Source organism: Streptomyces sp. NPDC021225 (assembly GCF_044332865.1).
Classification (GTDB): Bacteria; Actinomycetota; Actinomycetes; order Streptomycetales; family Streptomycetaceae; genus Streptomyces.
Genome location: NZ_JBIRPV010000003.1, coordinates 1 through 57,671 on the forward strand (window position 1 = coordinate 1; position 57,671 = coordinate 57,671).

Below are 57,671 nucleotides of genomic sequence, written 5' to 3' on the forward strand. Positions count from 1 at the left end.
GAGTGGCCGATGACGGCGGCCGGAGTGACACCGAAGTCCTGCCACATACCGGCCAGGGAGACCATCATGGCCCAGAGGGTGGGCTGGATGACATCCACGCGCTGGGGGTCGGTGGTGGTGTCCGTGCCGCGCAGCACGGCGGTGAGCGACCAGTCGACGTAGGGCGCGAGGGCTTGTTCGCAGGCGGCGATCCTGCTGGCGAAGGCGGGGGAGGAGTCCAGGAGGCCGACGGCCATGCCGGCCCATTGGGAGCCCTGGCCGGGAAAGACGAACACCGGGCCGTCCTGGATGTCCAGGGCGGCCCCGCGCACGAGGTGGGGGTGTCCGCCGCCGGTGGCCAGGGCCTCCAGCGCGGCGGTGAGCCCCGGCAGGTCGGTTCCGGTGACCACGGCGCGGTGGTCGAAGGTGGCGCGGGTGGTGGCCAGCGACCAGGCCACCTCGGTCGGTGAGATACCCGGAGTGTCCGCGATGGCCCCCGCCAGTCGGCGCGCCTGCTCGGCCAGCGCCTCCTGGGTACGGGCCGAGAGCACCCAAGGCAACACGCCGCCCACGACGACCGGTTCGGCCGCGTCCGTGTCGGGTTCCGGTGCCTCAGGGGCCTCTTCCAGGATGACGTGGGCATTGGTGCCGGAGATGCCGAATGCCGAGACGCCTGCCCGGCGCGGGCGTTCCGCGGTCGGCCAGTCGACCGGCTCGGTGAGCAGGCGTACCGCGCCGCTGCTCCAGTCCACATGCGAGGTGGGCTCGTCGACGTGGAGGGTGGCGGGCAGCGCGCCGTGGCGCAGTGCCATGACCATCTTGATGACACCCGCGATCCCGGCGGCCCCCTGGGTGTGTCCGATGTTCGACTTGATCGAGCCCAGCCACAGCGGGCGGTCCTCCGGCCGCTCCTGGCCATAGGTGGCCAGCAGTGCCTCGGCCTCGATCGGGTCGCCGAGCGTGGTGCCCGTGCCGTGCGCCTCCACCGCGTCCACCTCGACCGCGGCCAGCCCGGCGTTGGCCAGGGCCTGGCGGATCACCCGCTGCTGCGAGGGCCCGTTGGGGGCGCTCAGCCCGTTGCTGGCGCCGTCCTGGTTGACGGCCGAGCCCCGGATGACGGCGAGCACGTGGTGTCCGTTGCGGCGGGCGTCGGAGAGCCGTTCCAGCAGGACCAGGCCCGCGCCCTCGGAGAAGCCCGTGCCGTCGGCCGCCGTGGCGAACGGCTTGCACCGCCCGTCCGGGGCCAGGCCGCGCTGCCGCGAGAACTCCGTGATCACGTTCGGGGTCGACATGACCGTCACACCGCCGGCCAGCGCCAGATCGCACTCGCCCTGCCGTAGCGCCTGGACCGCCAAATGCATCGCCACCAGCGACGACGAGCACGCCGTGTCCAGCGTGACCGCCGGACCCTCCAGGCCCAGGGTGAAGGCGATCCGGCCGGACACCACGCTGAGCGCGTTGCCCGTCAGCAGAAAGCCCTCCGCGCTCTTCTCGATGTGCGGGGTGCCGAAGCCGGGCACGCCGCAGCCCGTGTAGACGCCGGTGGAAGAGCCCTTGAGGGCGGTGGGGTCGATATGGGCGCGTTCGAGGAGTTCCCAGGCGGTTTCCAGGAGGAGCCGCTGCTGGGGGTCCATGGCGAGGGCTTCACGCGGGCTGATGTTGAAGAAGGAGGCGTCGAATTCATCCGTGTCGTGGACGAAGCCGCCCTCCTGGATGTAGCTGGTGCCCGGGTGGTCGGGGTCGGGGTGGTAGAGGGCGGCGAGGTCCCAGCCGCGGTTGGTGGGAAAGGGGCCGATGGCGTCGGCGCGGGTGTCGACCAGGTCCCACAGGGCCTCCGGGGATGCGATGCCACCGGGGTAGCGGCAGGCCATGGAGGTGATGGCGATGGGCTCGTGGTGGCGTTGCTCCGCTTCGCGCAGGCGTTGTCTGGCCTCGCCCAGGTCGAGGGTGACCCGCTTGAGGTACTGGCGCAGCTTGTCTTCCGTGGACGGCATTGGTCCTCCCCCACTCCTCGTCAGGACGAGCCCAGTTGCTGGTCGATGAGCGCGAACATCTCGTCGTCCGAGGCCGACTCCAGCGCCTCGCCGTCGATGTCCTTGGACCCGGCCGTGCCGCCCTCCAGCAGGGACAGCAGAGCGTGGAGCCGGCCCGCGACCGTCTCGCGGGCCTTCCCGTCCATGGCGTGGCCGGTCAAGGTGGACTCGAGCCTTGCCAAGTCGCCCAGCACGGAACCGAGACGGTCCACCGCCGCGCCGGGCGTCCGGTCCGCGGGGGCGAGCTTCTGGTCCAGATAGCGGGCCATGGTCTCCGCGTCGGGATAGTCGAAGACGAGGGCGGCGGGCAGCCGCAGCCCGGTCGCGGCCGAGAGCCGGTTGCGCAGCTCGACGGCGGTCAGCGAGTCGAACCCCAGCTCCTTGAACGAGGTGTCCGCCCGCACGGCAGCCGGGTCGCTGTGGCCCAGCACCGTCGCCGCGTGCGTACGCACCAGGTTCACCAGCTCGCGGTGGCGCTCCGCGTCGGAGAGCGCCGCCAGACGGCCCGCCCAGTCGGTGGACCGGGCGGCGGCCGCGGTGCGCCGTACGGGCGCTCCGGCCGCCGCGATCGTGCGGAGCAGGGCGGGCACGGCGTCGGACGGCTGGGCGCCGAGCGTACGCGGATCGAGGTCGAGCGCCAGCGGAGCCGCGCCGCCGTGTCGCAGGGCGGCGTCGAACAGCGCCAGCGCCATCGGGGTGGACAGCGGGGTGAAGCCGGTGCGGCTCATCCGCGCGTGGTCGGCCTCGGTGAGCCGGCCCGTCATATCGCTGGTGGCGGCCCACAGGCCCCAGGCGATGGACACGCCGGTGAGACCGGCGTGGCGCCGCCGGGTGGCGAGGGCGTCGCAGTAGGCGTTGGCGGCGGCGTAGTTGGCCTGCCCGGCGGTGCCGAGGGTGCCTGCGGCGGAGGAGAAGACGACGAACATGGCGAGGGGGAGGTGCTCGGTGGCCCGGTGCAGATGAGCCGCGGACGTCGCCTTCGCCGCCCAGACCGGCGCCAGCCGCTCTGCGGTCTGCGCGGTCAGCACCGCGTCGTCCAGAGCCCCCGCGGTGTGGATGACGCCGGTGAGGGGGTGGGCGGGGTCGATGGTGTCGATGATCTGCCGCAGGGCGGGGAGGTCCGAGGTGTCGGTGGCGGTGATGTGGACGGTGGCGCCGAGGGCGGTGAGTTTGTCGGTGAGTTGTTGGGCGCCGGGGGCGTGGGGGCCGCGTCGGCTGAGGAGGTGGAGGTGGGTGATGTGGTGGGTGGTGACGAGGTGTTCGGCGATGAGGGCGCCGAGGGTGCCGGTGCCGCCGGTGATCAGGACCGTGCCGTGGGGGTCGAGGGTGCGGGGGATGTCCAGGACGAGTTTGCCGGTGTGTTTGGCCTGGCTCATATGGCGCAGCGCCTGACGCGCCCTGGTCAGGGGCCATGCCTGCACCGGGGGCGGGGTCAGGGTCCCCTGGGTGAAGAGGTCGGCCAGCGTGCCCAGCATCTCCGCGACCCGGTCCAGACCGGCGTCCGGAACCAGGTCGTAGAAGCGGTAGCGGACACCCGGGTACGTTGCGGCGATCTCCTCGGCGTCGCGCTTGTCGGTCTTGCCCATCTCGATGAACCGGCCGCCGTCGCCCAGCAGCCGCAGGGAGGCGTCGGTGAACTCGCCTGCCAGGCTGTTGAGGACCACGTCGACGGTCGGGAAGGTGTCCTCGAAGTCGAGGTCGCGGGAGGAGGCGCGGTGGGTCTCGTCGATGCCCATGGCCTCCAGGACGTGGTGTTTGGCGGGGCTCGCGGTGGCGTAGACCTCGGCGCCCAGGTGGCGGGCGATCTGCACGGCCGCCGTGCCCACGCCGCCGGTGGCGGCGTGGATGAGGACCGATTCGCCCGGTGTGAGTCCAGCGAGGTCCACCAGCCCGTACCAGGCCGTCAGGAACGTCGTCGGGACGGCCGCGGCCTGCTGGTCCGTCCAGCCGGGCGGGATCGGCACCACGGCGCGCGCGTCGGCGACGGCGACCGGTCCGAAGGCGCCCTCGAACAGCCCGAACACCTGGTCGCCGACGGCCACCGACGTGACGTCCGGCGCCACGTCGAGCACCACGCCCGCGCCCTCGCTGCCGCGGAACACCCCTTCGTCCGGGTACATCCCGAGCACGATCAGCACATCGCGGAAGTTGATGCCCGCGGCGCGCACGCCGATGCGCACCTGACCCGGCGCCAGCGGCTCCAAGACCTCGGGGCAGGCCACGACCGACACGCTGTCGACGGTGCCGGTGCCGTCGGACGCCAACCGCCAGGCCGGTTCGCCCGGCGGCGGCGCCAACTCCGCTGCCGCCGCCCGTTCCAGCCGTGGCGCCAGCACGCCTCCTCCGCGCACCGCCACCTGCGGTTCGTCGAGCGCCACAGCCCGCGTGACGGCGCCCCGTACCTGCTCGGGCCCCGCGTCGTCGTCGATGTCGCACAGCACGAAGCGGCCCGGGTTCTCCGCCTGGGCGCTGCGCACCAGGCCCCACACGGCCGCCGCCGCCGGGTCGGGCCGGGCGGCCCCGGGGCCGTCGTCGGCATCCCCGGCCGCCACCGCGCCACGGGTGACGAGCACCAGCCGAGCCTCGGCGAGCTCCGGCCTCTCCAGCCACCGCCGCGCCGACGCCAGCACACCCGTCACCACGGCCGGCGCGGCGGCGGACGGCTCGTCGCCGCCCTCGGCCGCGGGCACGCCGACGAGCACCGTGTGGGGCGTGTCCCCGCCCGCGTCGTGGGCGGCGAACAGGGCGTCGAGGTCGGCGTAGTGGGGCAGCTCAGAATCTGCCGAGTCGAACGGGAGCGGGCCGCCCTCCAAGACCGCCCACCCCGGCGCCATCGCGTCCGACTCCGCCTCCAGGGGCGGCAGGGGCGCCCACGCCACCTCGTACAGCCCGTCCACCCGCCGCGCGCCCGCCTCGCGCAACTGCCGCGCGCTTGTCGGGCGTACGACCACGGAGTCGGCGCTGAGCACCGTATCGCCGGCCGCGTCGGCCACCATGAGCCGGAAGCCGTGCTCGAGCGGCGACATACGGACCCGCACCGCGCGGGCGCCGGTGGCCCACAGCGACACGCCGCCCCAAGCGAACGGCAGCCGCAGTTGCCCGTCGTCGCCCTGGCCGTCCAGCGCCATGGGGTGCAGGGCAGCGTCCAGCAGCGCGGGGTGGAGGGAGAACCCGTCGGCGCCCTCGTGGGCCGCCTCGGGCAGCACGACCTCCGCGAGCAGGTCGGCGCCCTGCCGCCAGGCGGCGGTCAGGCCCCGGAAGGCCGGGCCGTAGCCGTAGCCGATCGCCTCGGCGCGGCCGTAGAAGTCGGACACGTCCACCGGCTCGGCGTCGGGTGGCGGCCACGTCCCCGTAAACGCCGCGTCCGGCACGCCTGGCACACCCGGCGCCGTCGGAGTCGTCGGGGCGAGGTGTCCGGTGGCGTGGCAGGTCCAGGGCGACGCGCCGTCGTCCGCGTCCGGGCGGGAGTGCACCCGCACCTCGCGGCGGCCCTCCTCGCCGGGCGCGTCCACCACGACCTGGACCCGCAGCCCGCCGGACGCGGGCAGCGCCATCGGGATGTGGAGGGCGAGCTCCTCGATTCCGCCGCAGCCCGCCTCGTCGGCCGCCCGCAGCACCCACTCAACCAGGGCCGCGCCCGGCACCAGGGGAGTGCCGGCGACGACGTGGTCGGCGAGCCAGCCGCCGCCCCCGGCGGCGGGGAGCCGCCCGGTCATCACCAGCCCGCCGTCGGCCAGTTCGACCGCCGCGCCGAGCTGGGCGTGCGCCACCGAGGTGAGCCCGGCGCTCCGCAGATCGCCCGGGCCGCCGTCCATGCCCAGCCAGTAGCGCCGCCGTTGGAAGGCGTAGGTGGGCAGGTCGGTGGTGCGCGGTGGAGGGTCGGCGGGATACCAGACGTCCCAGGCCACGGCGAGCCCGGCGGTGTGCGCGGCGGCGACGGCCTGGGCGAGCCGGCGGGGCCCGCCCTGGTCGCGGCGGAGGGTGGGGATGGTGGCGGCGGAGATGTCCGCCGCCTCGAAGGCGTCCTGCATCCCGGGGGCGAGGACGGGGTGCGGGCTCACCTCGACGAAGTGGCGGTGTCCGCGGTCCAGGAGGGCGGCGAGGGTGTCGGTGAAGCGGACCGGCCTGCGGAGGTTGGTGAACCAGTAGTCGGCGTCGAGCCCGGCGGTGTCGAGACGCTCGGCGGTCACCGTGGAGTAGAAGGCGATGTCCGACGCGGCGGGCGTCAGCTCGCCCAGGGCGGAGACGATGTCCTCGCGGATGCGGTCGACATGGGGGCCGTGGGAGGCGTAGTCCACATCGATGGTGCGGGTCCGCGCGCCACGGGCCTCGGCGGCCGCCAGGACGGTGGCGATCTGCGCCACCGCGCCCGAGACGACCGTGGTGGCAGGGCCGTTGGCGGCGGCCAGGGTGACATCGTCGGCCTGGTCGCCCAGCTCCTCCAGGAGCCGGGTGGTGTCGTCGGCGCCGAGGGTGAGGGAGGCCATGGTGCCCTGGCCGGCCAGGGCGCGCAGGGCCCGGCTGCGCAGGGCCACGACCTTGGCGGCGTCGTCGAGGGTGAGGGCTCCGGCCACGCAGGCGGCGGCGATCTCGCCCTGGGAGTGGCCGATGACGGCGGCGGGGGTGACCCCGAGGTGTTGCCAGAGGGCGGCGAGGGAGACCATCACGGCCCAGAGGGTGGGCTGGACGACATCGACGCGCTGGGGGTCGGTGTCGGTGTCGGTGTCCGCGCCGCGCAGCACGGCGGTGAGTGACCAGTCCACGTACGGCGCCAGGGCTCGCTCGCACTCCGCGATCCGCGCCGCGAACACCGGTGAGCCGTCCAGCAGCTCCACGCCCATGCCCCGCCACTGCGACCCCTGGCCCGGGAAGACGAACACCGGGCCGGCGGGCGCCGCGATGGCCGTTCCCGCCACGACCGCCGGGTCGGGCTCGTCGGCGGCCAGCCTCTCCAACCCGGCCAGCAGCGAGTCCCGGTCGTCGCCCACGATCACGGCCCGGTGCTCGAACGACGACCGCGTCGTCGCCAACGACCAGCCCACCTCGGCCGGCTCGGTGTGGGGGAGCCGCGTGGCCAGGTTCGAGGCCTGGGCGCGCAGCGCTTCGGCGGTGCGCGCGGAGAGCACGAGGGGCAGGACGCCGGGCCGGGAGGTGCGCTCCGGCTCGGGCTGTTCGGGGGCTTGTTCGAGGATGAGGTGGGCGTTGGTGCCGGAGATGCCGAAGGAGGAGACGGCGGCGCGGCGCGGCCGGTCGGTGTCGGGCCACTGGGCGGCCTCGGTGAGGAGGCGGACGTTTCCGGTGGCCCAGTCGACGTGCGGGCTGGGCTCGTCCACGTGCAGGGTGGCCGGGAGGTGGCCGTGGCGCAGGGCCATCACCATCTTGATGACAGCGGCGGCACCGGCGGCGGCCTGGGTGTGGCCGATGTTGGACTTGATCGAGCCCAGCCACAGGGGCCGGTCCTCGGGGCGGTTCTGGCCGTAGGTGGCGAGGAGGGCCTGTGCCTCGATCGGGTCGCCCAGGGTCGTGCCCGTGCCGTGGGCCTCGACGGCGTCCACGTCCGTCGGATCCAATCCGGCCGTGGCCAGGGCCTGGCGGATGACGCGCTGCTGCGAGGGGCCGTTGGGCGCGGTCAGGCCGTTGCTCGCGCCGTCCTGGTTGATCGCCGAGCCCCGCAGGATCGCGAGCACCCGGTGCCTGTTGCGCCGGGCGTCCGACAGCCGCTCCAGCACCAGCAGCCCGGCGCCCTCGCTCCAGCCGGTGCCGTCGGCGGCTGCGGCGAACGGCTTGCACCGCCCGTCCGGGGCCAGGCCGCGCTGCCGGGAGAACTCGACGAACGTGTTCGGCGTGGCCATCACCGTCACCCCGCCCGCGAGCGCCAGATCGCACTCACCCTGCCGCAGCGCCTGCGCGGCGAGGTGCATTGCCACCAGCGACGACGAACACGCCGTGTCCACCGTGAGCGTCGGCCCCTCCAGACCGAAGGTGTAGGCCACCCGGCCGGACGCCACGCTCGGCGTGGAGCCCGTCATGATCTGGCCCTCGTACCCCTCCGGGATCCGGCCGAGGAACCGCGCGCCGTAGTCGTCGTACATGATGCCGGTGACCACCGCCGTCCGGCTGCCGCGCAGCGCCACCGGATCGATGCGGGCGTGCTCGAACGCCTGCCACGCCGTCTCCAGCAGCAGCCGCTGCTGCGGGTCGGTGGCCAGCGCCTCCCGGGGGCTGATCCCGAAGAACTCCGCGTCGAACAGGGCGGCTTGGTGCAGAAAGCCGCCCTCCCTGGCGTAGCTCTTGCCCGTCCGCTCGGGGTCGGGGTCGTACAGCCCGGCCACGTCCCAGCCGCGGTCCTCGGGGAACGGCCCGATCGCGTCCACCCCGTCGGCGACCAGCCGCCACAGCCCGTCCGGGGAGTGCACATCGCCCGGGTAGTGGCAGGCCATGCCGACGATCACGACGGGGTCGTCGGCGTCTCCGGCCCGGGTCGGCGCGCCCGCTCCCGGCGGCAGCGGCGCGGCGGCCGCGGTGGCGCCGAGCAGTTCGGTGCGCAGATGGCTCACCAGGGTCTCGGGCGTCGGGTAGTCGAAGACCGCGGTGGCCGGCAGGCGGACGCCGGTGGCTTCGTGGATCGCGTTGCGCAGCTCCAGCGCGGTCAGCGAGTCGAGGCCGAGCTGCTGGAAGGTCCGGCCCAGTTCGAGGGTTTCCGGCTCGGGGAGGGCCAGGACGGCGGCGATCCGGTCGCGTATCAGCTCGCCGATCACCTGGTCCTGCTCGGCCTCCGGCAGCCCGGCCAGCCGCCCGGCCCAGGAGGGGGACACGGCGTCCGGCGCGGCCGTACGCGCCGTACGCACCGGGACGCGCACGAGGCGGCGCAGCAGCGGGGGCAGCGTTCCGGCGGCGGCCTGCTCGCGCAGCACGGCGAGTTCGAACCTGGCCGGGACCAGCACGGGCGGCGCGGTGGCGAGCGCCGCGTCGAACCGGGCCAGGCCCTGCTCCCCGGACATCGCGGCGGTGCCCGAACGCGCCATCCGGGCCAGATCCGCGGTGGCGAGGTGTTCGGTCATCCCCTCGTCCACCCCCCACAGGCCCCAGGCCAGCGAGGTCGCCCGGCCGCCCGCCGCGCGCACGTGTTCGGCGAGGGCGTTGAGGAACGCGTTCGCCGCGCCGTAGTTGCCCTGCCCGCCGCTGCCGAGCACCGAGGCGGCGGAGGAGAACAGCACGAACGAGGCGAGGCCCGCGCCCTCGGTCAGCCGGTGCAGATGCCAGGCCGCGTCCACCTTCGGCGCCAGGACGGCGTCGAGTTGGCCGGGCGTCAGCGAGGTGACCACGCCGTCGTCGAGCACGCCCGCGGTGTGCACGACCGACGTCAGCGGGTGCTCGGCGGGGACGGTGGCGAGCAGCGCGGCCAGCGCCTCGGGGTCGGAGGTGTCACAGCTCTCGACGCGTACGTCGGCCCCGAGCGCGGCCGCGAACGCGTCGATGCCCTCGGCGGCCGGACCGCTCCGGCTGACCAGCAGCAGATGCCGGACACCGTGGGTTTCGACGAGGTGCCGGGCGAGCAGCCGGCCGAGCGAGCCGGTGCCGCCGGTCACCAGTACGGTGCCCTCGGGGTCGAACGCCGTCGGCGCCGTGTCCTCGTCGGGGAGCGCCGCGACCAGCCGGGGCACCAGCACCTGCCCGTCGCGGAGCGCCAGTTGCGACTCGCCCGCGGCCGTGGCGGCCGCGACCGCCGCCGCCAGCGCGTCCCGGGACGCCGGGCTGTCATCCGTGTCCACCAGCACGATCCGCCCCGGGTGTTCGGCCTGCGCGGCGCGCAGCAGGCCCAGCATCGCGGCGCCCGCCAGGTCGGCCGGAGCGTCGGCCGGGTCGGCGGCGATGGCTCCCGTAGTGAGCACCACCAGACGGCCGGTGGCGAGGGCGTCGTCCGCGAGCCACTCCCGCAGCCACGCGAGTACGTGGTGCGTGGCTGCGCGCACCCGGGCGGGCGGCGCGTCGCCATCGGGGGCGCAGAGGCAGCCCATGGCGATCAGGTCGGGGGCCGGGGCCCCGGCGGCGACCGAGGCGCTCAGCGCGGCGAGGTCCGGATGGCGCGCCACGCGCTCATCGGGCAGCGCGGCGGTGGCGCCGTCGGTCCGGTCCGTGCCGTTCGCGTCGACCACGGCCCAGCGGTCCGCCGTCGCCGTCGGCACCGCGGCGGGCAGCGCGAAGGGCTCCCAGTCCAGCCGGTACAGCGAACGGTCGGCCTGCGCCGCCCCGGACCGCCACCGCTCGGCGGAGACGGTGCGCAGCGTGAGGGCGTCGACCGTGGCGACCTCTGCGCCGGCGTCGTCGGACAGCCGCATGGCCACGCTGTCCGGCCCGGTCGGCGTGATGCGGACCCGCAGCCGGGACGCGCCGCGCGCCGACAGCCGCACACCGCCGAAGGAGAACGGCAGCCGGACCGTGCCCGGCGCGCCGCCCGCCTGGTCCTCGCCGGTGAACAGCGCGCCGATCGGGTGCAGGGCGGCGTCGAGGAGGGCGGGGTGGACGGCGTACGCCCGGCCGTCGTCCCGCAGGCCGGGATCCAGGCTCACCTCGGCGAACATCTCCTCGCCGACCCGCCACGCCGCGCGCAGCCCCGTGAACACAGGTCCGTAGCGGTACCCCTCGTCGGCCAGCCGCTCGTACAACCCGGCCACGTCGACCTCTTCCGCCCCGGCCGGTGGCCACGGGGCAGGCGGCGCCGCGGGCTCGGGAGTGGCACTGGTCCCCGCGGCGGTCAGCGTGGCGGTGGCGTGCCGGTGCCAGGGTCCGTACGGCTCATCGGCACCGTCCGACGCCTCGGCGCCGCCGCCGGACGGGCGCGAGTAGACGGTGACGGCCCGTCGGCCGGCCTGGTCGGCGGCCCCGACGGCGACCTGGAGATCCACCGCCCCCACCGGGGGCAGCAGCAGTGGCGCCTCCAGGGTGAGGTCCGCGATCCGGTCGCAGCCGGTCCGTTCGCCCGCCTGGAGCGCGAGTTCCACGAAGAGCGTGCCGGGCAGCGGCACCGCGTCCACGATGGCGTGGTCGGCCAGCCAGGGCTGACCGCGCAGCGACAGCCGGCCGGTCAGCAGCAACCCGCCGTCCGCCGGTTCGAGCGCGGCGCGCAGCAGAGGGTGGTCGCTCGCCTCGAGCCCGGCGGCCCGTACGTCCGCCTCCGCTTGCGGGGCGTCCCGCCAGTAGCGGCGGCGGTCGAAGCGGTAGCCGGGCAGGTCGGTGGCCGGGGTCCCCGGCGGGAAGGCGGCGGCGAAGTCGACGGTCTCGCCGTCCACATGGAGCCGCGCGAGCGCGGTCAGCAGCGTACGGGACTCCTCGCGGCCGCCGCGCAGCGCCGCGGCGAGCACCGGCGCGCCCGCGCCCCCCGATCCTCCGCCGGCACCTTCCGCTGCCAGGCAGTCGCGGGCCATGGTGGTGAGCACGGCGTCCGGGCCGAGTTCCAGGAAGCGGGTGACGCCCTCCGCGCGCAGGGCGGCGATGCCGTCGCGGAACCGCACCGGCTGCCGCGCGTGCCGCACCCAGTAGTCGGGGTCGCACAGCTGCTCGGCGCCGGCCAGCGCGCCGGTCACGTTCGAGACGACCGCGATCCGCGGCGGGGCGTACGTCAGCGAGGCGGCGACCCGCCGGAACTCCTCCAGCATCGGATCGATCCGCGGCGAGTGGAAGGCGTGGCCGACCCGCAGCCGCCGGGTCCGGTGTCCGCGCTCCCGTATCGCGCGGGCGACCTCCTCGACCACCTCCTCGTCGCCCGACACCACCACCGACGTCGGCGCGTTGACGGCCGCCAGCGCCACCCGGTCGGCCCGTCCGGCGAGCAGCGGCGCCACCTCTTCCTCGGCGGCCTCCAGCGCGATCATCGCGCCACCTTCCGGCAGCGCCTGCATCAGCCGCCCGCGGGCGGCCACCAGCCGCGCCGCGTCCGGCAGCGACAGCACCCCGGCGATGTGCGCGGCGACCAGCTCGCCGACCGAGTGCCCCGCCAGATAGCCGGGCACCACGCCGAACGACTCCACCAGCCGGTACAGGGCGACCTCGACCGCGAACAGCGCGGCCTGCGTCACCCCCGTCGCGTCCAGCGGACCGGCCTCGTCCCCGTCCCCGTCGGCGGGCGCGAACACCAACTCCCGCAGCGAACGCCCCAGGTGGGGGTCCAGCGCTGCACACGCCTCGTCGAACGCGGCGGCGAACACCGGATAGGTCCGGTACAGCCGGGCGCCCATGCCGGGGCGCTGGCTGCCCTGCCCGGTGAAGAGGAACGCGCTGCCACCGAGCCGCGCCGGGGCGGACGCCCGCGTCACATCGGGATGTGTACGCCCCTCGGCGAGCTCGGCGAGCCGGGCACACAGCTCCTCGCGGTCCGTGCCCAGGACGACGGCGCGGTGGTCGAGCGCGGACCGGGTGGCGGCCAGCGACCAGCCCACCGCGTCGACCGGGAGGTCCGGGCGCGCGGCGAGGTGTTCGGCGAGCGCTGCGGCCTGCGTGCCCAGCGGCGCCGCGCCGCGCGCGGAGAGCACCCACGGCACGGCGGCGCCCTCCGGGCGTGGCGGCGTACCCGCGGGCAGCTCCGTGTCCGTGTCCGGCAGGGGCGGGGCCTCTTCGAGAATCAGATGCGCGTTGGTGCCGCTGATGCCGAAGGACGACACACCGGCCCGGCGCCGCCGCTCCCCGGTCGGCCACGCGACCGGCTCGGCCAGCAGCCGCACCGCTCCGCCGTCCCAGTCGACCACGGGCGTGGGCCGGTCGGCGTTCAGGAGGGCGGGCAGCGAGGCGTTCCGCAGCGCCATGACCATCTTGATCACGCCCGCGACACCCGCCGCGCCCTGGGTGTGTCCGATGTTCGGCTTGACCGCGCCCAGCCACAGCGGCCGGTCCGCGGGCCGCTCCTGACCGTACGTGGCCAGCAGCGCCTGGGCCTCGATGGGATCGCCCAGTGTCGTGCCGGTGCCGTGTGCCTCGACCGCGTCCACGTCCGCCGGAGCGAGCCGGGCGCCGGCCAGCGCCTGCCGGATGACGCGCTGCTGCGACAGTCCGTTGGGCGCGGTCAGCCCGTTGCTCGCGCCGTCCTGGTTGATCGCCGAGCCGCGCACCACGGCCAGGACGCGGTGACCGTTGCGCCGGGCGTCCGACAGCCGCTCCAGCACCAGCAGCCCCACGCCCTCGGCGAACGCGGTGCCGTCGGCCCCCTCGGAGAAGGCCTTGCACCGGCCGTCCGCCGCCAGCCCCCGCTGCCGCGCGAACTCCGTGAACACGTAAGGAGTGGTCATGACCGTCACCCCGCCCGCCAGCGCCAGTTCGCACTCGCCCTGACGCAGCGCCTGCGCGGCGAGGTGCATCGCCACCAGCGACGAGGAACACGCCGTGTCCACCGTGACCGCGGGCCCCTCCAGACCCAGGGTGTACGCCACCCGGCCGGACAGCACACTGGGCGCGTTGCCGGTGACCAGATAGCCCTCCGCGGCCCGGTCGATGTGCGGGGTGCCGAAGCCGGGCAGGGCGGTGCCCGCGTACACGCCGACGGGCGCGCCCTTCAGCGACCCGGGCGCGATGCCCGCCCGCTCCAGCGCCTCCCAGGCCACCTCCAGCAGCAGCCGCTGCTGCGGGTCGATCGCGGCGGCCTCCCGGGGGCTGATGCCGAAGAACTCCGGGTCGAACAGGTCGGCGTCGTGCAGGAAGCCGCCCTCGCGGGCGTAGCTGGTGCCCGGGTGGTCGGGGTCAGGGTGGAACAGCCGCTCCAGGTCCCAGCCGCGGTTGTCCGGAAACGCGGTCATCGCGTGCCGGCGGGCGGCGACCAGGTCCCACAGGTCCTCGGGCGAGGCCACCCCACCGGGGTAGCGGCAGGCCATCGCCACGATGGCCACCGGCTCCCGCTGCCCGTCCTCGACCTCGCGCAGCCGCGCCCGGGTGTCGTGCAGATCGGCGGCGACCCGCTTGAGGTAGTCGACCAGCCGCTCTTCGTTGGTCTCTGCGGTCACGGCATGTCCCTCCCCACCCGCTCAGTCTTGGCGCGCTTCAACGCGCGGGCTTCCTTCGTCACTGCTCGCTCCTTCGTCGCTGCGCGGCTCCTCAGTCCAGCCCGCACAGCGCGCCAAGACACGCTCACTTCGCCTGCCGCGCTCGTCGAGGCTTCTCGGGCTCTCTCGGCGTTCGTGCCAGACCGGGCTCATTGCACTCCGAGTTCCTTGTCGATGAAGTCGAGGACCTGGTCGGTCGTCGCGGCTTCGAGCCGCTCGGCCGCGCTGCCGCCGTTCCGGCCCGGGGCGTGGGCCGCCTTCCAGGCGGCCAGCAGCGACTCCAGACGCGCCGTCACCGCGCCGGGGTCGGCCCCTCCGGCGCCGTTCACACCGCCGTTCGCGCCGCCGTTCGCACCGGACGCGGTGAGCGCCGTCAGCGTCTCCTCCAGACCCGTCAGCCGGCTGAGCACGGGCGCGTAGAGGTCGGGCGCGGTCGCCGCCGCCTCCTCGGGGGCCAGTCGGCCGCGCAGATGCTCGGCCAGCGCCACCGGCTCCGGGTAGTCGAAGACGACGGTGGCGGGCAGCCGTACCCCGGTGGCGGCGGTGACGCGGTTGCGCAGCTCGACGGCGGTCAGCGAGTCGAACCCGAGCTCCTTGAACGCCGCGTCCGCCGGTACGGCGTCGGGGTCGGCGTGTCCGAGCACGGTGGCGGCGTGTTTGCGGATCAGATCGGTGAGCAGGCGGCGCTGTTCGGCCGGGGCGAGACCGCCCAGCCGGGCCGCCCAGCCGCCGGGCTCCTCGCCCGCCGCCGCGGTCGGCCGCGCCGCGCCCCCCGGCCCGCCGGAGCGGGCCCCCGCCGCCGACGCCTCCGCTGCCAGGGCGCGCAGCGGCACGGGCAGGGCCGCGAGGGGCTGCGCGGCCAGCGCCCGGGTGTCCAGGTTCAGCGCGAGCAGCGCCGGCCGGCCGTGCTCCACCGCCGCGTCGAACAGCTCCTGCCCCTGCTCGGCGCTGTTCGGAACGATGCCCTGCCGGGCGATCCGCGCCACGTCCGACTCGGTCAGCCCTCCGGTGAGCCCGCTCGCGGTGGACCACAGGCCCCAGCTCACCGACACGCCCGGCAGACCCTCGGCGTGGCGCCGCTCGACCAGGGCGTCGCAGAAGGCGTTGGCGGCCGCGTAGTTGGCCTGCCCAGGGGTGCCGAGGGTGGACGCGAACGAGGAGAACAACACGAACATGCCCAGCGGCAGCCCGGCCGTCGCGCGGTGCAGATGGGCCGCCGCCGCGGCCTTGGCCGCCCAGGCCTCGGCCATGCGCTGCTCGTCCTGCGCGGGCAGCATCGCGTCCGCCACCACACCCGCCGCGTGGACGACCCCGGTGAGCGGATGCGCCGGGTCGATCCCCGCGATTGCTTCACCCAGCGCGTCGGCGTCCCCGACGTCCACCGCGGCCACCCGCACCCGTGCGCCGAGCTCGGTGAGCCGAGCCGTCAGCTCCGCCGCGCCCGGGGCGTCGGGGCCGCGCCGGCCGAGCAGCAGCAGATGCCGCACCCCGCCCGAGCGCACCAGGTGTTCGGCGATCAGGCCGCCGAGGGTGCCGGTGCCGCCCGTGATCAGCACCGTGCCGTCCGGGTCCGGCGCGGGCGCCACGTCCAGCACCAGCTTGCCGGTGTGCCGGGCCTGGCTGAGCTGCCGAAGCGCCTGCCTGACCTGGCCGAGCCGCCACGCGGTGACGGGCAGGGGCGTGAACGCGCCGGTGGCGAACCGCTCGCCCACGGCGGCCAGCAGCCGCCCGATGTGCTCCGGACCGGCGTCCGCGATCAGGTCGAACGCCCGGTACGCCACGGAGTGGTCCCGCGCGACCCGCTCCGGGTCGCGTACGTCCGTCTTGCCCATCTCGATCAGCCGGCCGCCGGGCGCGAGCAGCCGCAGCGAGGCGTCGGTGAACTCCCCGGCCAGGCTGTTGAGGACGAGGTCGACGCCCCGGCCGCCGGTCGCCGCCGAGAACACCGCCTCGAACTCCAGGTCCCGAGAGGACGCCCGGTGTGCGGCGTCCACGCCCATGCCCTCCAGCACCGGGTGCTTCGCGGGGCTCGCCGTGGCGAACACCTCCCCGCCCAGATGCCGGGCCACTTGGACGGCGGCCATGCCCACTCCGCCGGTCGCGCCGTGGATCAGCACGGTCTCGCCCGGGCGCAGCCCGCCCAGCTCCACCAGGCCGTACCAGGCGGTGAGGAAGGCCACCGGGGCGGCCGCGGCCTCCCGCAGGCTCCAGCCGTGCGGCACGGGGGCGACCATCCGGGCATCGGCCACCGCCACAGGGCCGAACGCACCGTCGAACAGGCCCATCACACGGTCGCCCACGGCCACGCCGGTCACCCCGTCGGACACCTCCACGACGACCCCGGCGCCCTCGTTGCCGATCGACGCCTCGGCGTCCGGGTACATGTCCAGGGCGATCAGCGCGTCGCGGAAGTTGAGACCGGCGGCGCGCACGGCGATCCGCACCTCGCCGGGCGCGAGCAGGGCCGAGGCCTGAGGGCTTGAGGCCGTGGTGAGGTCGTCCGGGCCGGTCTTGCCAGCCACCACACGCCAGGCCCGCTCGCCCGGAGGGGCCGCCAGCTCCGGCTCGGTGTCCGCCCGGGCCAGCCGGGGCACCAGCGCCCGCCCGCCCCGCAGCGCGAGCTGCGGCTCGTCGGCGCGTACTGCCTCCCGTACCGCTTCGGCCAGTCCGGTGTCGGCGTCGCAGCCGGCGTCGCAGCCGGTGTCGATGAGGAGGAAACGCCCCGGGTGTTCCGTCTGGGCGCTGCGTACGAGCCCCCACACCGCTGCCGCGGCGGGGTCCACCGGCTCCTCGCCGGCGCCACCGGCCCGCACCCCAGAACGCGTGACCACGGCCAGCCGTGCGCCCTCGGCCACGCTCCCGGCGGCCAGCCACCGCTGAGCGAGCGCCAGTGTCCGGCGCGCGGTGGCCAGGCCCGTGTCCGCCCCCGCCGGGTCCGGGCCGGTCCGCACCGGGGCGACGACGACATCCGGGACGGGGGCGCCGCCGTCCACGGCGTGGCACAGCGCGTCGAGATCGGCGTAACGGGCGGCATCGGCCAGGCCCGAGGGGCCCTGGGCGTCATTGCCCACCACCGCAAGTGTCACCGGAACAGCCCCGGCCTCTTCAACCGCCGCAGCGGGAAGGGGCGTCCACTCCACCGCGAACAGCCCGTGCGGCCCCCGCGCACGGCTCGCCGCGCGCAGCTGACGGCCGTCGGTCTCGCGGAGCGCGACCGCGTCCGCGGTCAGCACCGGGGAGCCCGTGGCGTCGGCCAGCAGCACCCGCAGCCCGCCCGGCCGCGGCGACAGCCGGACCCTGAGCCGCGTGGCGCCACCCGCCCACAGCCGCACCCCGCTCCAGGCGAACGGGAGCAGCACCGCCGCGCGCCCCGCGTCGGCGCCCGGCGCGGCGGTGTCCAGGTGACCGGTCAGCAGCACCGGCTGCATCGCCGCGTCGAGCAGGGCGGGGTGGATACCGAAGCCGCCCGCCTGGTCCGCCGCCTCCTCGGGCAGCACCACCTCCGCCAGCGTGTCCTCGCCGTCGCGCCATACGCTCCGCAGCCCCCGGAACACCGTCCCGTAGCCGTAACCCGCCGCCGCGGCCCGCTCGTAGAAACCCTCGATCGCCACCGGGCGCGCCCCCGGCGGCGGCCACGCCCCGCCCGGCTCCGGCGCCGGGAGCGGCCCGTCCGCGCCGGGGAGCAGCGTGCCCACGGCATGGCAGATCCAGGTGTCCGGCCCGCCGGAGTCCTCCTCGGGCCGGGAGAAGAGCCGCACCGGACGGCGCCCGTCGACCTCCGCGGCGTCCACGACCACCTGGACCACCAGCCCGCCCGAGGCGGGAAGCGCCACCGGGACCTGGAGCGCCAGCTCCTCGACGCCGCCGCAGCCCGCCTCGTCGGCCGCCCGCAGCACCCACTCGACCAGCATCGCGCCGGGCAGCAACGGCAGGCCCGCGACGATGTGTTCGGCCGGCCAGCCGCCGCGCGCCGCCTCCGGCAGCCGCCCGCTGAGCAGCAGGCCGCCGTCGGCCAGACCCACGGCCACCGGGAGCAGCGCGTGTCCGACCGCGGTGAGCCCGGCCCCCGCCACATCGCCGGGACCGGTGCCGCCGCCGGCCGGCAGCCAGTACCGCTCCCGCTGGAAGGCGTACGACGGCAGCGGCACCGCCGTGGGCGCGGGCGCCCCGGCGTACCAGCTCGCCCAGTCGACCGCCACGCCCGCGACATGCGCCTCGGCCAGCGCCCGGCACAGCCGCTCCGGGCCGCCCTCGTCGCGGCGGAGCGTGCCGATGGCCGCGGCCGGGGAGCCCGCCGCCTCGATGCACTCCTGAAGGCCGAGCAGCAGCACGGGATGCGCGCTGACCTCGATGAACACCCGGTAGTCGTCCGCCAGCAGCGCCTGGACCGCCTCGGCGAAACGCACCGGCTGCCGCAGGTTGGTGAACCAGTAGCCGGCGTCGAGGCCGACGGCGTCCATACGGGCACCGGTCACCGTCGAGTAGAAAGCGATATCGGACGCGGTGTCGGACGCGGCGCCGGACACCCCGGCGAGCACCTCGGCCAACACGCCGGCGATGCCGTCCACCTGAGGGCCGTGCGAGGCGTAGTCCACGTCGATCGCGCGGGCCCGCAACCCGTCGGCCCGGGCGGCGGCCACCAGCTTCGCGATCTGCTCCGGCGGCCCGGACACCACCGTGGACGACGGGCCGTTGACCGCCGCGACCGCCACGTCCGGCGCGTGCAGGGCGGTCAGCTCCTCGGTGCGCTCGACGCCACAGCCCATCGAGGCCATGGCGCCGTGCCCGGCCAGCGCCCGCAGCGCCCGCGCCCGCAGCGCCACCACCCGGGCGCCGTCCTCCAGCGTCATCGCGCCCGCGACACACGCCGCCGCGATCTCCCCCTGCGAGTGGCCCACCACGGCGGCCGGTACCACGCCGTGCGCCTCCCACACCGCGGCCAGCGACACCATGACCGCCCAGAGCACCGGCTGCACCACATCGACCCGGCCGATGTCGGCCGCGCCCTCCGCGCCGCGCAGCACATCGGTCAGCGACCAGTCGACATGCGCGGCCAGGGCCCGTTCGCACGCGGCGACGCGCGCCGCGAAGACGGGGGAGGAGTCCAGCAGCGCCACGCCCATACCGAGCCACTGCGACCCCTGCCCGGGGAACACCATGACCGGGCCCGCGCCCACGTCCGCCGCCACGCCCCGCACCACCGCGGGGCCCGGCTCGCCCGCCGCCAGCCCTTCGAGCGCGGCCAGGAGGTCCGGCCGGTCACGGCCCACCACGACGGCCCGGTGCTCGAACGCCGTGCGGCGCGTCGCCAGCGACCACCCCACGTCGACGCTGCCACTCGCCGCCCCGTCCGCCGTCAGGAAGGCGCCCAGTCGCGCGGCCTGGTCCCTCAGCGCCGCCTCGGTGCGCCCCGAGACGAGCCAGGGCACCACGCCGCTCTCGGCGTTGACCCGCTGCTCATCTGTCTGACCGTCGGCGTCCGGGGCCTGTTCGAGGATCACATGCGCGTTGGTGCCGGAGACGCCGAACGACGACACCGCCGCCCGGCGCGGCCGCTCGGCCACCGGCCAGTCCCGGGGCTCCGTCAGCAGCCGCACCGTGCCACCGCTCCAGTCCACGTGCCGGGTCGGCTCGTCGATGTGCAGGGTCCGGGCCAGCTTGCCGTCCCGCAGCGCCATCACGGTGTTGATGGCGCCCGCGACCCCGGCCGCCGCGTGCGTATGGCCGATGTTCGACTTGATCGAGCCGAGGTGGAGCGGCCGGTCCGCCGGGCGGTCCGCCCCGTACGTGGCGATCAGCGCCTCCGCCTCGATGGGGTCGCCCAGCCGGGTGCCGGTCCCGTGCGCCTCGACCATGTCCACGTCCGCGCCGGACAGGCCGGCTCGCGCCAACGCGTCCCGGATCACGTTCTCCTGGGCGACGTCGTTGGGCGCGGTGAGCCCGTTGCTCGCGCCGTCCTGGTTGATGGCCGAGCCGCGCACCACGGCCAGGACGCGGTGTCCGTTGCGCCGCGCGTCGGACAGCCGCTCCAGCAGCAGGACGCCGGCGCCCTCGGAGAAGCCGGTGCCGTCGGCGGCGGCCGCGAACGGCTTGCACCGTGCGTCGGGGGTCAGCGCACGCTGCCGGCAGAACTCGGTGAACATCAGCGGCGTGGACAGCACGGTGACCCCGCCCGCGAGCGCCAGGGAGCACTCGCCCTGCCGCAGGGCCTGCCCCGCCAGATGGATGGCCACCATCGACGACGAGCACGCGGTGTCCACGGTGACCGCGGGCCCCTCGAAGCCGAAGGTGTACGCCACGCGGCCGGAGATGACGCTGGTGAGGCTGCCCGTGGTGGCGTAGCCCTCGAAGCCCTCCGGGATCCGCGGCAGGCCGGAGATGTAGTCCTCGCTCGACACCCCCACGTAGACGCCGGTCCGGCTGGCGCGCAGGGCGCCGGGCACCACCCCGGCGGACTCCAGCGCCTCCCACGACAGTTCGAGGAGCAGCCGCTGCTGCGGGTCCATCGCCAGCGCCTCGCGCGGGCTGATCCCGAAGAACCCCGCGTCGAAACGGTCGACGTCGTGCAGGAAGCCGCCCTGGCTCACATAGCTGGTGCCGAAGTTGGCGGGATCCGGGTGGAAGAGGCCGTCCAGGTCCCAGCCGCGGTCGGTGGGGAAGTCGCCGATCGCGTCGCCGCCCGACAGCACGAGGCGCCGCAGGTCCTCGGGGGACCGCACCCCGCCGGGGAAGCGGCAGGCCATGCCGACCACCGCGACCGGCTCCTGCTCCCCCTCCTCCAGCTCCCGCAGACGGGTCCTGGCGTCGTGCAACTCGGTGGTGACCCGGCGCAGGTACTCGACCAGTTTCTCTTCGCTGACCATGTCGTCACCTGCCTTCAGTGGGAGGGGCGCGGACGTGCGTCGGAGAGCACGCCGAGCTCGTTGTCGATGAAGTCGAGGATTTCGGCGGCGGTGGCGGACGCCAGCTTGTCCGCGGCGTCGAGCGTGGAGCCGTTGCCGTTGCCGTTGTGCGGAGTGTCCTGTGCGCTGTTCGGGGTGTCGGGAGCGAGCTGCTGCTCGATACGCCGGGCCAGCGCCTCCGGCGTGGGGTGCCGGAAGATGACGGCGGCGGGCAGCCGCAGCCCGCTGGCCGCCACCAGCCGGTCGCGCAGCTCGACGGCGGTCATCGAGTCGAAGCCCAGCTCCTTGAACGACGAGTCGCCGCGCACGGCCTTGGGGTCGCTCTGCCCGAGCACCGCGGCGGCGTGGTCGCGCACCAGCTCCAGGACGGCGCGGCGCCGTTCGGCGGGCCCGAGGCCGGCCAGCCGGCTCGCCAAGTCGGCGGTGCGGCCCGGGGCCGCGGCCACCGGCCGGACCGGTGCCCGGCCACCCGCGCTCGCGGCGAGTGCGCGCAGCGCGGCCGGCAGCTCGTGGGCCGGACGGGCGGCGAGGGCCCGGACCCGGATGTCGGCCACCACCAGCCCGGGGCGGTCGGCGTGGCAGGCGGCCCGGAACAGCGCCGCCCCGCGGTCCGCGCCGAGCACCCCCGCCCAGCGCCCGCCGGAGCCAGCCCCGGAACCCGCCCCGGAGCCGGCATCGGCGCCTATGGCAGCGGCCCACGGCCCGAACGCCACCGCGAGGCCGGGCAGCCCGGCCCGGCGCCGCGCCGCCATCACGGCGTCGCAGAACGCATCGGCCGCGGCCCGTTCGGGCGACACCGGACCGCCCCAGGTCGCGGCGGCGTCCGACAGGGTGACAAACCGGACCGACGGCAGTCCGGCGGTGGCCCGTTGCAACGCCGTCACCGCCCCGGCCACCGCGGCCCACCCTCGTACCGTGTCACCCGCCGACTCGACGGCGACCGGCTCGATGGCGGACGACAGCCCCGCGACGTGGACGACGCCGGTCAGTGGATGGGCCGGCTCGACCCGCGCCACCACCCGTTCCAGCGCGGCGGCGTTGAGCGGGTCGACCGTGACCACGCGCACCCGCGCGCCCCACCGCTCCTCACCGCTCCCGCCGTCGTCCGTACTCTCCGCGCCGCCGAAGCGGACCAGTAGCAGCTGCCGGACGCCCTCGGCGCGGGCCAGATGCTCGGCGACAGCCTCGGCGAGCGGGCTTCCGGCGTCCGTGACGAGGACCGTGCCCTCCGCGTCGAACGCCCCGTCGCCCGGGGCCGCGGCGGAGCGCGCCAGGTGTGGCGCGAGCAGTGTGTCCCCGCGCAGCGCGACCCTCGGCTCGTCGAGCGCGGCCACCCGCGCCACGGCCGCCGGACCCGCCTTGGCGCCGATGCCGGTGTCGGTGTCGGTGTCGATGAGCAGGAAGCGGCCGGGGTGTTCGGCCTGGACACCGCTCGCGTACCCCCAGGCCGCCGCCGCGGCCGGGTCCACCGGATCGCCCTCGGAGCCGTCGGGCGCCACCGCGCCCCGGGTGAGCACCGCGAGCCGGCTGACCGCCAGCCGCGGCTCGGCACACCAGCCGCGCAGCAGCGCCGCGACGCCCCGTACGGCGGACAGCGCCGCCTCGTCCGGCGCGGCCCCGGGGTGAGCGGCCGGTGTGCGCCACAGCACCAAGGACGGCGCGGGCGCTCCGGCGTCCAGCGCGGCCAGCAGCGCCGGAAGGTCCGCGTACCGATCGGCGTTCGCGTCGGCCGACTCCGTCTCCGACTCCGACTCCGTCAGCGCCTCGCCCAACACGGCCACCCGCCCCGTGTCGTCCTCGGCGCCGGAGGGCTCCGCGGGGGCCACCGCGGTCCAGTCGACGGCGAAGAGACCACCCGCGGCGGCCCCGCTCGCCTCGCGTATCTGCCGTACGCCACGCGGGCGCAGCACCACCGACTCGATGCTCAGCACGGGCGCCCCGGCCGGGTCGGACACCTCAATCCGCAGCTCGCGTTCTTCGTCTGCTTCGTCCAACGGCGACAGCCGGACCCGCGCGGCGCGCGCCCCGGTCGCCCACAGCCGGACCCCGCTCCACGCGAACGGCAGCCATACCCGGGCCTCAGCGTCGTCGGGGGCGGTCAGCAGCGCGGGCTGCAACGCGGCGTCCAGCAGCACCGGGTGGATGCCGAACCCGGCCGTGTCCTCACCACCTTCACCGTTGTCACCGCTATCACCGGCATCGTCGGGCAGCGCCACGTCGGCGACCAGGTCGGCGCCGTCCCGCCACAGCGCCCGTACGCCGCGCAGTGCGGGCCCGTAGCCGTAGCCGCGCCGCTCGGCCCGCTCGTACAGCTCCGCCGGATCCAGGGCCTCGGCGCCCGCGGGCGGCCACGGGACGACCGGCGTTCCGGCCGCCGCCGGGCCGGACCGGCCCCCGGGGACCAGCGACCCCACCGCGTGACACGTCCATTCCCCACCGGTGCCGACACCGCCACCGGCGTCGGCGGGCCGGGACGAGATCCGTATCCCACGGCGGCCGGACCCGTCCGGCGCCGCGATCGCGACCTGCGCCAACACGCCCCCGGGCGCACCCGACAGCTCCAGCGGCGCACGCAGCAGCAGCTCCTCCAGCGACGCCCCGCCCGCCTCGTCGGCGGCCAGCAGCGCCCAGTCGACCAGGACCGCGCCGGGCACCAGCCCGACACCCGCCACGGTGTGGCTGTTGAGCCAGGCCGTGTCGTCGGGCAGCCGCCCGTTGAGCACCAGGCCGCCGTCGGCCAGTTCGACCGCCGAGGACAGCAGCGGGTGTCCGGCCGGGCGGGTCCCGGCCCCGGCGGCGAGCCGCTCGCGACGGCCCTGGTCCGGCGTCAGCCAGTAACGCCGCCGCTGGAACGGATAGGTGGGCAGCTCGACCGTACGCGGCCTGTGGCCCTCGCCATCGGCGAACCAGCGGCTCCAGTCGACCGCGAGTCCCGCCGCGAAGCCGTCCCCCAGCGCCCGCGCCACCTGATCCGGGCCGCCCTGGTCCCGGCGCAGCGTGGGCACGGTGGCCGCCGCGACATCGGCCTCCTCGAAGCACTCCCGTAGCGCGGGAATCAGCACCGGGTGGGGGCTGACCTCGATGAACACGCGGTATCCGGCGTCCAGCAGGGTGTCGATCGCCGGGGCGAACCGCACCGGCTGCCGCAGGTTGGTGAACCAGTAGTCGGCGTCCAGCTCCTCCGTCGCCTGCCGGGCGGCGGTGACGGCGGAGTAGAAGGCGGCGCCCGAGGCGCGCGGGGCGAGGTCGGCCAGGTCGGCGCGGATCGTGTCGGCGAGCAGGTCGACCTGTGGGCCGTGCGAGGCGTAGTCCACGTCGATCGTCCGGGCCCGGTGGCCGGCCGCCTCACACGCGGCCACCACCGCGGCGACCTGGTCGGCGGGCCCCGACACCACCGTGGAGTACGGCCCGTTGAACACCGCCACCGTCACCTCGGCGGCCGCCGCGCCCCGGTCCGCGAGGAAGCGCTCGGCCTCCTCGGCGCTCAGCGCGACCGAGGCCATGGTGCCGTGGCCGGCGAGCGCCCGCAGGGCCCGGGAGCGGAGCGCCACCACCCGGGCGCCGTCCCGCAGGGACAGGCCCCCGGCGACGCAGGCGGCGGCGATCTCGCCCTGCGAGTGTCCGACCACCGCGGCGGGCGTCACGCCGAAGCTCTCCCAGACAGCGGCGAGCGACACCATCACCGCCCACAGGCAGGGCTGGAGGACATCGACCCGGGACGGCTCCGGCGCCCCCGGCGCGCCGCGCAGCACGGCGGTGAGCGACCAGTCGACGAACTCGCCGAGCGCCGCCTCGCACTCGGCGACGCGCGCGGCGAAGACGGGGGAGGAGTCAAGCAGTTCCACGCCCATGCCGCGCCACTGCGAACCCTGCCCGGGGAACACCATGACCGGGCCTGGCGCGGCCCCCGCGGAGACGGCGACGGCCGGCGGTCCGTCCGCCACCGCCCGCAGTGCGGACAGCAGCTCGTCCCGGTCCGCGCCGCTGACCACGGCGCGGTGCCGGTCCGCCGACCGCGTGGTGGCAAGCGACCACCCCACGTCCACCGGGGAGGGCGAGGCGCCGTCGGACACCCACTCGGCCAGGCGCCCGGCCTGGGCGCGCAGCGCCTCGGCGGTACGCGCGGACAGCACCCAGGGCACCACGCCACCCTCGGAAGAGGTCTCCGTAGCGGGCGATCCAGGCTGCTCAGGGGCTTGTTCGAGGATGAGGTGGGCGTTGGTGCCGGAGATGCCGAAGGAGGAGACGGCGGCGCGGCGCGGTCGGTCGGTGTCGGGCCACTGGGCGGCCTCGGTGAGAAGGCGGACGTTTCCGGTGGCCCAGTCGACGTGCGGGCTGGGCGCGTCGACATGCAGGGTGGCGGGCAGTCGGCCGTGGCGCAGGGCCATCACCATCTTGATGACGCCCGCGACACCCGCCGCCGCCTGGGTGTGGCCAAGGTTGGACTTGATGGACCCGAGCCACAGGGGCCGGTCCTCGGGGCGGTTCTGTCCGTAGGTGGCGAGGAGGGCCTGGGCCTCGATCGGGTCGCCCAGAGTGGTGCCCGTGCCGTGGGCCTCGACCGCGTCCACGTCCGCCGGGTCCACCCCGGCCGTGGCCAGGGCCTGCCGGATGACGCGCTGCTGCGAGGGGCCGTTGGGGGCGGAGAGGCCGTTGCTCGCGCCGTCCTGGTTCACCGCCGAGCCACGGATGACGGCGAGCACCTGGTGGCCGTTGCGGCGGGCGTCGGAGAGGCGTTCCAGCAGGACGAGCCCGGCACCCTCGCTCCAGCCGGTGCCGTCGGCGGCGGCGGCGAACGGCTTGCACCGCCCGTCCGGGGCCAGGCCGCGCTGCCGGGAGAAGGAGGTGAACATGCCGGGCGTGGCCATCACCGTGGCCCCGCCCGCGAGCGCCAGGTCGCACTCGCCCTGCCGCAGCGCATGCGCGGCGAGGTGCATTGCCACCAGCGACGACGAACACGCCGTGTCCACCGTGAGCGCCGGTCCCTCCAGGCCGAGGGTGTAGGCCACCCGGCCGGAGGCCACGCTCGGTGTGGAGCCGGTCAGCAGATGCCCGTCGATCTCGGCGGTGGCCTCGTGCAGCCGTGGCCCGTAGTCCACGGCCGTCGCCCCCACGAAGACGCCGGTCGCGCTGGAGCCCAGCGAGGTCGGCGGAATGCCGGCCCGTTCCAGCAGCTCCCAGGAGAGTTCGAGCAGGATGCGCTGCTGCGGATCCATGGCCAGCGCCTCGCGCGGGCTGATCCCGAAGAACTCTGCGTCGAAGTCCCCCGCGTCGTGGAGAAAGCCGCCCCGGCCCGTCGCGCTGCCGCCGCTGCCGCCGCTGCTGTCCGGGTTTCGGCCGAACAGGTCGGCCAGGTCCCAGCCCCGGTCGCCCGGGAACTCACCCACGGCGTCGGTGCCTTCGTCCACCAGCCGCCACAGCGCCTCGCCGGAGTCGGCCCCGCCCGGGTAGCGGCAGCTGACGGCCACTACGGCGATAGGGTCGTCGGCCGTGGCCGACCGGCGCGTCGGGGCGGGGGCGGTGGCCGGCCGCCCGTCGCGGGCCGCGCGCAGCCAGGCGGCCACGGCGTTCGGCGTGGGGTGGTCGAAGGTGAGGGTGGCGGGCAGGGGGATCCGCGTGGCCGTGCTGAGGCGTTCGCTCAGCTCCGTGGCGGCCAGCGAGTCGAAGCCGAGCTGTTTGAAGGTCAGGCTCGGGTCGATGCCGTCGGGGCTGTCGTGTCCCAGCACCAGGGCCGCGTGCGTACGGACGAGGGCCAGCGGCTCGCCGGGGGAGCCTCCATTGTCGGCGGAGGTGGCGGCCGGGGTGGCGGCCGGGGCGGCGGCCGGGCCCGATGACAAGGCCGGAGCTGCCCGCCGCCCGTCCGCGGCCTCGTCCAGGGCGTCGTTCAAGGCGTCGTCGGGCCAGTGGCGTTCGCGCTGGAAGGCGTAGGTCGGCAGGGGCACCCGCCGGGGCTCGTGCCCGGCGAAGCCCGCCGCCCAGTCGACGGCCACGCCTCGTACGTGCGCCTGTGCCATCGCCGCCACGAAGCTGTGCGCCTCCGGCCGTTCGCGGCGCTGCACCGCCACCGCCGCCGGGCGGGGCGCGTCGCCCGCCCAGGCCGTGGCGCTCTCCCGCGCCATGCCCGTCAGCGAGGCGTCGGGGCCGAGTTCCAGGAAGGTGGTGACCCCCGCGTCGCACAGGTGCCGCACACCGGAGTCGAACCGCACGGCCTGCCGGGCGTGGTCGGCCCAGTAGTCGGGCGAGCGCAGCTGGGCGTCGGTGGCCGGCCGGCCGGTCACGTTCGACACGACGGGGATGGCGGGCGCGGCGAAGGCGAGCCCGGCCGCGACCGCGCGCAGCTCCCCGAGCACGCCGTCCAGGTGCGGGGAGTGGAACGCGTGGCTGACCTTCAGCACGGTGGCCTTGCGGCCCTGCTCCCGCCACGCGGCGGTGGCCGCCACCACGGCGTCGCGGTCGCCGGAGACCACCACGGAGGCGGGTGCGTTGACGGCCGCGAGGCCCACCCGTCCGCCGTGTGCCTCCAGCGCGTGCCCGGCCTCCTCGGCGGTCGCCTGCCAGGCGGCCATCGCCCCCGGGATGGCGACCGACTGCATGAGGCGGCCCCGGGTCGCCACCAGCGCGCAGGCGTCGGGCAGCGAGAACACCCCGGCCACGTGCGCGGCCGTGATCTCGCCGACCGAGTGGCCCATCAGATGGTCGGGCGTGAGGCCCCACGACGTCACCAGGCGGTAGAGGGCCACCTCGAACGCGAACAGCGCGGGCTGGGTGTACTCGGTCCGGTCCAGCGGAGCCTCGGCACCCGGCCTCGCCTCGGCGAACATGACGTCCAGCAGCGGGGTGTCGAGCCAGGCGTCCAGATGCGCGCATACTTCGCGCAGCGCGGCGTCGAAGACCGGGTACGCCGCGCAGAGCTCGTGGCCCATGCCGGGGCGCTGGCTGCCCTGGCCGCTGAACAGGAACGCGACCCGGCCGCCGCCCGCGCGGCCACGGAACACCCCCGTCGCGTCTGCCCCGGCGGCCAGCGCGTCGAGACGACCGAGGAGTTCACCGCCGTCGGTGCCCGTGCCCGTGCCCGTGCCCAGGACGACGGCCCGGTGGGGGAACGCCGTCCGCGTCGTGGCGAGCGCGTGGCCGACGTCCACCGGGTGCAGCCCGGGGTGTGCGCGCAGGTGTTCGCGCAGCGCGGCGGCCTGGGCCGGCAGGGCTTCCGCGCTCGCCGCCGAGACGACCCACGGCGTGACGGGCGGGGCGGGGCGCGCGGACGCGTCCCCGGGCGGTGGCGGCGTCGGCCGCGCCGATGCCGTGGCCGTGGCGGGCGGCTCGGCCAGGACGACATGGCAGTTGGTGCCGCCCATGCCGAAGGAGCTGACCCCGGCGGTGAGCCGCCGCCGCTCGTCCGGCCAGGGCCCGAGCTCGGTCTGGACGCGCAGGCCGAGCTCGTCCAGCGGGATGTCCGGGTTGGGGGTGGCGAAGTTGAGACTCGGCGGAAGCCGCCGGTGATGGATGCTCAGGGCCGTCTTCAGCAGCCCCGCGATGCCCGCGGCGGCCTCCAGGTGGCCCACGTTGGTCTTGACCGAGCCGACCCGCAGTGGGGTGTCCGCCGGGCGCCGCCCGCGGAGCGCGGCGCCGAGCGCGGCGGCCTCGATCGGGTCGCCGACGGGTGTGCCGGTGCCGTGGAGTTCGACGTACTGCGGTTCGGCGGGCGCCACTCCGGCCGCCTGCCACGCCTGCCGCACCACATCCGTCTGCGCCTCGGCGCTCGGCCGGGTCAGCCCGTCGGTGGCGCCGTCGTTGTTGACGGCGCTGCCCTCGATCACGCAGTACACCGGGTCGCCGTCCCTGACGGCCGCGGCCAGCGGTTTGAGGAGCAGCATGCCGCCGCCCTCGCCGCGTACGAAGCCGTTGGCGCGCGCGTCGAAGGTGTAGCAGCGGCCGTCCGGTGAGAGGCCCTGGAACTGGGCCTCGGCCACCCGCATGCTCTCCTCGGCGAGGATCAGGTTCACCCCGCCGGCCAGCGCCAGATCGGCCTCCCCCCGGCGCAGGCTCTCGCAGGCCAGGTGCACGGCGACCAGCCCGGAGGACTGCGCCGCGTCCACCGTGAGACTCGGGCCGCGCAGGCCCAGGCGGTGGGAGATCCGGTTGGCGATGATGCCGCGGTGCAGACCCGTCATCGTGTGACGGGTGATGTCATGGGGCCGGTGCCGGTGGAGGAGCGTGGCGTAGTCGTCCCAGATGGCGCCGGTGAACACGGCGGTGCGGCCGTCCGCCAGGGTGTCGGGGCCGAAACCGGCGTCCTCCATGGCCTCCCAGGCCAGTTCGAGCATCAGCCGCTGCTGTGGATCCATCGCCACGGCCTCGCGCGGCGAGATGCCGAAGAACCGCGCGTCGAAGGTGTCGACGCGCTCCAGGAGCCCGGCGAAGTACGGCGCGGAGCCGGGCCGCGCGGGCAGGCGGCCGGCCGGTACGGGAACGACGGCGCTCCCACCCGTGCGCAGCAGATCCCAGAACGCCTCCGGGTCGGGGGCGTTCGGCAGTCGACAGGCCAGGCCCACGATCGCGACGGGAGACTTCGCCTGCGGTGAGCGGGTCGGGCTGCTCCCGGCCATGAAACCCCCATACCTGAATTGCAAAACCGCTGGTTATGGCTCGCGACATGCCCCGAACGGTGTTCATTCTGGGAATCCGGCCTAAAGTTGATCTAACCGAAAGCACTCCGGGCGGGTTGACAACGGGGTTGACCGCGCCGGGGTAAAGATCGCGTCGATGATCTGCCGCACCGGGGCCCGACACCCGGTGATCGTGGCCCGAGCAACCGGGGCGGCGACGGTCACCGGTCGATGAATCGCCGTATATGCCCATTTGGTTGTCGGTAGATCGACCCTCACACTGTCGCGCCGTGCGCCGTTAGGATGCGGCGATGCTGCTTTCTCTGCGAGCTCTGTTGCCGATTGTTCCGCCGTCAGCGCCAATCGGCGTCCCCGGCGCCGGCCGCAGTGGTGCACGATGATTCAGCGCACCCGCCGATCGCAAAGCGTCCGTCGATCTTCATAGCCGAGAAGCCCACTCTCACCCGACGCCAATATCGAACTGGGGGCAATGTTGTATCCGCGTGTAAAGTGCAGACGTGGCTTCGCTCTGGCTAAGCTGTCCACGGCGTGGGTAAGACGTCACCACTGAGGTCCGAAGCGCTACCATAAAGGCTTCGGGCCGTCTTGTGTATGGTCGACAGGTTCGAACATAAAATCGGGGTGAATTTCGAATGCTGACCAAATTCGAACGCAATGGTGAGTGCCCCAGGGCCGGCATGGCGCCGACCACGGTGGGGGGTCGCGCGTCATGAGGTACGAGATACTCTGCCCGCTGCGCGTCGTGGACGGCACGTCCACGACCTCGCTCAGCGCCCGGAAGATCGAGGTGCTGCTGGCCGCTCTGCTGGTGCGTGCGGACGACGTGGTGAGCAGTGAGGATCTCGTGAAGGAGATCTGGGGTACTCGCGCACCGCGTCAAGCCGTGGCCACGCTCCACGTCTACGTGTCCCAGCTCCGCAAGTTCCTCAGGCGCTCCGCCGACCGGACCGAGAGCCCCATCGTGACCGCTCGCAGCGGCTATGTGCTGCGTCTCGGCGCGGACGAACTGGACTTCCACGTCTTCCAGGACCTGGTGCGCCAGGGCCGGTCCGCGCGGCAGGCCGGGCGCACCCAGGAGGCGTGCGAGGCGTACGAGGAGGGGCTCGACCTCTGGCGCGGCCCGGTGCTCGAGGACCTGCGTGACGGGGCCATCGTCAACGGCTTCGTGTGCTGGGCCGAGCAGGCCCGGCTGGAATGTGTCGAGTCGTTCGTGGACGCCGGCCTGGAAATCGGCCGCCACCGTGAATTCGTCAGCTATCTCTATGCGCGGATCGAGGAGCTTCCGCTGCACGAGGCGTTCTACCGGCAGCTCATGCTGGCGCTCTACCGTTCGGGGTGCAGAGCGGACGCCCTGAGCGTCTATCAGTCGGCGCGGACGGTCCTGGGGGAGGAACTCGGGCTGGAGCCGTCCGCCACTCTCAAGCGGCTGCATCACGCCGTGCTCGTCGATGCGCCGGAGCTCGAAGCCGCCTAGCCGGCGAAGTGGTGCGGAGTAGCGCCCAGGTAAATTCAGTGCCGACCGAGTGCAGGGGGAAATTCAGTGCGGTACGAGATTTTAGGACCTCTCCACGTCGTCGATGAAAAGGGCAGTTCACTGCTCAGAGCGCAGAAACTCGCCACGGTTCTCGCGGTTCTGCTGATCCGCTCGGATCAGGTTGTCGTGGCGGATCAGCTCACGAGGGAGATCTGGGGCGAGCTGCCCCCGCGGCGGACCACCGCGAGCATCTACGTCTGCATTTCGCGGCTCCGCAAGTTCCTGAGCCGGCCCGGCCAGCCGGATCCCATCGTCACGCGTCCCGGTGGATATATGCTGCGCCGGGCGTCGAGCGAATGTGATTTCGATGTCTTCCAGCGTTTGGTCGCGGACGGCCGCAAGTGCCTCAGGGGCGGGGAGCCCGCGGCGGCGGCCACCCGCTTCGAACAGGCCCTGGCGCTGTGGCGGGGCCCGGCGTTCGGCAATGTCCAGCCGGGACCGATCATGGCGGGCTTCCTCAAGCGGCTGGCCGAGATGCGCATCGAGTGCGCGGAGATGTCCGCGGAGGCCCAGCTCGAACTGGGCCGCCACCGGGAGCTGGTCGGCCGGCTGCGGTCCCTCGTCGACGAGTTCCCGCTCCGGGAGACGTTCTACGGCCAGCTGATGCTGGCCCTCTACCGCTCCGACCGGAAGTCCGAGGCGCTCGGCATATACGAGTCCGCCCGGCGCGTCCTCGACCGCGAGCTGGGGCTCGAACCCGGGCGGAAGCTCAGAGAGCTCCGCCACACCGTGCTCGCCTCGACCTGACGGAGCGGGCCGACGGTGACCCGGGCCCCGGCCCCGTCCGTCCGTCTGTCGGTCCGTCTGTCCGGCCGGCCCGAACTCGCCGGGGGCCTCCCGCGCACGGCGCGGGCGAGCCCACCGGCGATGATTCCGGGCCCCGGGTCATTCGGCGACGTAGGTCCGGCGAATCCACTCGAAGACCCGCAGGTGCTGCCCCTGGTGCTCCTCGAACCGAGCTGTGGGCCGGAAGTGTTCGTAGGCGTTGCCGACGAGGAGCTTCAAGGTCGAGTCGGTGTCGTGGACATACCGCGCGCACGACTGATCGGTCAGCTGCGTGGGACCCCCGCGCAGGATGGCATTGGGTGCGGATGCGGACATAAGCGACTGCATTCCCTTCGCTATACATTTCAAGAGAAGGTTGGCATGAGGTGAAAGCGCGCCGATGTGTGACAAACCCCTTGTTCACAAAGGTCTTGTGGGGGCCCGACTTGGGTGAGATGGCAGATCGCCCCGACCTGCTCCCCCGGACCCGCTGCGCCTGGTCCAGCGTAGACGCGCAGGGTCATGCGGTGTGAGGGTCGTTCGACCGACAAAACGACGACGAAACGACCGACAAAGAGGTTCCCCCCTCACGGATCGTGAGGTTCCCGCCATCGCCGTGTCACACAGACGGTCGCCGAGGATGGATGACCCATGCCGCTTCCCTCACTTCCGCTCCGCGTCCAGCTGCCGGGCCTGAGGCGCTTACCCGAGTCATCCGGGCCCTGGGCGCGCGAATACGTCGCGTTCAACCGGCAGTTGGCGCTCTACGGCCGCGCCGGGGTGATGAGCGCCTGCGCGGTGCTGGCCGTGGTGGGCATGCCGGCGGGGAAGATGCCGGTCGCGGCGGCGATCGCGTCCGCCGCGTTCGCCTGGAGCTGGATCCACCTGTGGCTCGCCAACGCCTCGACGTTACGGCCGGGGCGGCTGCTCGCCCTCGACCTGGCGGTCATGACCGCGCTGTGTCTCAGCCAGTGGCTCACCGTCCCCGACGCGCCGACCGGCCACGGCAGCACCTGGATCCTGGTGTCCCTCAACTTCACGGCCGTGGCCTACCAGCTCATGCAGCCGCCCCTCGTCGCGATTCTGGCGACGCTCTGGCTGTGCTGCGCGGACCTGGCGGGCGCCGCGCTGCACCCGCGCCAGGAGTTGACCGACGTCGCGTACAGCCTGGGCTGGGTGCTGGTGAACATCGTCCTGGCCCAGGCCGTGGTCCGACTGGTGTTCGGCGAGAGCCGGACGGCCGACGAGGCCGCCGACCGGGCCGCGCGGGCGCGCCGGCAGGGCGAGGCGGCGGAGGCCCGGTGCGCGGCGGAGCGGGAACACCTGGCCGCGCTCCACGACACCGCCTGCGCGACCCTGCTGATCGCCTCGGCGCCATGGGCGTCGATGCGGCCGGAGACGCTGCGCGCCCAGGCCGCGAGCGACCTCGTCCGACTGCGCACCGAGCAGTCCGCCGCGGGGGAGGTGGACCTGACCGTCGAGCTGGCCGCCGAGATCGCCGCGCATCCCCTCCGGGCCACCACGCTGTTCGACCCGGATCTCGGCACGGTCTGGCGCCCCGCCGCGGCGGCGCTGCGCGGCGGCCTCGGCGAGGCGCTGCGCAACGTGGAGCGCTACGCGGGGGTGGGCGCCGTGCGGGTCACGGCGGTGCGCACCCGCCACACCGTGGTCGTGACCATCACGGACAGCGGGGTGGGGTTCGACACCGGGCGCGTTCCCGCCCAGCGGATCGGGATCCAGCGTTCCATCCGCGGGCGGATGGCGAGCGTGGGGGGCCGCGGCACCGTGGAGTCCCGGCCGGGGTGCGGCACGACGGTACGTCTGGAGTGGCCGCGTGCCTGAGGACCTGCGTCAGCTGATCACCCGTCACCAGCTCCGCGGCATCCGCGCCGGGGCACTGGTCATCCTGGTCACCCTCCACTTCGCACTCGCGCTGCCCGGCCTCCTGAGCAGCCTGGAGGAGTACCGGCACCCCTGGGTCCCTGTGACCGCCTACGGACTGCTCACCGTGATCCTCGGCGGCAGCGTCCTCCTCGGCCTCGACGGGCGCCCCTGGCCGCGCGGCTGGGTGCCGACGGCGCTGGCCGGCGCCTTCGCTGCCTCGGTGGCCGCCACCACCCAGGTGCCGGCGAGCCAGTACTTCGTCGGCGCCTCCCACTGGTCCTTCACCCTCGTGGGCTGGTTCGCCGTCGTCCTGCTCGGCCACCGGGGACCCATGGCGTTCGGCGCCTTCATCGGCTGCCATCTGGCCGTCAACACCGCCCAGTTGCTGACGGCCGACGTCCCCTCGCGGCCCATCGCCGCGGGCATGGCCGCGAGCGCCCTGTCCGCCTGCTGCTTCCAGATGACCATCGCCGCCGGCGCGAAGCTGCTGCTCAACAGCAGCACCGCCATCGGGGAGGCCCTCCAGGTGCAGGAGCGGGTGCGCACCCGCATCGCCGTCGCCACCCAGATCCAGACGGACCAGCGCCGGCGCTACGCCGAGCTGAACGCGACCGTGCTGCCCCTGCTCACCGGCCTCGCCAACGGCTCCCTGGACCCACGGGACGACGAGGTGCGGCGGGCCTGCGCGCTGGAAGCCGCCCGGCTGAGGCGGCTGTTCGCGGAGAGCGACTGTACGTTCGACCCGCTGGTCCACGAGATGCGGGCCTGTATCGACGTCGCCGAGCGCAACGGGACCACCGTGCAGCTCGCCGTCCGCGGCGACCCCCTCGAACTGCCGCTGCCGCTGCGCCGCGCGCTCCTGGACCCGGTCATCGCCGCACTGGCCGCCGCCCGGCAGACGGCGCGCGTCACCGTGGTGCGCGGCGAGAATCAGGTACGCGTGGGCGTGGTGGTGGACGCGCTGCGGGATCGGCTGCCCGAGCCGGCCGCGAGCGGGATCCGGGTGCGCACGGTCCGCGCGGAGGACCGTCTCCTCGTGGAGGCCGCGTGCCGGATCACAGCTCGTCCAGCGCGATCAGACCGTCCTGAACCGCCCTGGCCACCAGCTTGGCCTTCGTGGTCGCCGGGCGGCCGGCGTTCGCGTACTTGATCCGCACCCGGTCCAGATAGGTGTTCACCGTGCGCTCCGAGATCCCCAGGCTCTTGGCCACCATGGCCTTCGACTCGGACTGGAACCACTCCACCAGCACCTCCACCTCCCGCACGGACAGCACCGGGCGGCTCTGCCGGGTGTCGCTGCCGAACGCGCCGGCCAGCGACGGGGGTGTGTAGGGGATGTCCGCGGCGGCGGCCTGGATCGCCTTGACCAGGTGCCGCTGCCCCTCCGCCTTGGTGATGTAGGTGGCCGAACCCAGGTCCATGCAGGTCAACGCCGCCTCCTGGCTGTCCCGCATCGTGTAGACGACGACCTTGCGCTCCTGCGCGACCAGCACCTGCAACTCCTCGTACGCGGGTCGCCCGTTCTGCAACAGCAGGTCCATGACCACGACGTCCGCGCCCCGGCCCGGACCGCAGAGGGCCACCGAAAGCTCCGACCCCTCGGCCACCACCTTGATCGGCACATGGGCGGCGGCACACCAGGCCGCGATGCCCGCGCGTACCACGGGGTGATCATCGACCAACACGACGCTGAGGGCCATCCCTAACTCCACGCCCACCTACCTATTCGTGACGAACCTGTATAAGGAGTAGACAAACTGATGTGCCTTGAGGTTGTGTGGAATGGACTCGCTTGCTGTGATGCTTCACGTCATGCTTGGGGTTCCCGCGCAATCGGATCCGAGCCTGCCCAAAGGCTCCCCGGGTTTTACACCTCGAATGCGGAAGCGTGGCGAAAGATTCCGTTAATGAACGCTTGTTCGGCATGGGAACGTTTGCCCGAGTCGAGCCGGTGCCCGGTCCCGTCCACCCCCTGCCCGCCGCGCGGCGCACATCCCGGCGTACGTCCCGGTGAACGTGAAAACGGCGCCGTCACCACGACGACGCCGATGAAGAAGGAGTTGTGGCTGAAGCCCATCGACTGCGATGCGGCGCAGGAGCCGGGCCAGCTGGCCCGGCGGGAGGTCATAGCGGCGGGCGAGAGCGTTCTCGGTGACACGGTCCTCCGCGGCGATGCGCAGATAGCAGGTATCTGCTGAGCACGGCTTCACCCAGGGCAGAACGCCGCTCCCTTCCCCCGGCGCCCCGGATCCCTAGGCTGAGGAGGTGAGCACTCATGCGCCGAACGAAGCCCACGTCATCCCCCTGCGCCCGCAGGCCTCGCCACCCGGTTCCGGCGAGGCGACCCGCGCCCCGCAGCGACCGGCGGGAGCCCCACAGACACCCGCGCCGAGGGAACCCCTGTGGCGCGACCTCGTCGGCGGTGCGCTGCGGCGCGAGCGGCTCGCCCAGGAGCGCACGCTGAAGGACGTCGCGGAGGCGGCCCGGATCTCGATGCCGTACCTGTCGGAGCTGGAGCGCGGACGCAAGGAGGCCTCCTCCGAGGTGCTCGCGGCCGCCGCCCAGGCCCTCGGGCTCGGCCTCGCCGACCTGCTCTCGCTCGCCCAGGACGAGTTGGCCCGGCACGCCCGGAGCCGCGTGGGCCGGGGCCGCACGTCGCCCACGGCGCGGTACGACGGCCTCTGCCTCGCCGCCTGACCGAACGAACCGACGGCCGGTACGACGGGGCGCACCACCGTCGTACCGGCCGGCTCGTCGGCCTTCGGCCACGGCCTCGCGGGGTCAGACGAACGCGAGCCGTCGGCTCAGCACCTCGTCGGCGAGCCCGTAGGCGACGGCCTCCTCGGCGGTGAGCACCTTGTCCCGGTCCATGTCCGCGCGCAGCGTCGCCACGTCATGACGCGTGTGCCGGGACAGGACCTCCTCCACCTGCGAGCGGATGCGGACCATCTCCTTGGCCGCGAGGCTGAGGTCGGAGACCGTTCCCTGCCGGCCGCCGCTGGCCGGCTGGCCGAGCAGCACCCGCGCGTGCTGGAGCACGAACCGTCGCCCGGGATCTCCGCCGGCCAGCAGCACCGCCGCCGTCGAGGCCGCCTGACCGACGCAGAACGTGGAGATCGGCGCCTGCACGAACGTCATCGTGTCGTAGATCGCCATCAGCGAAGTGAACGATCCACCGGGCGAGTTGAGATAGATCGAGATCTCGCGCTCCGGGTTCGCCGACTCCAGATGCAGGAGTTGCGCGATGACCACATTGGCGACCCCGTCGTCTATCTCGGTGCCGAGGAAGATGATCCGCTCGTTCAGCAGCCGGCTGAAGACGTCGTAGGACCGCTCGCCCTGCGCGGTCCGCTCGATGACGTAGGGAACCGTGTACGACCCCATGTCACAACCCCATCCGTCGGCGCGACGCGGCCGGGCGGATGTCGGCGACCGACTCCACCACCCGGTCCACGATCCCGTACTCCCTGGCCTGCTCGGCCGTGAACCAGCGGTCCCGGTCGCCGTCCCGCGCGATCGTCTCCTCGCTCTGCCCGGTGTGCTCGGCGGTGATCCGCTCGATGGCCTTCTTGGTGAACTGGAGGTTCTCCGCCTGGATCTCGATGTCCGCGGCGCTGCCACCGATGCCCGCTGAGGGCTGGTGCATCATGATCCGCGCGTTCGGCAGCGCGAACCGCTTGCCGGGCGCCCCCACGGTGAGCAGGAACTGGCCCATGCTGGCGGCGAACCCCATCGCCAGCGTCGAGACGTCGTTCGGGATGAGCCGCATGGTGTCGTAGATGGCGAGGCCCGCGGTGACCGCCCCGCCGGGGCTGTTGATGTACAGGCTGATGTCGGTGCGCGGGTCCTCCGCCGACAGCAGCAGCAACTGCGCGCACACCCGGTTGGCCGACACGTCGTCGACCTGTGTGCCGAGGAGGACGATCCGCTGGGCGAGCAGCTGTGCCGCGAGATGGTCGTCGAAGCGGCTGGGCGGTGTCTCGCCCTCCCCCGCGCGGGGCGGGAGCGTGGTGAGTGGAGTCATCTGGTCTCCTTGTCGAGGTGGGGATGCCATCGACTCCACTCTTGACCTCGGGAGATCCCCGGATGCGGTTACTCTGCCCGCCGCAGATTCGCCACGGGCAGAGTCTTCGACACAAAAAAGAGGGTTGTGATCGTTGAATCACAACCCTCATAACCATGTACATATGGTGAGTGTCCGAGGGGGGACTTGAACCCCCACGCCCGATAAAGGGCACTAGCACCTCAAGCTAGCGCGTCTGCCATTCCGCCACCCGGACAAGGTGTCTGCCGTCCGGCCCTGGGCCGTTCCGACGGGAAAACCATAGCAAACATCCGGACGTGCTCGATCACGCGTACCCGCGCCCCGGGCGGCCCCCGCGGCGGGCCGGGGCGCGGGAAGTGTGGACGGGGTGTGACGGCGGTATTTCCGCCTTGGGCTGGACGGGTGTGCGGGGGAGGATGGCGGAGGACCCCTGTCGCGGGCCCTGCCCGCGCGCGGGCAGGGCCCGGCAGCAGAACCTTGAGGAGGCAGTGTGAGCGAGTCGACTTCGGCCGCGAGGGCGACCGGCACGGTCAGTGGTGAGGACGAGGTCGTCGACCTGTGCCGTGACCTGATCCGGATCGACACCAGTAACTACGGCGACAACTCGGGCCCGGGCGAGCGCGCGGCCGCCGAGTACGTCGCGGAGAAGCTCGCCGAGGTGGGGCTCGAGCCGCAGATCTTCGAGTCGGACCAGGGCCGGGCGTCGACGGTCGCACGGATCGCGGGCGAGGACCCCTCGCGCCCCGCGCTGCTCATCCACGGCCACACCGACGTCGTCCCCGCCAACGCCCACGACTGGACCCACCACCCCTTCTCCGGCGAGATCGCGGACGGATGCGTCTGGGGCCGTGGCGCGGTGGACATGAAGGACATGGACGCGATGACGCTCGCGGTCGTACGCGACCGGCTGCGCAGCGGCCGCAAGCCCCCGCGCGACATCGTGCTGGCCTTCCTCGCCGACGAGGAGGCGGGCGGGGTGTACGGCGCGCGGCACCTCGTCGACAACCACCGGGACCTCTTCGAGGGCGTGACCGAGGCGATCGGCGAGGTCGGCGGCTTCTCCTTCACGGTCAACGAGAATCTGCGGCTCTACCTGATCGAGACCGCTCAGAAGGGCATGCACTGGATGCGGCTGACCGTGGACGGCACCGCCGGGCACGGCTCGATGACCAACAACGACAACGCGATCACCGAGCTCTGCGAGGCGGTCGGGCGGCTCGGGCGGCACAAGTTCCCGGTCCGTGTCACCAAGACGGTGCGGTCCTTCCTCGACGAGCTGTCCGACGCGCTCGGCACCCCGCTCGACCCGGAGAACATGGACGAGACGCTCGCCAAGCTCGGCGGCATCGCCAAGCTGATCGGGGCCACGCTCCAGAACACCGCCGCGCCGACCATGCTCGGCGCCGGCTACAAGGTCAACGTCATCCCGGGCCAGGCCACGGCCCATGTGGACGGCCGCTTCCTGCCGGGGTACGAGGAGGAGTTCCTGGCCGACCTGGACCGGATCCTCGGCCCGCGGGTCAGGCGCGAGGACGTGCACGCGGACAAGGCCCTGGAGACCACCTTCGACGGCGCGCTGGTCGACGCCATGCAGTCGGCGCTCAAGGCCGAGGACCCGATCGCCCGCGCCGTGCCGTACTGCCTCTCGGGCGGCACCGACGCCAAGTCCTTCGACGACCTCGGCATCCGCTGCTTCGGCTTCGCGCCGCTCCAGCTGCCCCCGGAGCTGGACTTCGCCGGCATGTTCCACGGCGTCGACGAGCGGGTGCCGGTGGAGGGGCTCAAGTTCGGCGTCAGGGTGCTGGACCGGTTCATCGACGCCTGCTGACCGGATGGGCTAATCGATCACACATACTGACTGAATCAATAAGGGTGAATGGTGTCGTAGCTTCATAGCTCGATTGCTCCTTCCTCGTTACATGGTGTGCGGCCCCCAACAGGGCCGTTGCATCGATCATGTGACGTGGAGTCACAGTCCCGAGGTGTGCGATCCCGGGTGGCCCCGGAGACCGGTGAGGTGCTCCGGGGAGGCCCGGGTGGGGGGCGGGCGATTCGGCCCGTGCGCATTCCGCGGGACGGAAGGCAGGGGAGCGAGAGAGTTATGCGACAGGTTGCGAAAAAGGGCCTGATCACCATCGCGGCGGCGGGCGGGGTACTTGCCGTGACCGGCGGCTACGCCTACGCGGACACGGGGGCCGGCGGCAGCGCCGCGCACTCGCCGGGAGCGGTGTCCGGCAACTTGATCCAGGTGCCCGCCGAGGTCCCGGTCAATGTGTGTGGCAACACCGCGACCGTCCTCGGGGTGTTCAACAGCGGTGGGGGAAGCGGCTGCGGCAACAAGACGGGCGCCTCCGGGGGCTCCCAGCAGAGCGGCTCCAGCGCGGAGGGCGGCACCGAGAGCTCGTCGGGCGTCGGCTCCGGCAACGCCGTCCAGGTCCCGGTCCATGTGCCGGCGAACGTCTGCGGTAACGGCGTCGGGGTCGGCACGGTCGGGAACAGCGACATGGGTGGCGAGTGCGGCGGCGTCGTGGACGCCGTTCCGGACGACCCCGAGGAGCCGGGCAACCCCGACGAGCCCGGTAACCCCGATGAGCCGGGCAACCCCGACGAGCCGGGTGACCCGGGCAACCCCGGAAAGCCGGACGACCCGGGCAAGCCGCACAACCCCGGGCACAACAACCCGGGCGGCCACACGCCCACGCCCTCCTCGCCGGGGAACGGCGGCGGCCACGCGGCGGGCCACGGCGGGAACCACGGAGCCCAGCAGGTCGGTGCGAACGGCGTGGACGCCTCCTCGCACCTCGGGGGCTCCCAGCTGGCCGGCAGTGAGCAGCTCGCGCACACCGGCGCCGGGCCGGTCGCGCTGGCCATCCCGGCGGCCGCGGGCATGCTGCTCGCGGGCACCGTGCTCTACCGCAGGGCGCGGGCCGGACAGCACTGAGGCGGCACTGAGGCGGCCCTGAGGCCGCACTGAGCCGGTACTGAGACCGGCACATCGCGCTCCGGCGTGATCACGAGCGGGCCCCGCACACCGGCGGGGCCCGCTCAGCGCGTCAGCGGCTCACCACGTGGCGCGGAGCTGGCGGATGATCCGGCGGCGCAACCGCACTCTGCGGCTGCCGTCTGGATTCAGGCGAAGGCGGTCCAGCTCCCAGTGTCCGTACTCGGCATGGTCGGTCAGCAGGCGTGTGGCGGCCTTGCGGGAGACCCCGCGCGGCACATACACGTCACAGAATTCGTATTCCGGCATCGCATCTATTGTGCGGGACCAGGCCCGCTACGGATAGCGTCTGCACTATGTCTGATGCTGCGCAGCCATCCGCTGCCGAGGTACGCGCCGCCGCCGAAGCGGTGAAAGCCGCACTGGATCGTCACCTCGACGCTGTCGAACGCCGGTCCGGGGAGGACGACCGGGCCGTCTACGACGCGTTCAACGAACTGGCCGCGGCAGCCGAGGTGTACGACGAGCTGCTCTACGACGCCTACGACGAGGTGACGCCCTTCGAGATCCCTGGGGACGACTCCCTGCCCGCCTATACCGGGCCCGAGGAACCGAGCGCACTGACCGTGCTGATCCGCAGGGACTACGCGGTCGTCGAACCGCAGCGCCTGCTCGCGCAGGCCCGGCGGGTCGCCGAGCCGGACCAGGGCACCGGGGCCGGCGACGCCGGCGGGCCGGGCGGCGCGGCTGCCGTCGGCGACAGCGTGCAGGCCGCCGTCGGCGTGATCTTCGGCGAGTACGAACCGGACGAGATCGCCTCCCGCCACAAGGAGTTCGGCCTGGAGGAGGGCGACTCGACCCTGTGGGTGGCGGCCGGGGACGAGCTCCCGGAGCCGGGGGAGTGGCTGGCCACCCCCTTCGACCAGCCGGATCCGGAGCAGGTCGTCTGCCGCTTCGATGTGAGCTCGGTCTTCGACGAGGAGCTGGACGACGAGGACGACCTGGAGGTACTGGGCCCGGGGAGCTGAGCCCCGAGCACCTGCTTGAGGCGCCCGTCGCGCACGACGGCGCCTTGGACGCCCCGTCCGGCGAATCCGCGGACGGGGCGTCGTTCCATGTGAGGGCCTACCCGGCGGACGGGAGCTGCGTCTGGAGCAGCGACCGCAGCCGGGTGGTCCGCTCTGCCGCCGGGATCTCCGCCACCGCCCGCGCCAGGGCCGCCTCGGCGCCGTGCACCACGGACAGATGGCGCTCGCCCCGGCCGAAGGCCGTGTACGCCCAGGCCCTGGTCAGACCCGCGGCCGCGTCGCCGGGCAGCACCACGACCACCGCCGGCCAGCGGGCCCCGACCGCCTGGTGGGCGGTGAGCGCCCAGCCGAGGCGGACCGTGTCGGCGACCTGCTCACGGGGCACCACGACGGCGGTGCCCGCGCAGTCCAGATGCAGACCGTCGGCATCCGCCGAGACCACCGTGCCCGGCAGCGCACGGCCCGGCGCCGGGACATAGGCGACCCGGTCGCCCGGGTCGAAGCCGCCGAACCGGCCGGGGCCGGGGTTCAGCCGCTCCTTCAGGGCGGCGTTGAGCGCGCGGGTCCCCGCGCCGCCGCCGTGGCCCGGGGTGATCACCTGTGTGTGCTCCGGCTCCACGCCGATCGCGCGCGGCACCGAGTCGGCGACCAGCTGGACCGCGCGGTGCACGGCCTCGCCCGCGTCCCGCGCCGGGACGATCACGACCTCCTTGCCGGGGGCCTCGACCTGGTTGAGCTCACCGATCCCGATGCCCGAGACCAGCTCGCCGATCGGCCCGGGGTCCGGCGTCCGGGAGACCAGCTGGGGGCAGCGGCGGGCGGCCAGCAGATCCGCGAAGACCTTGCCCGGGCCCGCCGAGCCCAGCACACCGGGGTCCCCGCTCAGCACCAGCCGCGCACCGTCCGGCAGCGACTCCACGAGCATCGCCGCGGTCTCCACGTCCAGCTGCGGGGCGTCCAGCACGGCGAGCAGATCGAGCGCGAGCGCCCCGTCCTCGTCGCGGCCCGGGCCCTCGTGACCGGAGAGCAGCCCGGCGACGGTGACCGCCGAGGCGGCGTCGACCAGCGCGGCCAGCCGCTGCCTGCCGTCCTCGGTGTGCGCCGCCGCGTACGCCCGCAGCCCCAGGGACCTGGCCGCGGCGACGAGCGCCGCCGGTTCGGCCCGGGCGGCCTCGCCGCCGCTGTGCGCGACCAGCCCGTGGTCCGCCGCCGCGCGGATCAGCTCCGCGGCGGACGGGCTCGCTGCGGCGCCGGCCGCGGCCTCCCAGTCGGCCGCGCCCGGTGCGCCCGCGGCCACCTCCGCATCGCCGTCACCGGAGTCGCCGGACTCGCCGTCGGCCCCGCTCTCCTCGGTATCGGGCGCTGGGCCGCCGGACCGGTCGGCGAAGGTGCCGGCGAGCCGGGCCAGGCCGTCGGCCAGGCTCTCCTCCGCCAGGGCGAAGCGGTCCAGCCCCAGGAGGACCCGCACCGGCCGCTCCTCGTCCTCCCCGTTCCCGGCCGCCGGACGGGCGGCCCCCGGGGTGTCGAGGGCGTCCTGGAAGACCAGCACCCGGCCGTCCGCGATCGCGGAACGGAGCCCCGCGTCCGGATCCGGCACGGACAGCTCGGCGAGCCCGGCGCGCAGCGCGGAGGACTCCAGCGCGGTGTGCCCTTCGAGCGCCGCGCGCTCGAGCAGCCAGACCGTGAGCGCCTGCGACCGGCGCTCGTCGCCCGGCCCGCAGTCCGGCCCGAGCAGGGCCCGGGCGAAGCCGTCCGCCTGGTCGTGGCGCACACCGGGCACGGCCAGCAGCTGCCAGGGGTCCTCGCACAGCACCTCCGCGGCCCCCTCGCCCAGAGCGGCCGCGACCGCACCGGCCAGGGCCTCGGGGGCGCCGCCCTCGACCAGCACCTGCCGGACCTCGCCGGCGCCGGGGACGTCCCCCGCCGGGCGCGGCACCGGGCCGGGCGGGACAGTCGTGCGGACCGGCTGCCCGGCGCCCGGCCCGCCGGGCCCGGCCGACCGGGGCCGCTCGGGCCCCGGGCCGCCCGTACGCTCCCGGGCACCGTCAGGGCGGGCCCCGCCGCCCCCCGCGGCCCGCGCCGCGGCACCGCCGGGGCGGGCCGCGGGTGCGTCGTTGAAGAACGAGGCCGCCGACCGCTCGCCGCTCTCCACGGCCCGCACCGCCGCGGCCAGCGCCTCGGCCGCGGCGGACCGCTTGCCGCCCTCTGCGGGCTTGGCCGGGGACTCCTCGCTCCCCGTGCCGGAGGCGGACGCCGCCTGGGCTTTGCCCTTTTCGTCGCCACCGCTGTCGGGGGCCCCGTCGGCCCCGTCGGCCGCGTCCGTAGCCGTCCGCGCCGCGGGGGTGTCGGGGGTGGGCTCCTCCTCGGGGGCGGAGGCGGCCTCGCCGGCGAGGCGGTCGGTGCTCACAGGGTGCTCCAGTCCTGATCGGGATAGCGGTGCACGGGCGCCGACACATCGTCGAGCGCCCGGCAGATTTCCTCGGGAAGACTAAGCGCCTCCACTGACAGCGCCGCCCTGAGCTGCTGTGCGTTCCGCGCGCCGACGATCGGCGCGGTGACGCCCGGGCGGTCCCGGACCCAGGCGAGCGCCACATGCAGCGGGGTGGTCGCCAGGCCGTCGGCCGCGGTGCAGACGGCCTCGACGATCCGGCTCGCCTCCTCGTCGAGATACGGGGCGACGAAGGCCGCCAGCTGCTCGGAGGCGCCGCGCGAGTCGGCCGGGGTCGTGTGGCGGTACTTGCCGGTCAGCACCCCGCGGCCCAGCGGGGAGGAGGGCAGTATGCCCAGGCCCAGGTCCAGGGCGGCGGGCAGCACCTCCCGCTCGATTCCGCGCTGGAGCAGCGAATACTCCATCTGCGTGCTGGCGAGCCGGGTGTGCGCGCCGGGCGAGGCGAGCTGCCAGGTGGCCGCCTTGGCGAGCTGCCAGCCGGAGAAGTTGGACACCCCCACATACCGCGCCCGCCCACTGCTGACCGCGATGTCCAGCGCCTGGAGCGTCTCCTCGATCGGGGTGACCGGGTCGAAGGCGTGCACCTGCCACAGGTCGACATAGTCGGTGCCGAGCCGCGCGAGCGAGCCGTCGAGCGCGGCCAGCAGATGGCCCCGCGAGCCGTCGAAGCGGCGGTCGGGATCGGGGACGCTGCCCGCCTTGGTGGCGATCTGGAGGTCGCGGCGCGGCACGAGACCTTCCATCAGCTGGCCCAGGAGGTACTCGGCGCCGCCGTCCGCGTACACATCGGCGGTGTCCACGAGTGTCCCGCCCGCGTCCCAGAACGCCTTGAGCTGATCCGCGGCGTCGTGTTCTTCGGTGTCCCGCCCCCAGGTGAGCGTGCCGAGCCCGAGCCGGGATACGCGCAGGCCCGTGCGGCCGAGGTGCCTTAGCTCCATGAACGTTGAGATTACTGGCCGGAGATCGAACCGTGTTCGGCCTGTGGATAACCCGGTCCTGACGTACCCCGACGCGGCGCGCTAGAGTCCGGGCGACAAGGACGTTACTGATGGGTAAGGGGTGCGGCATGAGGCTCGGAATCAACCTCGGCTATTGGGGCGCCGGGATGGACGCGGACAACCTCGCGGTCGCCCGGGAGGCCGACCGCCTCGGCTACGCGGTCTGCTGGGCCGCCGAGGCGTACGGCTCCGACGCCGCCACCGTGCTCTCCTGGGTGGCCGCGCAGACCGAGCGCATCGACGTCGGGTCCGCCATCTTCCAGATCCCGGCCCGTACGCCCGCGATGACGGCGATGACCGCGGCGACCCTCGACTCGCTCTCCGGGGGCCGCTTCCGGCTCGGCCTCGGCGTCTCGGGACCGCAGGTCTCCGAGGGCTGGTACGGCGTGCGCTTCGACAAGCCGCTGGCCCGCACCCGCGAGTACGTGGAGATCATCCGCAAGGCCATGTCCCGCGAGCGACTGACCCACGAGGGCGAGAACTGGACCCTGCCGCTGCCCGGCGGCCCCGGCAAGCCCATCAAGCTCACCGTGCACCCGGTGCGCGAGCACATCCCGCTGTACATCGCCGCCATCGGCCCGAAGAACCTCGAGCAGACCGGTGAGATCGCGGACGGCGCGCTGGTCGTCTTCTTCGCACCCGAGCACGCCGAGGCGACGACCCTGGGCCCGATCCGCGCGGGCCGGGAGAAGGCCGGCAAGGACCTGAACGGCTTCGACCTGGTGCCCACCGTGCCGATGGCGGTCGGCGAGCACATCGACGACCTCGCGGACCGCTTCCGCCCCTACACCGCGCTGTACGTGGGCGGCATGGGCAGCGCGAAGCAGAACTTCTACAACAAGCTGGCGCGGCGGATGGGGTACGAGAAGGAGGCCGCCGAGATCCAGGAGAAGTACCTGACCGGCGACAAGGAGGGCGCCGCGGCCGCCATCCCGCGCGAGCTGATCGACTCCACGGCGCTGCTCGGGCCCGTCGAGCGCATCGCCGACCGGATGCGGGCCTACGCCGAGGCCGGGGTCACCACGCTCTCGCTGTCCCCGTCGGGCTTCACCCTCGACGAGCGCCTCGCGGGCCTCCGCGCGGGCGTCGAGGCCCTGGAGCGAGCCGGGCTGGCCTAGAGGCGTTCCGGCGGGGGACACCGGCCGGGCCGGGGAAGCCGGGGGGGATCTACGGCCGTGGTGGGGGCTCGGGGTGTCTTCCCCGCCACGGCCGTCACTCAGCACAACGCCTCGGGGCCCGCGCGGTTACGCGGGCCCGGCGCCCTCCCACTCGTCCGTCCGGCGCAGCCGGGCCGCCCATCTGTTGCCGCCGCCGACCCGCGGCATTTGACTTTTGCTGCGCGGAACGTCGTGCGACGCCGTGCACGGAGGTGGCGGAGATGCTCTCGGCGAAGAAGCTGTTCCAGGAGATCCTCGACAACGACGAGTCGTTCCGGCTCTTCTGCTCCATCGCCGCCAGCGGCGAGGCCCAGGGCGGCTGGGAGAACGGACGGATCGCCGCCCTCGTGCCGGAGAGCCAGCGCGCCCTCGCCCCGAAGATCGCCCGGCACGGCGCGGACGAGGACAAGCACGGCAGGATCTTCAACGCCCTGCTGCGCCGGCGCGGCCTCGACCCGGTCGAGATCCCGCGCGAGACCGACTACACGATGCTGCTCGAAGCGCGCGGCATCGGCCTCGCCCACGACAAGCTGCGCCGCGACGAGCCGCTGACCGAGCGCGACATCGTCATCTACCTCGCCCACAGCCGGGTCACCGAGCAGCGGGCCGCCGGCCAGATGGCGCAGCTGTGCCGGTACTTCGGGGACGATCCGCTCCTCGGCCGCGCGATCGGGATGATCTCGGGCGACGAGGACAACCACCTCGCCTACTGCCACGAGGAACTGCTGCGCCTGGCCATCGCCGGGCACGGCCGGACCATTCAGCGCGCCCTCAAGGAGTGCGCGCTTGCCGAATCGCGGGTCCACCGCGACGTCGGCCTCGCCGTGATGGCGCGCATGGGCCGCATCCTGGGTTGGTCGAGGGCCAGAGCGGCGCTGCTGGCGGCGGGCATCCGCGCCCTGTACGTGTTCGAGCGGCTCGGCGGCTGGCGGCGCATGGTGGCGCTGCGGATGCCCGAGCGGCGGGACGCGCTCGGCGGGCCCGCGACGCCCGCCCCCGAGTTCGCCTAGCCCGCGTACGTCCCGCTCCTGGCCGGTCGGCCACGGCGCCACCCCGGTCAGAGCCAGCCGCTCAGAGTCGGCCGCTCAGAGCCAGCCGCGTCCCTTGAAGAAGCGGTACAGCCCGAAGACCGCCACGATCATGAGCATCAGCGCCGCCGGATAGCCCCAGGGCTGGCTGAGCTCGGGCATGTGCTTGAAGTTCATGCCGTAGACCCCGGCGATCAGCGTGGGCACCGCGGCCATCGCCGCCCACGCCGAGATCTTCCGCATGTCGTCGTTCTGCCGCACACCCATCTGCGCCAGATGCGCGGCGAGTATGTCCGACAGCAGCCGGTCGAGCCCCTCGACATGCTCGTTCACCCGGGTCAGATGGTCGCTGACGTCACGGAAGAACGGCCGCGACCCCTCGTCGACGAACGGCACCCCCGCACCCGCGAGCCGCGCCATCGGGTCCGCCAACGGGCCTGTGGCCCGCCGGAATTCGAGCACCTGGCGCTTGAAGGCGTAGATCCGCCCGGCCGTGTTCGCCACCGCCCCCGACGGGCCGAACACCTCCGTCTCCAGCTCGTCCAGGTCCACACGGAGTGAGTCGGCCACGTCCAGATAATGGTCCACGACCGCGTCGGACACCGCGTACATCACGGCCGTGGGTCCGTGCTGGAGCACCTCGGGGGTCTTCTCCAGCCGCTCGCGGACCGCGCTCAGCGGATTGGCCCGGCCGTGCCGCACGGTCACCGCGAACGAGTCGCCGACGAACACCATCAGCTCTCCGGCGGTCACGGTGTCCGCCGCGTCGTCGTACTCGACCGGCTTGAGCACCAGGAACAGCGAGTCGTCGTAGACCTCCAGCTTGGGCCGCTGGTGGGCGCGCAGCGCGTCCTCGACGGCCAGCGGGTGCAGCCCGAACTCGCTGGTGACCAGCTCGAACTCCTTCTCCGTCGGCTCGTGCAGGCCGATCCACAGGAACGAGTCACCGGACGCTCTCGCCTGGTCGAGGGCGTCGGAGAAGTCGGCGGGCCCCTCGGTACGCCGCCCGTCCCGGTAGATGGCACAGTCCACGATCACGCGGGGCATTCTGCCCCGCTTACGGCAAAAGCGCACGGGGAGGCCCTCCGGGCGGCCCCGGGCGGCCCCCGGAGGCGCGGTGCGGGGGCCGTAGGGTGGCAGGCATGCCCACGCTGATCCTCGTCCGGCACGGCCGGTCCACCGCAAACACCGCGGGAGTCCTCGCGGGCTGGACGCCCGGCGTCGCCCTCGACGAGCGCGGCACGGCCCAGGCCGAGGCCCTGCCCGGGCGGCTCGCCGCTCTGCCGCTCGCCGCCGCCGTCACCAGCCCGCTCCAGCGCTGCCGGGAGACCCTGGCCCCGCTGCTGGCCGCCCGGCCCGAGCTGCCCCTGCACACCGACGAGCGCATCGGGGAGTGCCACTACGGCGACTGGTCCGGGCGCAAGCTCGCCGAGCTCGCCGACGAGCCCCTCATGAAGGTCGTCCAGCAGCACCCCTCCGCCGCCGCCTTCCCGGGCGGCGAATCCATGCGGGCCATGCAGGCGCGCGCGGTCGACGCGGTGCGCGACTGGAACGCCCGGATCGAGGAGGAGCACGGTGCCGACGCGGTCTACCTGATGTGCTCGCACGGCGACGTCATCAAGGCGCTCATCGCCGACGCGCTCGGCCTGCACCTGGATCTCTTCCAGCGCATCTCGGTCGAGCCCTGCTCGGTCACCGCCGTCCGCTACACCCGGCTGCGCCCCTTCCTCGTGCGGCTCGGCGACACCGGCGACTTCGGCTCCCTCGCACCCCGGCAGGACGACGCGGGCGCCGAGGCTGCCGAAGACACGAGCGCGGACGTGGGCGGCGGCACGGACGAAGACCGGGCCGGGGACGCGGAGGTGGGCGGCGGCGCGGGAGCACCGTGATCGCCGAGCGCAGTAGGGTGGTGCCGCGGCGCTGCCCAACCGCGCACAGCCGTGGCCGGGCAGTCGCGCGACCCCAGCAGTCGACACCCAAAACCCTGAAAACCACGTCGAACCAAATGGAGCAGGACGTTGTCCCGTCAGGTGTTCCTCTATGACCCGCCGGACCGTTTCGTCGCCGGCACGGTCGGGCTGCCCGGGCGCCGCACCTTTTTCCTCCAGGCGTCAGGGGGCGGCCGGACCACCAGCGTCGCGCTTGAGAAGACCCAGGTCGCCGCGCTCGCCGAGCGGATAGACGAGCTGCTGGACGAGGTGGTGCGGCGCACCGGCGGAAACGCCCCGGTGCCCGCCGTCGCGCCCCCGGACCTCTCCGACACCGCGCCGCTGGAGGTCCCGGTGGAGGAGGAGTTCCGCGTCGGCACCATGGCGCTCGCCTGGGACGGCGAGGAGCAGCGCATGATCGTGGAGGCGCAGGCCCTCGTCGAGCTGGAGGCGGAGTCCGAGGAGGACCTCGCCGAGGCCGAGGAGCGGCTGCTCCAGGACGAGGTCAACGGGCCGCCGATGCTCCGGGTGCGGCTCACCGGGCCCCAGGCGCGCGCGTTCGCCAAGCGCGCCCTGGAGGTCGTCAACGCCGGCCGCCCGCCGTGCCCGCTGTGCAGTCTGCCGCTCGACCCGGAGGGACACGTATGTCCGCGCCAGAACGGATATCGCCGCGGGGCGTGACGCCTCCGGAGCCGTCCGAGCTGCTGGCGCGGGGTGAGCTGACGGTGCGCGGCCGGGTCCGGGAGGCGTCCAACGCCGTGCTGTACTGCACGGTCGAGTACGAGGGCCACAGCGCCGCCTGCGTCTACAAGCCGGTGGCCGGGGAGCGCCCGCTGTGGGACTTCCCGGACGGCACCCTCGCCCAGCGCGAGGTCGCGGCCTACGAGCTCTCCGAGGCCACCGGGTGGGGCCTGGTGCCGCCGACCGTGCTGCGGGACGGGCCGTACGGGCAGGGCATGTGCCAGCTGTGGATCGAGGCGGCCACCGGCGAGGACGGCGACGACGCCCCGGAGCTGCTCGCGCTCGTCGACGGAGACGAGCCGGGCCCGGGCTGGAAGGCCGTCGCCTTCGCCGAGGTCGAGGAGGGCCGCACCGCGCTGCTGGTGCACGCCGACGACGAGCGGCTGCGCCGGCTGGCCGTCCTCGACGCCGTGATCAACAACGGCGACCGCAAGGGCGGGCATCTGCTGCCCGCCCCCGACGGGCGGCTCTATGCGATTGATCACGGTGTGACCTTCAACGCCGACGACAAGCTGCGCACCCTGCTGTGGGGCTGGGCGGGGGAGCCGCTGTCCGACGAGGCGCTCACCGTGCTGCGGCGGCTCGCGGACCGGCTGGCCGACGGCGATCCGCTCACCGCCCGGCTGGCCGAGCTGATCACAGAAGCCGAGATCGCGGCGCTGCGCGCCCGGGTCGCGGCCCTGCTGCGGTCCGGGTGTCACCCCAAGCCCAGCGGGCAGTGGCCCGCCATCCCCTGGCCCCCGGTCTGACGGCGTACCGGGCAGAGTCGGCAGACACAGCAGGTCACGGGCGATTCCGCAAGACCGCCTATCGAGCCAACTAGGGGCCATCCGGTTCGTATCCGGAAGCGGCATCCGGTTACGCTCGACACATGTATGCCTGGCCCGCTTCCGAGGTGCCCGCCCTGCCTGGCAGAGGCCGCGACCTGAGGATCCACGACACCGCGACCGGGGGAGCGATCACCCTCGACCCCGGCCCCGTCGCCCGTATCTACGTCTGCGGTATCACCCCGTACGACGCCACCCACATGGGACATGCGGCGACCTACAACGCGTTTGACCTTGTGCAACGCGTGTGGCTCGACACCAAGCGGCAGGTTCACTACGTCCAGAACGTCACCGATATCGACGATCCCCTGCTCGAGCGGGCCGAGGCGAACGGCGACGACTGGACGGCCCTCGCCGAGCGCGAGACCACCCTGTTCCGCGAGGACATGACGGCCCTGCGGATGCTGCCGCCGCGCCACTACATAGGCGCCGTGGAGACGATCCCGGGGATCGTTCCGCTCGTGGAGCGGCTGCGCGACGCGGGCGCCGCCTACGAGCTCGAGGGCGACGTCTACTTCTCCGTCGAGTCGGACCCGTCCTTCGGCTCGGTCTCCGGACTCGACGCCGAGGCCATGCGGCTGCTGTCGGCCGAGCGCGGCGGCGACCCGGACCGCCCTGGCAAGAAGAACCCCCTGGACCCCATGCTGTGGCTGGCCGCCCGCCCGGGCGAACCGAGTTGGGACGGCGGATCCCTGGGGCGCGGCCGCCCCGGCTGGCACATAGAGTGCGTGGCCATCGCCCTCGACCACCTCGGCATGGGCTTCGACGTACAGGGCGGCGGCTCCGATCTCGCCTTCCCGCACCACGAGATGGGCGCCTCGCACGCCCAGGTGCTCACCGGGGAGCGGCCGTTCGCCAAGGCGTATGTGCACGCCGGCATGGTCGCCCTCGACGGCGAGAAGATGTCCAAGTCCAAGGGCAACCTCGTCTTCGTCTCCGCGCTGCGCCGCGACGGCGTGGACCCGGCGGCGATCCGCCTGGCCCTCCTCGCGCACCACTACCGCGCGGACTGGGAGTGGACCGACGGCGTCCTCCAGGAGGCCCAGGAGCGCCTCGCGCGCTGGCGCGCCGCCGTCTCCCGCCCCGACGGCCCCCCTGCCGACGCCCTCCTCGACGAGATCCGCACCGCCCTGGCCGACGACCTCGACGCCCCGTCCGCGCTCGCCGCGGTCGACCGCTGGGCGGCGGCGCAGGAGTCCGAGGGCGGCACGGACGAGGGCGCGCCCGGACTGGTGTCCCGCGCGGTGGACGCGCTGCTCGGCGTCGCGCTGTAGGCCCTGTAAGGGCTGGAAGAGTCCTCAAGGGCGGCCCCCGTGCCCGTGCCACCGGGCCGGGGGCCGCCGGGTCTCAGCCGTGGTCCCCGGCCCGGCCCGGCGCCGGGTGCCGCGCCGCCTACGGGGCGGGCGGGGCGCCCTCAGGGGCCTCCGCCTCCAGCTCACGCCTGGCGGTGAGCAGTTCCTTCCGTGCCTTGGCGTCGACCTTCGGGTACTGCGGATCGATCTCGATCAGCGTGTGCGCCAGCACCGCCGCCGTGCAGATGCGGGCGAACCACTTCCGGTCCGCCGGTACGACGTACCAGGGCGCCCACGACGTGCTCGTGGCCGACAGCATCTCGGAGAACGCCTGCTGGTAGTCGTCCCACCACCGGCGCTCCCGGATGTCGGCCGCGGAGAACTTCCAGTTCTTCTCCGGCAGGTCGATCCGCTTCATGAAGCGGAGGCGCTGCTCCTCCCTGGACAGATTCAGGAGGATCTTCACCACCTTGAACCCGTTGTCGGTGAGATAGCGCTCCCAGTTGTTGATCTCGCGGTAACGGTGCTCCCACAGCCGCCGCCCCGACGGCCGGGACGGCAGCTTCTGCCGGTCCAGGACCTCCGGGTGCACCCGGACCACGAGAACCTCCTCGTAGTGCGAACGGTTGAAGATCGCGATGTCGCCGCGCGCGGGCAGCCTGCGGGCGTAGCGCCACAGATAGTCGTGGTCGAGCTCCTCGGAGGAGGGCACCTTGAAGCTGCTGACCCGCACGCCCTGCGGGTTGACCCCGCTCATGACATGGCGGATGGTGCCGTCCTTGCCCCCGGCGTCGAGCGCCTGGAGACAGAGCAGCACCCCGTACGTGTCCTGAGCGGCCAGCCGCGTCTGGTACTCGGCCAGCAGCGACACCCCGGTCCGGAGCAGCTCGACGCCGGTCTGCTTGTTCAGACCGGCCTTGTAGCGGGGGTCGAAGTCCGCGACCAGGTCCACGGTCGACCCCGGCTTCACCCGCAGCGGCGCGATGAACTCCGCGATGCGCTCGGCCCTCTTGTCCGCCATCGCCGACAGCCCCTCTCTTCGTCCTGTTTGTCACACTCCGCCCTGCGGAGTGGCACGTCAAACGCGCCGGTGGGCCTCGGCCGCCGTCAGACGGGCTGCGTGGCCGGAGCCGTCCGGACGGCGGTCCGGGCACGGCGGGCGAGGAGCTTGCCGAATTCCCACAGGCCGAGGAAGACCACGGCGGACAGCAGGGCCCAGCCGAACTGGCGGGCGTCCAGGCTGGTGGTGCCCAGGATGCGGCGGAAGCCGTCGAGCTGGGTGGCCATGACGGCGAGCACGAACTGGGCCAGGGCGGTCCAGTTCATCTGCTTGCTGTCGAAGGTGGTCGCGGTGAGCACGGAGCCGGTCTCGCTGCGGCATTCGAAGGCCGCGACGATCAGGCACAGCGCGAAGGCGGTGAACGCGATGGAGCTGCCGATGTGGACGCTGCCGAAACGGGTCTCGCCCAGTTTGATCAGGCCGAGCAGGATGACGGTGAGAGCCAGCCCACTGAGGCCGACGGTGAGCATGACGGCCCTGGTCAGCACGGACTCCCCGCGAGGGCGGGGGGTACGGCGCATCAGCCCCGGGCTCTGCCGGTCGAAGCCCAGAGCGAAGCCGAAGGGCGCGTTCACGATGAAGTGGATCCACAGGACCTGCGGCGGCGGGAAGGGCTCACCCGAGGCGATGTTGAAGACGGTGGCGCCGAGAAAGGTCAGCACGAAGGCGACCAGCAGCAGCAGAACGAACCGGATGTACTTCGTCAGGTTGTCGTACAGCTTCCGGCCCTCCTCCACGGCGAAGACGATCGTGGAGAAGTTGTCGTCGGAAAGGATCATCCGGCCGGCGTTCTTCGCCACGTCCGTGCCGCTGCCCATCGCGATGCCGATGTCGGCGGCCTTGATGGCGGGCGCGTCATTGACGCCGTCGCCGGTCATCGCCACGACCTCGCCCTTCTTCTTGAGCGTGGCCGCGAGCTGCACCTTGTGCTCGGGGGCGACACGCCCGACCACGCCGATGTCGTCGATCCGGGCCAGCTGCTCGTCCTCCGGCAGCGCGGCGAAGTCGGCGCCCAGGACGGCCTCACCGGGGATCCCGAGCTGCCGGGCGATGGCGGCGCCGGTGGTGACATCGTCCCCGGTCACCATGCGGACCCGGATATGGGCCTGCTGGGCGCTGGCCACCGCGTCCCGGGACTCCGCACGCGGCGGGTCGACCATGCCGACCAGGCTCGTCATCTTCAGGTCGGTGACGAGGGCCAGGAGGTCCCCGTCGGGGTGGAACCGCTCCGGGGCCAGATCGCGGATGGCGGCCGCCATCACCCGGCGCCCCTGCGCGCCCATCCGCTCGGTCGCCTCCTCGGCGCGCCGGCGCAGCCCCTCGTCCCACGGGATGCTTTCGCCGCCCGAGAGCGCGGTGGCGGCCCGCGCCATCACCGCGGGCGCCGCGCCCTTGACGAAGCAGCGCACCACCGGCCGGCCCGAGGCGTCGACGGTGGAGTTGAAGGTGGCCATCAGCTTGTAGTCCGGGTCGAACGGCAGCGTGGCGAGGCGGGACAGCCGCTCCCGCGTGGCCCCGATGTCCAGGCCCGCCTTGTGGCCGAGCACGAGCAGCGCGCCCTCGGTCGGGTCGCCGACGACCTGGCCGTCGACCAGTTCCGCGTCGTTGGCCACCACATAGGGGAGGATCGCGTCCTCGATGCCCGCGGACGAGCCGGCGGCGTGGTGGACGCGCCCTTCCAGGCCGTACCCGCTGCCGGAGACCGTGTACCGGTCGGTGGGGCTGATGACCTCGACGGCGGTCATCTGGTTCATCGTCAGGGTGCCGGTCTTGTCCGAGTTGATCGCCGAGGTGAACCCCAGGGTCTCGACCGAGGGCAGCTCCTTCACGATCGCGTTGCGCCTGGCCAGGCTGAGACTGCCGACGGACAGGATCACCTGGGTCACCGTCGGCAGCGCCTCGGGGATCGCCGCGATGGCCAGCGACACGGCGCTGATGAACAGCGCGTCCCACGCCTCGCCCCGGCCGCGGCCGAGGGCGAACATCACGATCATGGTCAGGCCGGCCGCCCCCGCGATCCACAGCGTCAGGGTGTTGAGCTCACTGGTGAGCGGCGACTCCTCCCGCGCGGTGGTCGACAGCATCCCGGAGATCTTGCCGAGCTCGGTGTGCTCGCCGGTCCCGGTGACGATCAGCACGCCGCTGCCGTGCGTCACCGGGGTGTTCATGAACGCCATGTTGGTCTGGTCGCCCGGCGCCAGTCCGGTGCCAGGCCGCGTGCCGGCGTCCTTGACGGCGGGGACGCTCTCGCCGGTGAGCGCGGACTCGTCGATCTGGAGGGTGTTGGCCTCGACGATCCGGCCGTCCGCCGCCACCTGGTCGCCCGCGGCGATCAGCACGATGTCGCCGGGGACGAGTTCCTCGGCCGGGATCTGTGACTCGGTCCCGTCGCGCCGCACCCGGGCGGTCACTTCCATCATCGACTTCAGCGCGTTCATCGCGCTCTCGGCCTTGCCCTCCTGGCGCAGGCCCACGACCGCGTTCAGCAGGGTCAGCGCGGCGAGCAGGATCCCGGTGCTCCACTCCTTGATCGCGAAGGAGACCACCGCGGCGATCACGAGAATGATCTGCATATAGCTGCGGTACTGCGCGAGAAAGCGCCGCCAGGTCGGCGGCGGCTTCTCCTCGGGCAGCGCGTTCCGGCCGTGCGCGGCCAGTAGTTCGGCCGCCCGCGCGGCGGGCAGCCCGACCGCCGGATCCACCCCGAGTGCGGCCGCCGCCTCCTGCGGCGTGCGCGCGTACCAGGCCTCGTCTCCCGCCATCGCCGCCCAGCCCTTTCTTCCGGTACGGCCACGCTGCGGCGTCACGGGGGGCGCGACAATCGCGGGGCGGCCATTCGCGGGAACGGGCGGGGCCGTTCGGGCGGCGGGGCGGGGCGCTCCGGGAGATCCGCCCCAGGGGCTGCCCGTGTGCTGCCCGGGGCCGCGTCACCGCGTCACCCGGGCAGTCATCGGGGCTCTGCCGGTCAGTCCTGGCCAGCGCCGGTCAGTGCTGCTCACTGCTGCTCAGCGCTGGTCAGAGCCGGTCAGTCCTGGTCGTCGGGGCGGTCGCGGCCGCCCTCGTCCCCTTCGCCGCCGCCCGTGCCCGGCTCCTGGGCCGGGCCGTCCTGGGCCGCGCCGTCCTGGGCCGCGCCGTCCTGCGCCGCGCCGTCCCCCGCCGCTTCGTCCTGTGCCGCTTCGTCCTGCGCCGAGGGCCTGCGCGGCCGCGCGGAGCCGGTGCCGGGGCCGCTGCCCGTGCCGGGGCCGGCACCCGGGCCGGAGGCGTCGCGCAGATACGAGCCCGAGCCGCCCGCGACCCCGTCCCCCCGGTCCGCGATCCCGCCCGCGTCCGTCGCGTGTCCGCCCGGGCCCGGCTGGCCGTCCCGCCGCCGCAGATAGCGCTCGAACTCGCGGGCGATCGCCTCGCCGGACGCCTCCGGCAGCTCCGCGGTGTCGCGCGCCTCCTCCAGGGACTGGACGTACTCCGCGACCTCGCTGTCCTCCGAGGCGAGTTGATCGACGCCCAGCTGCCAGGCGCGCGCGTCCTCCGTCAGCTCGCCGAGCGGGATGCGCACACCGATCAGGTCCTCGAGGCGGTTGAGCAGCGCCAGGGTGGCCTTGGGGTTCGGCGGCTGCGAGACATAGTGCGGCACGGCCGCCCACAGGCTCACCGCCGGGACGCCCGCGTGGGTGCACGCCTCCTGGAGGATGCCGACGATGCCCGTCGGGCCTTCGTACCGCGACTCCTCCAGGTCGAGGCTGCGGGCCAGATCCGGGTCGGAGGTGACGCCGCTGACCGGCACCGGCCGGGTGTGCGGGGTGTCGCCGAGCAGCGCGCCGAGGACCACGACCATCTCGACGCCCAGTTCATGGGCGTACCCGAGGATCTCGTTGCAGAACGACCGCCAGCGCATGCTCGGTTCGATGCCGCGCACCAGCACCAGGTCGCGCGGCTTGTCGCCGCCCGCGGCGCGGACCACCGAGAGCCGGGTGGTCGGCCAGGTGACCTTGCGGATGCCCCCCTCGAGCGCCACGGTGGGCCGGTTGACCTGGAAGTCGTAGTAGTCCTCCGCGTCGAGCGCGGCGAAGACCTCGCCCTTCCATTCCCGATCCAGGTGCCCGACCGCCGTGGAGGCGGCGTCTCCGGCGTCGTTCCAGCCCTCGAAGGCACAGATCATGACCGGGTCGATCAGCTCGGGAACCCCCTCAAGCTCGATCACCCAGCGCCTCCTTCCGACCGGGGCGGACGGGTCGTACCGCCTCCGGTTGCAGTTCCATTCGCGTGCGTCCCAAGCCTAAGGCTTCCGGGGCCTGGCGCCGCAGCCCCCATGTGAGGGTGCGGAAGGGAGCGAGGAAGGCGCGGGGAAAAGGCGGCGAAGCGGCGAGGAAAAGGCGGCGAAGGGGTGAGGAAGGGGTAGGGAGCAGGGCAGGCACAAGCGTAGGCCCAGA

At 73.9% G+C, this 57,671-nt stretch carries 30 protein-coding genes and 1 tRNA gene; 15 read left to right on the plus strand and 16 right to left on the minus strand.

Annotated features, from left to right (window positions below; translation table 11 throughout):
- The 4 genes from ACH4S9_RS13730 to ACH4S9_RS13745 form a co-directional block, all read right to left on the minus strand.
- On the minus strand, window positions 1-1,973 hold a 1,973-nt coding region (locus ACH4S9_RS13730), incomplete at its 3' end, for a type I polyketide synthase (RefSeq protein WP_398371875.1).
- A gap of 20 nt (window positions 1,974-1,993) precedes the next feature.
- The gene (locus ACH4S9_RS13735) at window positions 1,994-13,999 is read right to left on the minus strand and encodes an SDR family NAD(P)-dependent oxidoreductase (protein WP_398371877.1); all 12,006 of its coding nucleotides are present in this window, start codon (window positions 13,997-13,999) and stop codon (window positions 1,994-1,996) included.
- 188 nt (window positions 14,000-14,187) lie between these two features.
- Complete coding sequence (locus tag ACH4S9_RS13740; protein ID WP_398371879.1) at window positions 14,188-20,901, minus strand: SDR family NAD(P)-dependent oxidoreductase; 6,714 nt, start codon at window positions 20,899-20,901, stop codon at window positions 14,188-14,190.
- Between the two features lie 14 nt (window positions 20,902-20,915).
- Window positions 20,916-29,546, minus strand: coding sequence for a type I polyketide synthase (locus ACH4S9_RS13745; protein WP_398371881.1), 8,631 nt, complete (start codon window positions 29,544-29,546; stop codon window positions 20,916-20,918).
- A 730-nt stretch (window positions 29,547-30,276) separates the two neighbouring features.
- Between ACH4S9_RS13745 and ACH4S9_RS13750 the strand changes: the two genes are divergently transcribed.
- Window positions 30,277-31,041, plus strand: coding sequence for an AfsR/SARP family transcriptional regulator (locus ACH4S9_RS13750; protein ID WP_311725236.1), 765 nt, complete (start codon window positions 30,277-30,279; stop codon window positions 31,039-31,041).
- Between the two features lie 66 nt (window positions 31,042-31,107).
- Window positions 31,108-31,848, plus strand: a complete 741-nt coding sequence (locus ACH4S9_RS13755; protein WP_311725237.1) for an AfsR/SARP family transcriptional regulator — start codon at window positions 31,108-31,110, stop codon at window positions 31,846-31,848.
- 138 nt (window positions 31,849-31,986) lie between these two features.
- Here the strand turns inward: ACH4S9_RS13755 and ACH4S9_RS13760 are convergent, their stop codons facing one another.
- On the minus strand, window positions 31,987-32,202 hold the full coding sequence (locus ACH4S9_RS13760; RefSeq protein ID WP_311725238.1) for a DUF5988 family protein: 216 nt from the start codon (window positions 32,200-32,202) through the stop codon (window positions 31,987-31,989).
- A gap of 315 nt (window positions 32,203-32,517) precedes the next feature.
- Between ACH4S9_RS13760 and ACH4S9_RS13765 the strand changes: the two genes are divergently transcribed.
- Window positions 32,518-33,708, plus strand: a complete 1,191-nt coding sequence (locus ACH4S9_RS13765) for a sensor histidine kinase (RefSeq protein ID WP_398371885.1) — start codon at window positions 32,518-32,520, stop codon at window positions 33,706-33,708.
- Window positions 33,701-34,900 (plus strand): hypothetical protein, encoded by a 1,200-nt coding sequence (locus tag ACH4S9_RS13770; protein ID WP_311725240.1) that lies wholly within the window; start codon window positions 33,701-33,703, stop codon window positions 34,898-34,900. The genes ACH4S9_RS13765 and ACH4S9_RS13770 overlap by 8 nt, the downstream gene beginning before the upstream one ends.
- Here the strand turns inward: ACH4S9_RS13770 and ACH4S9_RS13775 are convergent.
- Complete coding sequence (locus ACH4S9_RS13775) at window positions 34,806-35,450, minus strand: response regulator transcription factor (protein ID WP_311725241.1); 645 nt, start codon at window positions 35,448-35,450, stop codon at window positions 34,806-34,808. The genes ACH4S9_RS13770 and ACH4S9_RS13775 overlap by 95 nt on opposite strands.
- Before the next feature lie 348 nt (window positions 35,451-35,798).
- On the opposite strand from ACH4S9_RS13775, the gene ACH4S9_RS13780 reads away from it, so the two are divergent.
- Both ACH4S9_RS13780 and ACH4S9_RS13785 read left to right on the plus strand, forming a co-directional pair.
- Window positions 35,799-35,948 carry a hypothetical protein gene (locus ACH4S9_RS13780; RefSeq protein ID WP_385350233.1) on the plus strand — a complete coding sequence of 50 codons (150 nt, stop codon included), beginning with the start codon at window positions 35,799-35,801 and terminating at the stop codon, window positions 35,946-35,948.
- Between the two features lie 67 nt (window positions 35,949-36,015).
- The gene (locus tag ACH4S9_RS13785) at window positions 36,016-36,447 is read left to right on the plus strand and encodes a helix-turn-helix domain-containing protein (protein ID WP_398371888.1); all 432 of its coding nucleotides are present in this window, start codon (window positions 36,016-36,018) and stop codon (window positions 36,445-36,447) included.
- Between the two features lie 84 nt (window positions 36,448-36,531).
- Here the strand turns inward: ACH4S9_RS13785 and ACH4S9_RS13790 are convergent, their stop codons facing one another.
- The 3 genes from ACH4S9_RS13790 to ACH4S9_RS13800 form a co-directional block, all read right to left on the minus strand.
- A complete protein-coding gene (locus ACH4S9_RS13790) occupies window positions 36,532-37,134 on the minus strand; it encodes a ClpP family protease (RefSeq protein WP_398371890.1) in 603 nt (200 codons plus the stop codon).
- Between the two features lies 1 nt (window position 37,135).
- On the minus strand, window positions 37,136-37,774 hold the full coding sequence (locus ACH4S9_RS13795) for an ATP-dependent Clp protease proteolytic subunit (protein WP_398371892.1): 639 nt from the start codon (window positions 37,772-37,774) through the stop codon (window positions 37,136-37,138).
- A 171-nt stretch (window positions 37,775-37,945) separates the two neighbouring features.
- Window positions 37,946-38,030: transfer RNA gene (locus tag ACH4S9_RS13800), tRNA-Leu, on the minus strand.
- A gap of 255 nt (window positions 38,031-38,285) precedes the next feature.
- On the opposite strand from ACH4S9_RS13800, the gene ACH4S9_RS13805 reads away from it, so the two are divergent.
- Both ACH4S9_RS13805 and ACH4S9_RS13810 read left to right on the plus strand, forming a co-directional pair.
- Window positions 38,286-39,623: a M20/M25/M40 family metallo-hydrolase gene (locus ACH4S9_RS13805; protein WP_311725254.1), complete on the plus strand. Its 1,338-nt coding sequence runs from the start codon at window positions 38,286-38,288 to the stop codon at window positions 39,621-39,623.
- 273 nt (window positions 39,624-39,896) lie between these two features.
- A complete protein-coding gene (locus ACH4S9_RS13810) occupies window positions 39,897-40,736 on the plus strand; it encodes a chaplin family protein (RefSeq protein ID WP_358847058.1) in 840 nt (279 codons plus the stop codon).
- A 120-nt stretch (window positions 40,737-40,856) separates the two neighbouring features.
- Here ACH4S9_RS13810 and ACH4S9_RS13815 read toward each other — a convergent pair whose 3' ends face one another.
- Window positions 40,857-41,045: a DUF5703 family protein gene (locus ACH4S9_RS13815; protein ID WP_018537156.1), complete on the minus strand. Its 189-nt coding sequence runs from the start codon at window positions 41,043-41,045 to the stop codon at window positions 40,857-40,859.
- Window positions 41,046-41,092: 47 nt separating this feature from the next.
- Between ACH4S9_RS13815 and ACH4S9_RS13820 the strand changes: the two genes are divergently transcribed.
- On the plus strand, window positions 41,093-41,764 hold the full coding sequence (locus ACH4S9_RS13820; protein ID WP_358847059.1) for a hypothetical protein: 672 nt from the start codon (window positions 41,093-41,095) through the stop codon (window positions 41,762-41,764).
- A gap of 97 nt (window positions 41,765-41,861) precedes the next feature.
- Here the strand turns inward: ACH4S9_RS13820 and ACH4S9_RS13825 are convergent, their stop codons facing one another.
- A complete protein-coding gene (locus ACH4S9_RS13825) occupies window positions 41,862-44,171 on the minus strand; it encodes a helix-hairpin-helix domain-containing protein (RefSeq protein WP_398371896.1) in 2,310 nt (769 codons plus the stop codon).
- A complete protein-coding gene (locus ACH4S9_RS13830; RefSeq protein ID WP_311725258.1) occupies window positions 44,168-45,151 on the minus strand; it encodes an aldo/keto reductase in 984 nt (327 codons plus the stop codon). The genes ACH4S9_RS13825 and ACH4S9_RS13830 overlap by 4 nt, the downstream gene beginning before the upstream one ends.
- A 128-nt stretch (window positions 45,152-45,279) precedes the next feature.
- On the opposite strand from ACH4S9_RS13830, the gene ACH4S9_RS13835 reads away from it, so the two are divergent.
- Window positions 45,280-46,329 (plus strand): LLM class F420-dependent oxidoreductase, encoded by a 1,050-nt coding sequence (locus ACH4S9_RS13835; protein WP_385350666.1) that lies wholly within the window; start codon window positions 45,280-45,282, stop codon window positions 46,327-46,329.
- A 260-nt stretch (window positions 46,330-46,589) separates the two neighbouring features.
- Window positions 46,590-47,378 carry a ferritin-like domain-containing protein gene (locus tag ACH4S9_RS13840; RefSeq protein WP_385350668.1) on the plus strand — a complete coding sequence of 263 codons (789 nt, stop codon included), beginning with the start codon at window positions 46,590-46,592 and terminating at the stop codon, window positions 47,376-47,378.
- Window positions 47,379-47,453: 75 nt separating this feature from the next.
- On the opposite strand, the gene corA is transcribed toward ACH4S9_RS13840, so the two are convergent.
- Window positions 47,454-48,443, minus strand: a complete 990-nt coding sequence (gene corA, locus ACH4S9_RS13845; protein WP_311725261.1) for a magnesium/cobalt transporter CorA — start codon at window positions 48,441-48,443, stop codon at window positions 47,454-47,456.
- Between the two features lie 95 nt (window positions 48,444-48,538).
- On the opposite strand from corA, the gene ACH4S9_RS13850 reads away from it, so the two are divergent.
- The 4 genes from ACH4S9_RS13850 to mshC all read left to right on the plus strand — a co-directional run bounded on the left by ACH4S9_RS13850 (window position 48,539) and on the right by mshC (window position 52,166).
- Window positions 48,539-49,285: a histidine phosphatase family protein gene (locus ACH4S9_RS13850; protein ID WP_311725262.1), complete on the plus strand. Its 747-nt coding sequence runs from the start codon at window positions 48,539-48,541 to the stop codon at window positions 49,283-49,285.
- A gap of 129 nt (window positions 49,286-49,414) precedes the next feature.
- Complete coding sequence (locus ACH4S9_RS13855; RefSeq protein ID WP_311725263.1) at window positions 49,415-50,005, plus strand: DUF3090 domain-containing protein; 591 nt, start codon at window positions 49,415-49,417, stop codon at window positions 50,003-50,005.
- Window positions 49,969-50,814 carry an SCO1664 family protein gene (locus tag ACH4S9_RS13860; protein ID WP_311725264.1) on the plus strand — a complete coding sequence of 282 codons (846 nt, stop codon included), beginning with the start codon at window positions 49,969-49,971 and terminating at the stop codon, window positions 50,812-50,814. Before ACH4S9_RS13855 ends, ACH4S9_RS13860 begins: the two co-directional genes overlap by 37 nt.
- 122 nt (window positions 50,815-50,936) lie before the next feature.
- Complete coding sequence (gene mshC, locus ACH4S9_RS13865) at window positions 50,937-52,166, plus strand: cysteine--1-D-myo-inosityl 2-amino-2-deoxy-alpha-D-glucopyranoside ligase (RefSeq protein WP_385350674.1); 1,230 nt, start codon at window positions 50,937-50,939, stop codon at window positions 52,164-52,166.
- A gap of 118 nt (window positions 52,167-52,284) precedes the next feature.
- Here the strand turns inward: mshC and ACH4S9_RS13870 are convergent, their stop codons facing one another.
- The 3 genes from ACH4S9_RS13870 to ACH4S9_RS13880 form a co-directional block, all read right to left on the minus strand.
- Window positions 52,285-53,205: a polyphosphate kinase 2 family protein gene (locus tag ACH4S9_RS13870; protein WP_398371902.1), complete on the minus strand. Its 921-nt coding sequence runs from the start codon at window positions 53,203-53,205 to the stop codon at window positions 52,285-52,287.
- An 86-nt stretch (window positions 53,206-53,291) separates the two neighbouring features.
- Complete coding sequence (locus ACH4S9_RS13875) at window positions 53,292-56,006, minus strand: cation-translocating P-type ATPase (RefSeq protein WP_398371904.1); 2,715 nt, start codon at window positions 56,004-56,006, stop codon at window positions 53,292-53,294.
- 263 nt (window positions 56,007-56,269) lie between these two features.
- Window positions 56,270-57,442, minus strand: a complete 1,173-nt coding sequence (locus ACH4S9_RS13880; RefSeq protein ID WP_385350683.1) for a PAC2 family protein — start codon at window positions 57,440-57,442, stop codon at window positions 56,270-56,272.
- Window positions 57,443-57,671 lie beyond the last annotated feature (229 nt).

What these genes read in the sequence shown, in the direction of transcription:
- ACH4S9_RS13740 (WP_398371879.1), bottom strand. Translation starts at nt 20,901, where the DNA reads ATGGTCAGCGAAGAGAAACTGGTCGAGTACCTGCGCCGGGTCACCACC.
- ACH4S9_RS13745 (WP_398371881.1), bottom strand. Translation starts at nt 29,546, where the DNA reads ATGGCCGGGAGCAGCCCGACCCGCTCACCGCAGGCGAAGTCTCCCGTC.
- ACH4S9_RS13750 (WP_311725236.1), top strand. Translation starts at nt 30,277, where the DNA reads ATGAGGTACGAGATACTCTGCCCGCTGCGCGTCGTGGACGGCACGTCC.
- ACH4S9_RS13760 (WP_311725238.1), bottom strand. Translation starts at nt 32,202, where the DNA reads ATGTCCGCATCCGCACCCAATGCCATCCTGCGCGGGGGTCCCACGCAG.
- ACH4S9_RS13765 (WP_398371885.1), top strand. Translation starts at nt 32,518, where the DNA reads ATGCCGCTTCCCTCACTTCCGCTCCGCGTCCAGCTGCCGGGCCTGAGG.
- ACH4S9_RS13775 (WP_311725241.1), bottom strand. Translation starts at nt 35,450, where the DNA reads ATGGCCCTCAGCGTCGTGTTGGTCGATGATCACCCCGTGGTACGCGCG.
- ACH4S9_RS13780 (WP_385350233.1), top strand. Translation starts at nt 35,799, where the DNA reads ATGAAGAAGGAGTTGTGGCTGAAGCCCATCGACTGCGATGCGGCGCAG.
- ACH4S9_RS13790 (WP_398371890.1), bottom strand. Translation starts at nt 37,134, where the DNA reads ATGGGGTCGTACACGGTTCCCTACGTCATCGAGCGGACCGCGCAGGGC.
- ACH4S9_RS13795 (WP_398371892.1), bottom strand. Translation starts at nt 37,774, where the DNA reads ATGACTCCACTCACCACGCTCCCGCCCCGCGCGGGGGAGGGCGAGACA.
- ACH4S9_RS13810 (WP_358847058.1), top strand. Translation starts at nt 39,897, where the DNA reads ATGCGACAGGTTGCGAAAAAGGGCCTGATCACCATCGCGGCGGCGGGC.
- ACH4S9_RS13815 (WP_018537156.1), bottom strand. Translation starts at nt 41,045, where the DNA reads ATGCCGGAATACGAATTCTGTGACGTGTATGTGCCGCGCGGGGTCTCC.
- ACH4S9_RS13820 (WP_358847059.1), top strand. Translation starts at nt 41,093, where the DNA reads ATGTCTGATGCTGCGCAGCCATCCGCTGCCGAGGTACGCGCCGCCGCC.
- ACH4S9_RS13830 (WP_311725258.1), bottom strand. Translation starts at nt 45,151, where the DNA reads ATGGAGCTAAGGCACCTCGGCCGCACGGGCCTGCGCGTATCCCGGCTC.
- ACH4S9_RS13835 (WP_385350666.1), top strand. Translation starts at nt 45,280, where the DNA reads ATGAGGCTCGGAATCAACCTCGGCTATTGGGGCGCCGGGATGGACGCG.
- ACH4S9_RS13840 (WP_385350668.1), top strand. Translation starts at nt 46,590, where the DNA reads ATGCTCTCGGCGAAGAAGCTGTTCCAGGAGATCCTCGACAACGACGAG.
- corA (WP_311725261.1), bottom strand. Translation starts at nt 48,443, where the DNA reads ATGCCCCGCGTGATCGTGGACTGTGCCATCTACCGGGACGGGCGGCGT.
- ACH4S9_RS13850 (WP_311725262.1), top strand. Translation starts at nt 48,539, where the DNA reads ATGCCCACGCTGATCCTCGTCCGGCACGGCCGGTCCACCGCAAACACC.
- ACH4S9_RS13860 (WP_311725264.1), top strand. Translation starts at nt 49,969, where the DNA reads ATGTCCGCGCCAGAACGGATATCGCCGCGGGGCGTGACGCCTCCGGAG.
- mshC (WP_385350674.1), top strand. Translation starts at nt 50,937, where the DNA reads ATGTATGCCTGGCCCGCTTCCGAGGTGCCCGCCCTGCCTGGCAGAGGC.
- ACH4S9_RS13870 (WP_398371902.1), bottom strand. Translation starts at nt 53,205, where the DNA reads ATGGCGGACAAGAGGGCCGAGCGCATCGCGGAGTTCATCGCGCCGCTG.
- ACH4S9_RS13875 (WP_398371904.1), bottom strand. Translation starts at nt 56,006, where the DNA reads ATGGCGGGAGACGAGGCCTGGTACGCGCGCACGCCGCAGGAGGCGGCG.